The sequence below is a fragment of the Haloarcula sp. JP-L23 genome, assembly GCF_011602445.1.
GTDB lineage: Archaea > Halobacteriota > Halobacteria > Halobacteriales > Haloarculaceae > Haloarcula > Haloarcula pellucida.
Map to the genome: position 1 here is coordinate 115,343 of NZ_CP050017.1, position 56,933 is coordinate 172,275.

Sequence of the window (56,933 nt, forward strand, 5' to 3'; positions counted from 1 at the left end):
GCACGATGACAGCGATATCGTGCATTCCCACGTCGCCGCGACCGGAAGGGAGGTGGAACTACGATTGGATGTCGACGAGATCCAGCGACTGCGGAGCCGTGCCAGAGAGGTCTTCCGGGAACCCCAGCGCCTCAAAGAGCGGGCACCGGAGCGGGAGGCTGCGCACTCTGCGGCGATTCCCGACGACGCTGTCCGCAACCAGTCCTCGGATCCCGACCGATCCGATACTACCAGCGATGACTCGGACGTGACTGGTGGAGCTGAACCGGAGCGGGAAGTCACGCCGGATCGTGACTTCGACCTTGGCGGGGAGCGTTGATGCCACAGGACTCTCAGTCGTCGACGCCACCGGGACAACAGCCAGCGGAATTGCCGCCCAGTCTCAAGTACGATGAACCGGCGATGATCGTCTGGAGTCTGTTCATGCTGTTGTTCCCGCCGATGTGGATGGACGGCGACAAACCGTTTCACAAACGGTTCTGGGCCTGGCGATACGTCTACCTCGGCTTCCTTCTCGTGACCGCGCTGTACTACGCTGAGGCGCTTCTACGGGGTGAATACCTCGTGTTGGTGCTGTTCCCGTTTGCGCACGTCCTCGCCGCGTTCTCTGTCACTGGCCTAGTCATGGGGTTCCAGGTGCCCGGCGCTGCGGTTCCGTTCGTTCCCTATCCCGTCGCGGCGACGACGTATGCTGTGCTTGTGGTGACGATCGGCGCGGTCGAAGTCGGTCGACGAACCTCTCCGAAACTGTTGACCCGCGAACCGTGGGAGTGTGACGACGACGAACTGGTCGTCCCGTACGAGAATATCGAGACTAAACACGACGACGCACCGACACCACCGACACTCAAACAGGACGTCTCGACGGCCGTCATCGGTGAAACGGGGAGTGGGAAGTCCTCGGCGATGCAGTTACTCGCTTATCAGCTCCCCTACAACGCGGACACTGCCGTCATCGCCCATGACGCTGGCAAAGAGTTCCAGCAGTTCTACGCCGACCTCGGGTTCGACGTCAAACGTGTCGGCCTCGACGGCGACGTCACGTGGAACCTGTTCAGGGATGCCGATTCGATGCAGGACTTCCGCGAAATCGCAGCCGCCGTCTTCGGAAACCCGGACGGTCACAACCCGTTCCACACACCGGCCAAGCAGGTCTTCGAGGACATGCTCATGTACGTCCATCTGGAGGCCCAGCGGAACAACCGCCGGGACAACCTCTCGCACATGGATATCGTCTCGCTGCTCGAGGAAGGGCGGGCTGGCATCTACAAGAAACTCGATCGCTACGACCGACTCGAATCCGATCATCTGGACACCGACCAGGGGAAAGGCGCACAGAACATCTACCAGACGCTCATCGAGTACACCCGCCCAGTCTTCGTCGACGACTTCGGAGACCATGGGTCGTTCTCACTGCGAGAGTATATCCAGAACCCTGACGGCCGCGTGCTGATCATCGACTCCAGTCCGTCGCGGATGGCGACGCTTGGCCCGATGTTCCAGCTCCTCATAGACTGGTCGATCCGCTTCGCGATGGAGTCACCCAACCCAACGGTCCACGTCCTCGACGAAATCGACCAGTTACCACCGCTCGGGCAGATCACGAACCTCACCGCCCGTGGGCGCAAGGAGAAAGCACGGGCGCTCGTCGGTGTTCAGACAATCGGCCAACTAGAGGACACCTACAGCGACATCTCCGGTATCCTCGGCAACTGTCCGCAGGGTCTGTACTTCGGGCCAGGCGATGCCCAGTCGACCGAATTCATTCGGAACGAGATCGGCGAGCGACGGATTCTCGATCGCACTGAAACTCACGCTCTGTCGCGGAATACAGGGGCGAAAACGCAACGTTCCCAAGCACGCGAGAGTGTTCGCGAGACGGAAAAAGCACCCGTCACGTCTGGGCAACTCCGGGATTTTGAACCCGGCGAGTGTATCACCGTTACGCGAACGGCTTGGTGGCACGGGCAGACGTACGAACTCCATCAGGTCCGCGACGACTTGCCCGACCGTGGCGTCGACTCGCCCGGAACACCCCGTGAGGAAGATCTTGATGGTGGGCTGACGGAGACGGATAGCTGGATAGAGGTGGTCAAGCAGTATGTCGCTCGACGGGAGACGGCTGACGCCGACGTGAATGACGACCAGTCCGTCGACGATGCCGACTCGGATGTGTGGGCGAATCCGGATGTTGACGAGACGCCGGCGATTACGTACAGTGACCGGCACTGGCAGGATGCACTCTCACGCCTTGATGTCGATAGCGCCCGATCACGCAGGGACAGAACGTCGACGCCTTCTCGGACCTGTGTGCGATGCTCGACCGGCGGGTGCTGGACTTGCCTGAGGGTGAAGAGGTTACCGCCGAAGTTCGTGAACTGCTCATCGAGGTCTACCGTGCGACTGGACTCCTGCCCTCAGAGGTCCTCGATGAGGTTGAGAAGCGAACCAGTCTTCTCCGGATGAGCGATACATTCCGCGAGACCTACATCACGATGGCGTTGGCTAGCGATGCGACAGCTGTCACGCCAGCCGACGAGAGTACCGAGGAACTGCCGCACACGCTATTCGAAGAGCAACTGGACTCGCCGCTCCCTCGGACAGCGATAGCTCGATGTCAGCAGACCAGTGTGGCGAATCCGGGAGTCAGTCGGATGCGGAAACGGCGATATCTGATACGGGGTCACCAGTGTCCCCAGACGATACTGACACCCGAGACACAGCGACTCCTGACTCGATGTCGGCCAGTGACTGCGAAGATCAAAAGGGCCCCACTGATGACAATGACCGATCGTCGAAAACTGCATCTGACCCAGCGTCCGACACCAACTCCGAGTCGGCTGACGACGACGTCGACGCGGCAGACTTCATGTAACCTCTCACGCTGCTGGGTCACGTGGCTCGCTCCTGATTGACCTGCTTCTCCCGGCGCTTTCGTCTTGGCACATCCCCAGCGACAGTGTTGCTCTGTTATCTTAGCTTTCTAATCATTCGAGTTGTCCCGACGCTGGGACAACAGTCAGTTCGTGTCGTCCAATCTCGGTAAGCGTGATGCTGACCGAGCTATCTATAAGGCTTCCAGTAAAGTATTTTCTTCCAATGTGTATTTTCTCGAAAACGCAAGACGGAGCCGACTAGAGTCACATCTATACAAGAAATTATTGCCGTGGCTCCATCAAAATCGCAAGACGGCAGTCGGATGAGTCAGATTTAGCATGACCATTTATCTTGCCCCAGAAATTCGCGGAAGTCTGGCTCAGATATTCAGAGTGACATATCGAAATCGGTTAACGTTCTCTGGTGGCTGTCGGCGCGCAAAATTGGAGCAGCCAGCCGACGTTCTGAGCGGGCTATCAAACCTCTTAGAATCCGCAAATGTTAGCACGCTACCGGATAGGACGCACCCATCATAGCCAGCGCAGCTGGACCACCGCGGGATGCACAGTCCACCGGGTGCAATCACTCTTGGGACGGGTGTTCAAATCGGTTTGAGAGAGTCCTCGTAGCGACTACAGAGATGACGGCACTGCCGACTTTCGTTGACGTCGCCACCACCACTCGCTAGTCGTCGCTCACAGTAAGCGCGGGGACGTCGTCGGGCCGCTCCTCCTCGGTCCAGTCGAGTGACCAGCGATAGTAGTCGCCTCGATACCAGCCTGATTCGGAGTCGTACCGGAGACGCTGAAAGATGACGAGGTACTCGACCGGGTCAGCGTGTCCCGGCAACACGCAGGGCCTGATGTCGACGTCGCATACCCGGCCAGTCGTTTCGAGGAACTGTGTCACGAGTGCGACGGCGTCGGGCCACGTGTCGACTCGAATCTGTCCGTACTCGTCGAACTGGTCAGCTAACCACCGTGGGTGTGGCAGGTCAGTCATGGTTCTCCACTCACTCGTGGAACGCACAAATCACGCTCACGAGCGTAGAGGCTGCCGTCGACGTATCAGAAAGCAGCTGAGTGTAGGAGGAGACCAGCTGACCAGCACGCAAATAGCGTCCACCGTCGACATCCAGTTCGGACTCACCTCTGGACAGCAGTTAACCAACAGTCCGAGTGAATCAGATCCTACTGTTGGTTAACCGAACACCTCGTTTTCGCTCTGCTGCAGACTGTGTCGACAACATCACACCACCACAGTTTGCGAGAATCGTACCCACGGCCGCGAGTACTTGTACCGAGTGCATCGGCCTGTCGACGCGAGTAGCGACAGTGGTTGGTTGACACCATTAGGTAGTGTACACTCAGGACCACCGATGTCAACAAAGAGTGGTCGCATAACTCGACGATGCAGTAAATACAGAGAATCGCGGTATCGCGAAGGTCGCCAAAACACCTACAGATTAATTATATAGAAAGACAACAAATATTGTTCATGAGTGATGAAGATATTGGGGCAGACACTCCACCACTTACGCTAAAAATCGTAGAAGCCGTGGCAGAGCTAAAGCGGGTAGACAGTGCACAACTGCCCCCACTCGGCAGCGTGATTAACCCCGATGCACTCAATGAGCTGTTTACGGACTCCTCAACGGTAAGAAAGCACCAGCAAGCCTTCGTCTGCTTCCAATACTGTGACTATACAGTCTTTGCCTACGACGATCACAGCATCATGGTTGAGCACCACCCTGACCACACGATGGCATAGCGAATATGACCGATCCCAGTCGCCAGACCCATCGTGGAACCCGCCGCCGATTCGGACGAAATACCTAATACTGTCCTGCAGAAAGCGCCGGTAAGAACGACAATGTCGAGTGACACAGTCTGGGTCAAGAAACGGGGTCCAGTCGGGGCAGGGGCCACCGTACACATTCACACAGATCCAGACTGCCAACCGCTCCAACAAGCAACCGCTGTCGAAAAAACGGAGCGACAGAAACTGCCGGATCACTGGCCCGACTGTTCGCTCTGTGCTGGGACTGCCGCGACAGGTGGCGTTTCGGAAGGCGAAAACACGCACACCCGCCGGAAACTCCTCGAAGAGACTGATCCAGACACCCTCCCGTAGTGCTGGCGACGAGCGGCGTTGCGCGGCCATTCTTTAGCGCCGACGTGGCGAACGCTAGTCGGACCAGTTATGATCACTGCAGCTACTATTCGGGACAGACAACATCTGCACAGGCCGGACATTCAGCCCAGATGCCAGTCGTACCGTCGGATTTCTCGTACTCGACTAACACCCAGGCAGCAGAGATGCTCGCTCTGCATTCTGGACACCGACCAAGCGTCGACGCATCACGGGTCATGGAAAGGGGGAAGGAACGTGTGACAGGTGCCTTCCACGAGAGTGTGATTCGGCCACGAAAATAAGCGTTTGGTGGTGTATTGTCGCTATGTCCGGCGGTTTCGAGTAAAATGGATCTCCGGAAGGGTTACATCGGTGCCCCGTGCAGTGCAGGCAACGATGGGTGTCCGCACAGTCCTCAAGCAGCTCCTCGGCGACGAGGTGACCGTCGCTGTCGAATGTCGACAGTGCGGTACAACGGTCGCTCCTGAGACCCACAAGTGTGACGCGTGTGGGGCGACCGCGTTTTGTCGATACGAAATTCCAGAGTAACCAGCCCGAGACAGATCGGAGTGTGCCGTCGGCATCGTCCAACACGAGCCTGAGAGCATCCGTGAGACGGCGCGTCTCGTCGACCGGGATGTCAATCAGATCCACCGGAATTTGAAAGAGCTATAGGAACTCTACCTCGTCGAGCTCGTCGACGACGGCCAATCGAAGCAGCCATCGGTTTGTACGACACGATCAATATCGACCTCCCGCTTGTGGCGCCGGATGTTGCCTCGGACGAAGCAACAGCGTGAGTCAGGAGACCAACGGCCGGTGAAAGACCAGTCAGCTTGTCCAGTTCACTAGACGGTCGATTGAGAGAGGGACATGTCGGTGTTATTTGCTCTCCGTGTCCGAGACGATCTCATACGTTGCGGTGATCTAATGCAGAAGGGGTTGGACCGTGCCCGCGACTGCAGATACTTGTGGTGAGGTATTGCTCAGTCACCGTGAGCAACGACAAAGCTGGTGATGGTGCCGACCTACACGAGCCTAGCTCCACCGTTCGACCGTAGCACTTCGCCAGTGACATTCGGGTTCTGGAGCATGAAACAGACCGCGTCCGCAATATCCGCTGGATCCGCGATTTGACCGATCGGGATATCTTCGGCTGCCTGTTCGCGCATCTCAGCGGTCATTCCGACTGTATCGACGATTTTCGGGCTCACTGCTGATATCCGAACTGGGGCGTATTCGACCGCGAGATACCGGGTTAGACACTCTACAGCTGCGTTCACGACTCCGCTGGCGAAGTAGTCGGGCTGTGGATCCACGGATGATTCTCCGCTGAGGAAGACGATCGCGCCGTCCTCGGGTAGCACGTCGCGGGCAGCCTCAGCCGCATAGTAGTACCCGAAAAACTTCACATCGAAGGCCTTCCTAAGTTGGGCCTCGCTTATATCAAACCCAGTTGGGATATGCGCTGGCGTACACACGAGGTAGTCGGCGTCGAATTCGGTGAACAGGCTCTTGACATCCGCACGAACGGTGATATCAAGAGGATGTTCCGTCGCGTTCGGACCCAGTGTGTTCGCGGCCTCCTGCCGACGGTCGTCGTCGCGGGCAGCGATGACGACGTCCCCGCCCGAGTCGATAATCTGTTCTGCGGTGGCGTAGCCGATACCCGAACTGCCACCAATCACGATAGTCTGTGTGTCAGTGAAAGTCACACGCACTCTAAGAAGAGCTGTCCTATTGAATGCTTGCCAGTGTAACCCTCAAAGACCTGTTTCGTGATACTGAAGCCAGTCTCCAGAAATCTTCAACAGCTTCAGTATGCGATTTGCTGGAAGGGGAGGACTGGGTTGACAATGACGTCCTGTGGCGTGTACAGAGTTCAGGTGTACTGTGGGTCGTGTCCTCCCCGCCGCAATAATTCATGTGGTATGTTAATAAAGAACGCGGATACTAGATCATGTAACCATTCCTCTGCAAAGTGATAGCCGAAATGATGGCTGAAATGGAAACGGTTAGGCCGTGGGCAACGCGGTGAATACGGTGGGTTGCGGCGAGGTACGCGCTTGCGCCGAGCGCAACGTTCTGTCGGTACCGAGTGATTAGCACCACCAGAAGGACACTCTCGAAGATCAGCTCACATATTCAAAGCTGTTGCTGACAGCCATTTATGAACGAATTGAGCCGGGAGCCAACGTCTCGGTCGACACTTAGGAGGAGACTGTGACACTCTTCGTGTGAGAACTGGAAGACGAAAGCCTTCTCGTGGTAATGGATGAGAGTCTGCCTGCTGCCGAGAGGAGCGTCGTTGGTGGTCTCGTTGGTCAACTCAGGAACCTCTCTGAACGTGTCCACTACTGTCTTGTACTCTTCAGCAGTGTACCTATCCTTGAGATCATCTCGGAGATATATCAATTCACAGTCGTCCTCATACACAATCGCAATCGTCCGTAGCGCGTCATCGACAGTGCTTCGAGCATACTCTGCTAACTCCGCACTGGTCTTGTGAGGCATATGCGACCTGTCACGAGGTGATCTATTAGTATTGAGGGGCGCAAAGCTACCGAAGTTGCGAGGAAGGCTGGCAACGTTGACGACAGCAGGCCGACGGTGTCGGTAGGGACCGCGCCCGCGACTGCAGGCACGGTGGACCGCAGCGAGGCGCGCGCTTGCGCCGATGCAGCGCTCCGTCGTCCTCGTGAGCGACAGCGAACGAGGGCCCGGCAAACGAACGGAGTGAGTCTGCCGGCGGCGCCGCGCGCGGTCACACACGATTTGCCCACACTGTCGACACCCAGGCCGGCTGGCCCACGCGAGCACACCACCCGGGATACCGAGTATCTCGGACACCCAGCTTGACTGACCAACGCGACGCGCTGAGCAGTACCCCGTTCCAGTCCGTGCACGCGATTGGCTCGTCGCCGCCCTGGTGTGCCGGTGGGCGGCGACGAGGCCGCGTGCGCGAGGTGGCTGCGCGCCGGCCTGTCCCACCGCGACGAGACGGCGCCGGTCGACTGACCGGCCGGGACTTGACTAGTCGCCGAGCGTCACCGCCACAGCCATGTCCATATCCATCCGGGTAGCCCATGCGTGGGTATCAGACTCAGCATCCCACGGAGCCAGTCTGGGACTGTCACCGGCACAGCCGAAGGAGGCCCGACAGTCGCCGGTCGGGGCTGGCCCGTCGCCACGGTCGAGAATGCACATGGTGGTGTCGCTCGTGACCGAGACAGTTTTCAGCCCGTTGTACTCGTCGGGTTTGCCCCCACAGATACGCACGCGGTCGCCTTCGTGGAGCGTGCGAACCATCCGGCCACCGTGGACGGACTTGACCCAGACGGTGACCTTCGCCGTGTCACCGGCGTCGTCCTCGACGTACGCCACCTGATACTGATTCGGCGCGTCCGGGTCGTCGATGAGATGCGTGACCGTCCCCTCGATGGTGGTCTCGTAGGCGTAGGGGTTCACGTCCGCAACCGGGACCGGCGTGTTCATCGCGGCCCGCGCACTGAGGAGTGCGCCAAACACGCCATCGAACACTGACCCGCCATCGCCGGTGTGGTCGGCCACGAGTCGGCTCGCGGCGGCCCGAGAGATGCCCGTCTGGTCGCTCACGCGGACGGCATCCTGATTCACGTCGGCCAGCGTCGCGGCGTCCATGTCAGCCCGTGGGTCGGCCTCGGCTTCGAAGCCGTCGGCCCGGTCGGTCTCACTCGTGGTGAGCTGGCGGGCGGACGTTTCGCGGTCGACGTCGTCAGCGTGGGCATCGCGTGCCGTCTCGGCGTGCCGGGCTTGCTCGGCTTCACGGCCATGGCGTTCCTCTTGTTGAGCCAGCGTCTCGCCAACGCGACGGTTCGGGCCGACTTCGGTCGAGCGGGTCCAGTCGTAATCCGTCTGGCGTTCGTAGTAGTTCCCGCGCGAGTCGTGGCCACGGTTGGGGCGGTAATCGAGTTCGTCGCCGTTCGCGGTTTCGGCGACGGCTTCGAGCATATGCTCGGCTCCCTCGACGTGGGCACTAAGGCGGACCGTCTGGTCGAAATCGGACGATGCTTTCTTACCGGCGGAGTCGTTAGCGTACATTGTCTTACCGTAGTCCACGGAAAGACACTTGCCGGATGTGCCAGCATCCGGTTTTCCTGCAGCGCAAAACGGCTTCGAGAGCGCCGCGTGTCGTGCCTTTCCGTATATAATGCCATGAGTGCTATACACTTAAAACTAACGACTAAATAGATTTGGTTCAAGTGTATTAGAACGAGAATAGTGGTGTTCTATTGCCCGATTCCAGATCCCAGTTCCCGGCCGATTTAGTATATAAAGGCTAATCGAGGTGCCACCCTCGACGGCGGGGGACCTCGTCTGCGGTGCGGTTGCGGTCACGGTGAGCATCCCGAGGGACCAACCGAGTGCCGGATGGGTGAAAGCCCGGCAGCGCAACGGAGTGAGCAGCCCGGACCACAGCGAGCGGTGCGCGGCCGCTTGCGGCCGCGCCGACGAACGACGCTGTCGTGAGTCAGCGAGCGTCCTCGTTCCGGCGAGGGAGGGCGGTCCCGAGGGTTCTTGCTGTACTGGTGGGTCTGAAAGGGGCACGCCGCTGGCGCGTGTCCTGGTCGTCTCAGCGACCCCTATCCGAACGGAGTGAGGATATGTCGCTGAGCGACCGCCAGCGGCGTGGGGCTTTCAAGTTGTGCTGGGCCGACGTCGACGCCGTGGTTGCGGAGATATAGCTTTCACAATCTGGTGTCATTTCAGGCGTACTGTTGTTAGTGCCGTCTAATCACTCTGCAATACTGTGTCCATTCCTGCCCCGAACGATCACCTACAGAAAGGCTCAATCGTAGTCACCGTACTGCGATCTACTGTAGAGCTTCTCGCACTTGAATCAGCTATTCCACTGCCATCTGTACTCAGATGGACCCTAGTGCCGACCATCCCGGCTATCATTTGAATGTTACAGTCGCCCAGCGGCGGCTGACGACGCTATCTGTGACTCATCAGGGAATTCCTTCCCACGCCAGTCCGTCAGTCCCATGCCAACTGCACACCGGTTTCGCGGCTATCACGCCTGACTGCCAGCCCTTCGCTGTATTCTACCGGAAAGACGATGTCTGTGGTCCACTGTCTGCCCTCCTCCTCGACCAGCTAGACACTGATAGGTCGCTAGGCGACACAGCCGACGACGAGAGTGCCGACTGCCAACTGTAGTGCAGTCGGCCGCTCTCGGCCAGAACGGGTAGCCACGCGAAAGCCTCCAGCCTCAACGAATTGGACGGCGAAGCCGTGAGCGAGTAGGGAAGGGGAGTTTCCCTCTCACCTGGCGTTCGAACTCTCACGACGATTTCGAACACGTGGGGTGAGTCATTAGCAGAATATCGTACGCTCACGTCGACACTAGTGGATATATTTCGAGTTTCTGAATCTTTCCGGCGACACAGTAGTCGCCGAGAGTCTATCGCCTGCGTTTTGGCTCGCGACCGAGTACACTCGCAACGGATTCGATTCGATCCTCGACGTGCTGTTCGCGACTCCGCTGTTCGTCGACTTCGAGAGAGGTGATGACGCGGCTGGCTTCGACAGCGTTGTGTGCTGCGTGGACGGCGTCAAACACCTCGTCGATGTCCTCAGCCTCGATGACCGTATCCGTCGCAGTCAGTTCATACGAGACGTCAAAGTCATCGAGTGCGTCGATTGCCTGTGCGATGTCCTCGGAGAGGCTCCCGTCTTGGACCGGAATCACTTCGAATCTAGCGATGACTGACATGGATTCTCCTCTAAGTTGGTTGGGCGTGAGGCAAGCCACCCCCAGCCACATTGAGCTACGTTAACGATCAACATATAGATTCGTGATGTGTGTCTCTGACAATTATCCACGAATTTATTTCGTCCGATGCGACTCAGATGGTCGATCTGGATATCGACAAAGGTCTTGCAGAGTCTCCTCGAGACCCATTGCTTCCGAATTCGTCGCCCTCTGTACCTACGACATCATTTGGAGTTCGCCACCGAAAATCAAGGCCATGTGACTGTTCGAATGAGTCGATTCTGACGATATCAAGTTCAATCTGCTGTTGGAACAGGTGACACCGCTCAGTCTTCGGTTGTCGGCTCCGTGTAGGTGCAGGGGAGAGAAACAGGTATGCGATGTCATACCGTATATTCGACGTGAGGGGGGGGAAATGAGCGACAAACTGAAACGCATGGTGGGCCGCTGGCCCGGTCCATACGAATACGAGTGTACCGTCTGTGGTCGTCCCAGTCTGAGTGGTCGCCCTGTCAAAACTGTGATGACGCTGTAGAGTGCCCCCCACAGTGAGTACCTCGTCACCCGTAGACCCCAAACCGTAATGGACTCCGACAGCACCAGTTCGTGTACAGAACTCTATCTCGAAGAGAGCACTGTGGATCGGCTTGATAGTAGTTCGCTCTATTCGGCAAAACGTTGCATACAGAGTTGGCGGACTGTTCGTGGAACGAGAGGGTGTTAGCGACATTGCCATCTTGCTCCCCGCGCTGGACAGCGCGTACTGCTCTATCTCTCGTTTTGTTAGCCTGTTCGGTAGCGCAGCCGCGGCGACATATACGTACGACCCTCCCGAGATACAAACGGGGAACGTCACCTCGCCTGCAAACGGATCTACCTTCGTAGCGGTTCGGCCAGATCGAGAGTAGTAACTGATCACTATATAACACATATTAGACATTCATTTGATATTTTCCAATGTGTAGCTCACTCCAGAAAGCTTATTGTCACTTGTCAAGGCTATAGTCGTATCTCGTATTGATGGTTTCTGGACGGTGTGGAGGAATGTCTTGGGCGAGATACCACCAAATGGGGACAAAAATGCCAACATACGTCAGCTTATTTCAGAAGACCGACGAAGGGCGAGTACTCACGCTTGAAGACACGCAGCGTCGACGGACACGCTGGAAGGAGATCGTTAAGCGGAGAGGCGGAGAAATCAAAGGTCTCTACTATGGATTCGGCCAGTATGATATCGTCGCGATAGTTGAGGTCCCTGATACTGAATCGATAGCGAAAGTCCAGCTCGCCTACGAGCAAATGGGGCTAACACACGTAGAGAGCTTTGAGGTGTTCGAAGCAGACGAGTGGGACATTATCCTCGAAGATGCGCTCGTATAGTGGAGCTTCTGAGGAATCTCCACAGCTTGATCACACACCACTCTAAGTGAAAATATACACATCTATTGGATATCTGTTTTAGTATAATTGTATCAGGGATATATAAGTTACAACAGAATACGACCTGCCAGTGATCGTAGAGAGCGATCCACTGCCAAGCAGATCGAAAAAGACCGCTCAGCCACCCCTAACCAATCTCTCGTGCTGTTCTGTGAGTTCATTGGCCATCACTTTCTCGAGTGCAGGCTGTAGTTGTGCCATATTCGGTCCGGGTTCAAGTGTATCGTCCTCCTGGTTGTAAACGATGACGCCGTCCTCGATGAGGCAGGGGAGATAGTCGTGGTACAGCGTCATGTAGATTTCAAGTCGCTCGTCCGGAAGTTCGCCGGCTGCGACGCCGAAGTCCCACTCTGTGACGTAATCGGCGACCCGCGCCAGTGTTACCGGTGTAGTAAACACCCTGAGACTATACAGGGTATACCGGCGGTAGCGCGACGACATGATCTCGTGTTGTTTGTCGGTCGTGAGCGAGTTCGGCCCATCTGTATCCGACACTGATGGCGTCATTACTGATGATTTTGACACCACTCTTCGCTCGTGTCGCCACGGGCCGCTTCCAGCATCGCAGTCACTGTGTCGACTTCACGACAGAGTTCGGTAAGCAAGTCAGCCAGTTCCTCGTCTTCGTCACTCAACTCCGTCTGAACCCGGTTCAGATGATATGCGGCTTCTACGACCCGAACACGTGGTGAGAGGGCATCACGGTCAGTCATCGAAACCACCATCCTGTGATCTAGCGACAGACACCGAGGAAGGCAGTGACTGGACGTAGAATTCGAGCTGTGGCACTGTGGTGTCGGCACCAGTCATGCCATCGCACCTCCGACGAATGGGTCTTCCGTCTCTGCTTCGAGGCGGTCGAGACCGTCTGTGACAGTGTGAACGCACTCTCCGTCAGCATGTGGGAACACAGTCGTAAGCGTGTCGTCTACGTAGACTGCCAGACACAGTATCGGGGGAACGATCTCTTCTCGGCTCTCGTCAGCCAGCATCGGAGTCATGTCGCGTGTCTGGAATCCGGGACAGAGTGAGTAGCCGCGTTCGTTCGCCCAGTCCCTGAACTCTGAGATTGTCTCACGATACACAGCTGTGTGTTCTGGATCCGTCGCTCTGGGCGTCGTCTCGATGGGCTCCCAGACGTGACTAGTCACGGAGCCGATCCGGCCGGCTCGCTGGAGGCGCTGTAGCCGCTCGTAGGCCTCCTCCTGAGCGTCACGAACACAGGTGGGCGAGTTCCCTCGCAGCCAGAGTTCAACGTGAGTTCCTGTCTCGACACGCTTTTCCTGTTCTTCCGGCTCTGTGTCGGCCCGATCAGATTGGTGCTCAGCAGATCTCATCAGTGTCTCCCCGATAGAAGTAGCCTGTCACTGTCCGTCCTGTCAGCTTCTGCAGTCGCCAGCTGTCTGTACCGGTCGTCCTTGCCAGTAGGTGTTGCTGCATAGAGTTGTCCGCGTGTAACGGCCATCCCAGACCAGGCGACAGTCCAGCTAATCTCTTCAAATTAGACATGCACGTTTGATTCTGATGGTTGCAGGGAGAAAGGTTCCCTAGAACTACCTAGAGTGGTCACGAACCGTGATCGCGCAGTACTGTTCCATTACACACGCGTTTCGCCGTCTAAAGCCGGGATCGAGTCGACTATCCCTGCCGGCAGAAACACACATAGTGTTGATAACTACATGACAGGATTGGCAGAAGCCGCGAGAACACACCGGCCAACCAGATGTGACCCGTTCCCAGAACGGGCTGAAGCAGTTAAAGACACTCCTGTTCGAAGAAGACCGTCAAGAGTTGGTGGAGTGCATGTCGAAGGTGGTAGTGAAGCGTCGATGATGCGATGTCCATTGTTTCTGCGAGGTCCTCGGCCGTGCTCTCGCGTGGCCAGGCGTAGTAGCCCGGGTGTAGGCTGTACTGAGGGCTGCTTCCTGTTTTGTGGTTAACTGATTGCTGATTTGGTCTACGATCGTGGGTATCGTCGTCATCGGACGATCGACCGATCGCTTGCTGATGAGTTCGACAGTCGGCGTTACGTCTCCAGCGGCGTCTACGATAGCTCGAATATCACTCTCGGGTGCGACCTCGGCGGTGACGTGGATATCCCCCTCGGCCGCACATGCTGCTCTGATCGACGCGCCATGATCTGCGAGGACATGGAGTACGTTCTGGCTCGGATCGCTGATAGCGACTTCAATGAGTGCTTGCCGGTCGGCAGCAGGATCACGCACGACAGTACACGTGTCGATAAACGGGACAGTCATCAGTCTGTCGCAGAGCTGCGATGGCTCGGCGCCCGCGACAGTGAAATATTGATTGATCACACCGTCGCTGACTGGGACGTGTCGCTCGAACGTGAGTTCGCACTCTAACTGACTCGTTACCTCGCCGAACACGCTGGTGGTGTTCCGCATCTGTAGTTGGAGTTCGATAGTGGTTTCGGCCGTGAGAGAGCGCCGGCTGTGCACCCGTTGGATGGCTAAGGCAATCGTCTGTCCGAGGTCACCGAGGACGTCCCGTTCGGCCTCAGTGATGGTATGATCACGGGGTGCATAGACGACCAGTACCCCATAGGTCGTCTCACCGGTCGTCAGAGGAACTGCCGCGAGCGTGTGGTGATCGTGCGCAAGAGCAATCTCCCGTCGAGCATCCGGAAACGCATCCGCAGTCACGATATCGTTGACGACCTGAACCTCGCCAGACCGGAGCGCTGTCGTGGCTGGTCCACTCTCCGTTGGAATGGTCTCGACATAGGGATCCTCGACACCAGCGACCGTCTGCGGGGTCACAGCCATATCGTCGGTCATCTCCTGACTCATCGTGCCGATCCAGGCGGCTTGATAGAGGTCTGACTCGGTAAGATGGTCACAGACTGCAGTTTCGATCTCGTCGCGAGTCGCTGTGTTCTGGAGTCCCTGGGTAATTCCCCGGATGAGCGTATTGATCCGATGGAGATCTGCCAACTCGTCACGCCGGCGCTTGAGCGTCCGCTCGTGCGTCTTTCGATCAGTAATATCACGAGCGATGAAGACAACTGTCTCGCGACCGTACGCACCGTCCGTTACCGCTGCGGCGCGTCCTTCGAAACAGCGAGTCCCCGCTGGCACGTCAAGGTCGTACTCGACGGACTGGAGCTCCCCCGTCTCGATGGCGTCGTGAATTGTTGCGAGGAGCACGTCCGCAGTATCTGACGGAAGGACCTCGTGGAGTGTCTGTCCGAGTAACTCGTCGGGGTCGGTATAGAGGAGCTCTGACGTCGTCGGATGGGCGAGATAGTCCAGGTATCGTCCCTCCGAATCGAAGAGGAAACCGAGGTCAGGAAAGGCAGTCTCGAGAGCAGTGAGCTGATCGGTGTACTGCTCACGTTCGATTTCGCGACTCACCCAGTTACTGAGGAATTCGATAAACGTCACCGCCCAGTCCGGGAACTCATCAGCTCGTGCCTCCATACTGTAAAAACAAAAGGTCCCAGATGCCTCGCCGTCGACAATTACTGGCGCGCCGAGATAACTGGCGATGCCCCACGTCGGGTCCGCTAACTCCGGAGCCTCCATCTCGACGTCTCGGAGGACCAGTGTCTGCTCTGTTTCGACGACGTGCTCGCAGTTGGGCAGTTCCGCGAGCGGGACGGTGTCACCTGCCTGTAGATCGGAGTCAACTGGTGTCGCGACCGCCTCAAAGCGGTACTCGTCGTTCGAGACGTACGACAACGTCGCATACTCGGTCCCGAATGCTGCTCGAACGGTCTCCAGGAGTGCATCGATCTGCTCGTCGAACGACCGGGCAGAATCGACCATGATCTCGTAAGCGTCGGTGAGCGCCTGTTCGCGTTCTTTGCGGTCGGTGATGTCGCGAACGTACACAGAGAAGCCAGTGGCAGACGGATAGATACGCGCCTCAACCCAACTGTCGAGTGGCGCAGAGTACCGTTCGAACTCGGTGATTTGTTGGGTATCGAGCGCCTTGTGGAACGCGTCATAGGCCTCAGTCTCCCTGGCGTCTGGGTATTCTTCCCAGAGGCACTCGCCGAGAAGCGCCTCGGCGTCAGCCTGCAGGAGTTCCTCAGCGGATTCGTTGACGTACGTGAATCGGAACTCCTCGTCGACGACGTAGAACGCGTCACTGATCCAGTTGTAGACCTCACAGACTTCCCGGTCGTAACCAGCGTGCGTGCGAGACGTGTCCACCGCATTGGCCACACGCTTGGCAAAATTAGACGGTATTCCATCGTCAGTGGGAATGTAATCCGTGACGCCAGCCTTGATGGCCTCGCTGGCAACGGTCTCGTCCCCGTCGCGAGCGACGAGGATAAACGGCAGATTTGAATGCGTCTCGCGAATCTCCCGGAGCAATGCGATCCCGTTGGTATCCTCGAGACGGTATGTACTAATGATGCAGTCGACCTCCGGAGAAATGTGGAGATAGTCGGCTGATGTTGCAGTTGCCGTGACTGAAAACCCTGCTTGTTCGAGAGTGGCTGCGTGTGCGTGGGCCCTTTGCTTATTTGGCCCGATACAAAGCACCTGATCTGCCTTGACGCCCATGTCAATTGTCCCACTCTATTGGATGCACCGTGAAAAGTATCGTGTCTCGTTCGTTTCGACAATGTCTGTCAATCTATGGAGCAGGTATTTAAATCCACCCAGTGTATTGGACATTACTGGTTCCAGCGAAGCCACGCTACAAGCGACTAGACCAATGCGCGAAGCTATTCTCCACCTCAGTGACTCTCAACTTGCAGCGGCCGGCCTCAAGAATCTCATCGAGACGGTGAGGGCGGCGGGCTTCCGAGACGTGACCGAACTCGTCTGTCACGGTCCGGGCGGTATCATCCTGTTACAGGTTGAGGAGCCACTCCCCGAGACTGACTTGGACGACTTCGACGCGATCGTCTGGTGGGAACGACTCGCCACGTCCTCGTCAGGCGTGACCTATCTGTGTAAAGTCAGCGCGCCAGATCTCGCCGAGGATTTCCCCATCCACGAGCATGGTGTCGCACACGACGTCTCCGACGTCTGTGAAGGTGGACTCGAGTTCTCGGTCATCGGCTCACAGGCCGATATCGGGCAGACGGTATCGACTGCCGGCGAAGCAGGTCTGAACGTGCTCCTCGAGCGCTTGACTGACTACCGTGGCCCGACCTCATACCTCGACGCGCTCACCGACCGCCAGCGGGAGATCGTGCAGACGGCCTACTCGATGGGCTACTATGACGTCCCTCGCGAGGCGTCGACCGACGATGTCGCACACGAAGTCGACCTGGATCCATCGACCGTCGCTGAGCACCTCCAACGAGCTGAGCATAACCTGCTCTCACAGCTGTTCCAGAGAACGGGCCACCCTGTCTAGTCGGAGGCCTATTCCGGGCCATACCAGAGAGAACGCCACGATGGTGGCTCACCGCTGATATGGAGTTCCAATATCGGGGATATCACGAGCCAGCTGGTGGGCGACATCCATTGGTATCGCCATGGTGACCGCGTCGGTCTTCGCGGCCCACTCTTCGTACTCCGCGTCGGTCGGGAACGCGTTCGTGTATGGGCAGAACCACTCGTACCCGAGCGACAGGTCGACGTCATCGGCAGCGGGCGCTTCCACGTCAGCAGCGACGCCGAACGACATCACGGCGTCTGGGGGCTCGACGGTCAGCGAGTCCTGACCGGCCTGTATCTCGACGACAGTCCCCGAGGCTGGACTTTCACTGCGAATCGTGACCGGGTCGTCTGCCTCGCGGAGAAATGGGACGACGAGGGCGTCGAGCACGCAGTGGAAATACAGTGGTTCACCGTCGATGATCGCTTCGTGGCGGGACGTCTCGGTGGTACACAGCGTCTCCATGTCGACTGTCAGTCCGACATCCTCAGCGACAGCGGAGGTGATCGTGACCCAATCTCCGAGCGTCGCGGGGGGTCGCGGCAGGGCAAACGCGGTCTGCAGTTGGTCAGCGACTGCGGGGGGAATTTCGCGTTCTCGGTACGTGCTGGAGGGCTGATTGGTCACGGGATGTCTCACCTCGACCGGTTGTACGCCAACGGTGGCTGTCGGCCTTTCTCCCAGCCTCTTGGGTGGCTTTATCTCCTCGACAGATCGTGGTTGGGTGGCTCGACAAGTGTTCCCCAGTCGAGCCATCCCAGTAGCGGTTCAGGCGACACGGCCGATCGCCCGGGCGAGTTCGAGCGCATCCTTCATGGTGGTCGGAATGGTGATGGCGTCGACCTCAGCGGCCCACGTCTCGTACTCTTCCTGGGATAGGAAGACGTTGCCGTACGGGCAGAATAGACTGTACGCGAGGATCGGGCTCGGAACGTCCTGGGGTGGCGCCTCGACGTTGGCGGCGACGCCGAACGACATGACGACGTCTGACGGGGTGGCTTCGATCTCGGTTTCGGTCACCCAGAGTTCGATCGGTTCACCGCTCACCGGACTCTCCGTCTCAATCTCGACGGTATCGACATCATCGGCCAGGAACGGCACGATAATCGGATCCTGGAAGCACTGGTAGTGTTGGGTCTGCCCGTTGAAGGTTGCTCTGTGCGGGGAGTCGTCGATCGTACAGAGCATGTCCATGTCCACGTCGATGTCGTCGCGGTCGGCGAGGAACGCGAGGGCATCGACCCAGTCGCCGAACGTCTTGGGACGCTCGTCGAGTCCGAGTGCGAGTTGTAGCTGGTCACCGAGTGGCGTCGGGACCTCTGGACCACGATACTCTGTACCTTCGATGGAATCGCTCATCAGGGAATTCCTCCATCTGTTCAGATACCGCAGACAGCCGAGGGCGTTGCTCCCAACTGACGGGAGAGACTTATGACGAGTCTGGAAACGGTGTACTGACGGCCACATCTTTCCGCTATAAACCTCCCCAACAGGACGGGAGATAGGACATTGGACGAACAACGACGTCTATGCAGGTGTGATGGACACCGACTCCAAATCGACCACGGAAGGGATCGAACTGCCGACTGACTTCGCCGAACACGTAGCTACCGTAAGCAGACTCGACGAGCCACCGTCGACCCTTGAGGAGTGGTGGACAGAGCTGCTCGACCAGTTCTCGGAACTCGACCGGGGGGTGACGCTCGCGGACCTGTACAGCGAGAGCCCGAACCGACACGAAGTACACGTGAACGACCGCGTTCGGTACACGTACTGTGCGATGGATGCCCTTGCGGCGGCGGTGATGGAAGCACAATCCGTCGTCCGCGTACGCTCGGTTGACCCCGTGTCTGGAACCCCGGTGTGGTTCACAGTTAGTGACGGCTCCGTGGCAGTGTCACCCGAAGGGGCATTGGTCTGTTACGGGTCGACCATAGACGTCCAGGACGTCGAGGCCGCGGGGTCGCTCGCCGAGTGGGCCGTGCAGGACGACAAAGACGAGATTCAGGCGGCGGTCTGCCAGTACACGAACGCCTTCGAGAGCGAGGTCACCTACGAGCAGTGGGCCTCGGAAACCGGGAGCGCAACCGCTCCGCTCCCCCCAGCTAACCTCGTACCCTTGCTACAGAAATTTCTCGGGGAATCCAGCTAGCTGAACGGAGCACGCGTGACCTGATTGTGCATGGTCCACAGCTCTCGAAACCTGTCTTTCGCGAGTTGTCTCCATCGACTCACCTGCTCCATCCGGTCCTCTCCGGTGTCAATCAGCGTAGTACTATAATCCTCCTTTGGAATAAAGTGGAAACGTCAGTGATGGGGTGGGGCTGATAAGGAATCCCACTCGGAGTCGTGATTGAATGACGCGAACAGACCCTCGGGGTTGTCGAAGTGGAGCCACGCGTGTAACGTCCACCAGTTACGGTGTTCGATGACGACGTCGTGACCGTACGCCTCGCGGCGGTACTGCTCAGCGAGATTCTCGACGGCGGCGAACTCACTCGTCCACTCGGTGTAGTGGACGAGGTCGCCGACCTGATAGCGCAGTCGCCACTGGGGAGCCCGGGGGGACGGTGCGTCGCTCGTAGTGGCGTCTGTGGGGTCTGTCTGGGCCATCACCGGCCACCCCCGTCGACCTGAACCCACTGGCCGGACAGCGATCGCCACCACGTCACGCCTCGCGACGGCCGAGACGTGAGCGGCGCCGATGCTGTCAGTACGATCCCATTTCCAAAATTCTTATATGAGTGGTGGCTGAGTAGCCACTCGCAGGCAGTCGTGCTGTCAGAGGCACTCGCGGCGACGGTCAATCCACCATGCTGGCGGCGCTGCGGCGCCGTCAGCTGGTGCGATATTGTACAGCGACCCACACCTTTACATATGCGAATGCTAGACACACAGCTACGGCCTCGACCACTGCCGTGCCTCTGACAGCCATCGGTCGTCGGGGCCTGATTCTGTTGCTGAGCACTGGCCAGCGGCTGCGTGGGCCACATCAGTCCTCACGCGCCCGGAGCGCATAGCCATCGATCCCAGGGCCTTCGAGCGGCCGACACTCGTCCCAGGGCACACAGAACCTTGCAAGCCCTGTGGCGCGCCGGACGGCGATCGTCACGTCCTCGCGGTGGAGCCGATCGTCGACCGAGGCATGCAGCCGCCAGATAGTCTCCTCGGCTAACTCGGAGAGTAACACGCCGGTGACAGTCTCAGCATCGTCGTCAACGCCGGTGACGAGCAGCCGTGGGGCACGCTCGAGTTCGGTGCAGCGACGATCTCGCCGACGGCGGGACACCGCGTGGCCGTCATAGGTGGCTCACCTCCCGAGTGAGAGCGGCCATGGCGTCGTACGCACTATCCCGCGTGCGTGAGCGGGGCGCCGGTGGCGTCCGACGACGTCCTGCGGCATATGCTGCGAGCACACCTGGTCTCTCAACTGCAGGCGTCGGGCCCCACCGGTCGCGTTGCTGTGTGACCAGCAGGGGGCCTCGTAGTGAATCCCCACGAACCAGCGGAGACCGACGGTGGCGGAAGACTGTGGCTCGTCGTTTCAGGCAGCGGTAAGTACATCTATGCTGGCCAGCCTCTACCCCTGTGCTGGCACAGGGCGGATTGCGTTGTGCTGGCTGGTTGTCAGAGGCAGACGATGGGGCGCCCTGTCGCTGGCGGCGATGGGGCGGGCCGTCGTTTCGACACCGTGTTGACACGAGTCCACAGCAATAGCTATCTACACCTACAGCGTAGCGCCTGCTAGGACTCCAGACAGTCACCACAGCGCCTGTGGATTCATGCCTCTGACAGCATCGACTGCCGGAGTCCCCGTTTCCACTCGCTGAGCGACGGCACCACACTGGGCGGACGTTCATCGTCGCTCACCCCGTTCGACGGCACTGCTGTGTCGTCCAGTGCTCCAGGTCTTCGTCGGCGGCTCCGTGGTCGGCCCAACAATGATAGGGATGGCTGCGCAAGCTGGGCGTGGGCTCTGGGACACAACTGTTGTCCATGACCAACGACCGTGTCGCGAACCCCCCAGAGTCCGTTTCTGTGCGACTGACTCAGTCCCGCAGGCCCGTGACTGCCTACTGGCAGTCGGGAGCGGCCACTCGGTGGCTGGCGTCGCCCATCGTGGATCGCCGTCGGCGGGCGCCCCAGGCGTGCTGGCGACAGACGTAATGGGCGTGGCCGTCGAGCATCTAAGTGGCCGCTGGCGCACAACCATTGTCATGGATGGAGTGCTGTGCACCACCGCCAGCGGCCATTGGTGTGTCCGTGGGGCCGTCCGCTCGGCCGCACGTTGATCGGGAGGCTGGTGAGCCGATGGCTCGGCGAGATGGCGGTCGGCATCGGGCCGGGAAGCTGTCGTGTGGTCGACTGGGGCACGCGTGACGACCTCGTGGTCGAGGCGTGTCTCGCGGGACTGCTCGCAGTGGTCGTTAGCCGATACGCGGTCGTGATCGTGACTGGGAAGCGGGGTCTGATCGTGGGACATTGAAAGAACGGGGGCTCGGATCGGCTCCGAGCGGGCCAGTGACGGGCGTCATGGACCTCAGACACGCGAGGACCTGGCCGCGACGGCCGCGCAGTCTGACTGGGGACCAGCCGATACCCGTGGGTGTGGCGTCGGGTGACGGCTCCGACGCAGACGGGACGAGTTCGCTCGCGACCGGTCGGTCCGATCGACCGGACTGGCCGGGCAATCGTCGGGCGGACAGTACGGCCATGGCCGAGCGGGGACGAGGCGGGGACAGAGGCGACACTCGCCACGCGACGGTCTCGCCCCACAATCATCGTGACTCCTCCTGGTCGGTGGTAGGCGGCGTGGGGAGCCCGACGGTGAAATCGGAGGCGAGCCACTGGTTGGGGTTGACCTTGTTGAAGATGACGAACCCGACAGCGACCCCGATGACACCGATACTGACTCCACGGACGCTGAGACCGAGACGCCGACGGACAGCGATACCAGCACGTCGAGTACGACCACGGAGATTCCCTACGCCGTCCGCCGCCAGACCGTCAAAGAGGACCGCACGCACGAACTGGTTATCTTCGCTCGCGACGAGTTTCAAGAGCTCGAAGACGAGGTCCGCCGCGCCGTCGCCGACGAACGACGCTGTCGTGAGTCAGCGAGCGTCCTCGTTCCGGCGAGGGAGGGCGGTCCCGAGGGTTCCTGCTGTACTGGTGGGTCTGAAAGGGGCACACCGCTGGCGCGTGCCCTGGTCGCCTCAGCGACCCCTATCCGAACAGAGTGAGGATATGTCGCTGAGGCGACCGCCAGCGGCGTGGGGCTTTCAAGTTGTGCTGGATCGACGTCGACGTCGTCGTTGCTGTTGTTGTGATTTAGCGGTCATAATCAGGTGTCATTTCAGGCGTACCGTTGTTATCGCCGCCAAGTCGCCCCGTAAGACTGCGTCCACTCCTACCTCAAACAATCTCTCCACATGAATGCCCAATCGTAGTCCCAGTACTGCAACCAATTGTAATCCCACGTGTAGGACCAGTAGACTGTGTCATGTCTCGGCTGCCTGAACCCCTGTGAACACCACTGTAGACCTTCCCGGCCAGCAACCAACTGGGAGAGCCGCTCGGCGGTGGCTGACGCCGCTGCCTGTGCCACACCAGGGAAACCCCTTCTCACCCCACTCTGTCAGTCCCACGCCAACTGCACACTGTTCTTGCGGCGATCACTCCCGGTCGCCAGCCCAACGCGATAGTCCACCGTAAATCCGGTGTGTCAGCACACTGTTCACCCATCTCGTTTCTCGGCTTGAGACCTCCCCTCATAGTTAGCCGACACAATCGACATCAAGAACCAACTTGCAGCTGCGTCACCCTGGATTGAGGGGCGCCGACGAGCATGCTATCGGTACTGTCGTGGTGCTCCGGGGCTTACTCGGCGACAACCAGTACCGTTGCCTCCGACAGCTCCCGAACGCGAGACGGTGCGATCGGAAAGACCGCCTCGGGTGTGCCGGCCGCCGCCCAGACGGTGTCGAACTCCGTCAGGGTCTCATCAAACAGGACCGGAACCGCGGCGTCGTGACAGATTGGTGGGACACCGCCAATTGACCAGCCGATCCGGTCTTTGACCCGCCCAGCGTCGGCCATCGATACCGGCTCCTCCGGGACGTCAAAATGGGCGGCAACCTTCGACTCGCTCACGCGGTTGGCACCACTGGTCACGACCACCACCAGGTCGTCGTCAACGGACATGACGATACTGCTGGCAATCTGGGCGAGCTCGCAGCCGACCGCATCGGCTGCGTCGGCGGCCGTCTTCGTTCCCTCGGGGAACTCGTGGACATCGATCTCGACGCCGTACTGCTCGCGGGCTCGATCGACGAACTGCTCGGCACTCGGGTGCATACCTGCCCTATCATTTCTCCCGACAAAAGCTCCTCCGGAGCCACCGTACAGACACCGGGCGTCGCTTATTCGTCTGGAATTACCCCGCCGTATTCATCACGGCCAACCTGTCGGTCACAGATACCCATGACTGGCGAATGTATGGAAACTCCTGCTACCACAACTAGAGCGGTGTGACCCACTCGGGCGCACAGTCGTGGGTGCCGCCGTAGATCGATCCGTCGGAATACTGGTCGGCGTCGGCCTCGACGGCGACAATCACGTCGCCGGCGCTTCGTGAGATTCCGGTGACGGTGCCAACGAACGCGTCAAGTGGGCCGATACCCTCGGACCAGTCAACGTGTACTCGGCCGCCGTCGTCGAACGCGTACTGCTCGAAGCTGACGTCTTGGTGGTTGCTCATTAGAAGTGCCTCCAGTCTTCGAGGGGGAGCACAAAATTGGGAGGGAGCTGGCTAACCAACAGGGGCGGCGAATCTGACGATATGTTGGTTAGCACAATGCCGCTGGGGACTGCAGACGGTTCGCTGCCACACTCTTTCCGATCCGTCACACCTGTTGTGACGCCGTCGACCGCACCCACAGGGTCGCTCGTGTTACGAACACTCACTCTACCTCTGAACCAAAGGGGGTTCTGTCCAGTCCTGCAGCTAACGAACAGCGGTGTCGACGACAGCAGGGCACGTGCTGTCGCGTCCCCACAGCCAGTTCATAGCCGAAACGTGTCTCAGTACGCCGGCGTCACACTATGGCCCCACCACCCCCAGTCACAACGGGTGTGACGCCACCAGTCGTTACTTTGCCCGCACTGCCAGTCAGCAAGTCCAAGCCAACATAGCGTTGCTCCAGCAAGCCCTGTGCGGTCGCCATGTCCAGCGCTAGGATCTCGGTCTGGCTCTGTCGACGGCCGACCTGTCGCGTCTTCTGGACCAGATCCGTCCCGCCGAGTTCCTGCAGTGTGTCCCACACCCGCGCGAGCGTCTGGCGATGGGGAATCCTCCCAAGTTCAGCAAGCAATGCGTCCTCGACGTCGTCTTTCGTCAGGAACACGCCACTACCGTCACTCCGTTCGGTGGCGAACTCCGGCCAGCGTTTGGCGACCGCGATCGCTCGGTAGGTGTTCTGGCGATTGGACTGCTCGACGAACACCTGCTTGAGTGTCTGCTGGCGACAGTTCGCGAAGAAGTCCAGTGGTGAGGAACTGGGCTCGACACCCTCTGGGAGTGCTTTGGCGTCTTCCTGGTGGTCGGCATCGGCGTCGAGCTGTTGGGCTTTCGCGATCGCACTCTTCGCGACGTCGTGAGTCTTTGCCTGCTCGGCTTCGACGTCGTCGAGACGGCTCGCGTTTTCGGCGGCGTCGCCGACCGCTGTGGTCGCGACATCATGCGTGCGGTCGAAATCTGCTTCGAGATCGGCTATCCGCGTCTGCAAGTGGTCGATGGTCGCGATTAGTTCCTCAAGAACACTCGAAACGAGGGGTGAGACCGACCCCTCTAGCTGGTCGACGAGGGACTGGAGCGTCTCAGTATCCAGCGCAGACTGGCCGCTGTCCATGTCGAACTGGTCGGCCAGCGCCGCGTCGTCAGTCTCGGGGTTCTGTTCGGCACAACTGTCCTGTTGGGTCGCGTCATCCATAGGGACCACAGGGCCCGTCTCCGGAATCGAACCGAGCAGTGCCGACCACGGCACGGGCTATCGATGCCTCTCTCGAGACGGCGTATCCACTGGCTCACCTCAGACTGCCTCGTAGCTAGGTGGACGTCGTGGGAGCCACCCCACAGCGGCTGGTTGTCCCGGTGGGATGCCGCCGGCAACAGTCAATGCTGTCGGATGTACCCATCAGATGTCACCACCTGTGATGGTCGTGGGTCGACGGGCTGTCCGTCGGCAGTGTGAAATGAAGCGGTAGTTACATGTATGCTGGACTGCGTTTTGACTAGCGCCGGAACAGAGGAGTTCGCTTTGTCCCGGAGTGCTGTCAGAGGCACGCGATGTCGACCCCCATCGACGAGCACGATGGGGCGTCGAATCGCTTCGGCCAGTCGTGATAGATGGCCAAGAGAAACAGATATGTTTCTCGGTAACATAGGACCCAAAAGGATTCCAGTCAGTCACCACACTCGCTGTGGACCCATGCCTCTGACAGCATCGACTGGCTGGATTCCAGTTTCTGGACGCTGAGCTGCGCCCTCGTGGAATCGCTGGACGGTCCGTCATCGATGCCCACTCCCGTCGGCAACGGGTCGCGGACAGTCGCACAGACTGGTTAGCGTCTCGGCCTGCTGTTGGAGTTGGTGTTGGCCAGCGTCGGTCAGCGTATACGTGTTCGTGCGGCCGTCGACGTAGTCGCGCTGGAAGCCGGTCAGCTCGTGGTAGGTCGTCATGCTCGGGCTCCCTTGGTGAGACTGATCGATTGAGTGTGTGGGCGAAGGGACTGTACTCTGGTGGTTCGGGATCGGTGAATTCGTGGGCGGACGGCCGTTGGCGAGCGATGCGACTCGTCGAGGTAGGCTGGGATGCTGTCATATGTGCGGTGCGACGCCGCTGTCGTTATGGGCGTCGTCTATTTCATACTGTTACATTGACCGCACTTATTGTTTTCCACGTGTCTAACTATATACTCGTGTCCAATATTATCAGCAAAGTTATAAATTGCCACGAGCGAGTATATCCGCTATCGATGGGAGATCGTGGCCCAGACCAGCGTGTTTCAGATGACGACATACTCAAAGAAATTGCTCTGTGTCCCGATCCAATCGTTACCGCGTCTGAGCTCGCTGAAAAACTGCCCTATAGCCGGCAGCGAGTGAATCAAATTTTGGATGAGTTCGTAGAGAACGGGTGGGTCGATGAGCGTGAAGTAGGCGCTCGTGCGATAGTATATTGGCTAACTCCGGAAGGGCAGCAAGAAATTGCGAAGAGCTAGTTTTCAGCAATCCACCAGCCAACTGCCCTACTTCCCGCTTCCTTCCGTTCAACAACCCCTTTTTCAAGCAGCTTCTGTAGTCTGTAGTGGATTGCCTGACGCTGGACATCTAGCTCGTCAGCGATTTCCGTTGCTGTGAGGAATGGAGCATCAGCTTCTTCGAACTGATTTAGAATCTCTTCTGTCGTAATCTGACCTCTATCAACTGCCATTAGCTGCCAATTTGTTCACACGAGACAAAGGTTTTATGGGTATTAGACACGTGTAAAAAGTTAAGGAACGCACGTGTCGCTGGTCGATTTCTCACGAAATCGTCCCGGTGCTGAGACACCGAGACGCGTGGTTCCGTCCTAGAACCAATGGCAACTACGCAACCGAACCCTCAAGAACGTATTGCACGCCAACTACTCACCCAGTCGCCAGGCCTGTTTCTCGGCCTTGACTGCGACGACGCCGTGCAGTACTGGGACAGTTACGAGCGCACCGTCGCTATTGTTCCACGTGACACTACCTCTGTCAAGGACGCCGAGACGTTCGAGCTAGACGTGACGCCCTGCGGGACGCTCAGTGACTGGTGTCGGCACGTCCGTGGAACGCGTGGCTGGGACGTTGGGCCGCATGTTGGTGGCTCAATGGTCGGCGACCTCGTGCGAGGTGCCGAGGCATGAGCTGTACCGTAAAGCAGCGCGATCAGGTGCGGCGTGCCGCTCAGGCTATTCGGGACGCAGTTCCTACCGTGGCCGTCGATGTCGTCGCGCCAAACGCTAGTCAATACGACGCGTGGACGCTTGACGCCGTGTTGCGTAGTTCGGACGGTATACCGTCCGAGGTATTGCGTGAGTTGGCGATCGCTGGAATGACGCTTCGGCCGACGCCGTCGCAAGCCGGGTACCAGCACGTGACGGCGACAGTGTGACTCTGAATATACTTAACCAACAATCGGAGCACATCCCACCGACTGTTGGTTAGTCTTCATCGCGCCGTTCTCGGAACGTCCTTTCTTCCCCGTTATACTGCTGAAGCAACTATTCAGTAGGTGTTCGAACGTTCTGTGTGCTCAATCACTCCGGAACTCGTTGAGAGCGATAATGACGTACAGCAGGCCAACAACGCGCGTCCCTGTGTACACCCACGGCTTCCACTCTGGCGAGGTTGGTTCTGTGTACGCGAGATCCGATCCATACTCCACGTAGGTTCGTGGGAAGAAGAGTGCAAGCAGGCCGATGAGACCAAGAAATCTCTTGAACGCCGAATACGATTCCTCACTCCGCCATACCAGCCAGAGAATGATCACTCCCTCAAGTCGAGCACTCGGAACTACCCACGACCGCCAGTCACACTCGCCGGAATTTTCGAGAGCAATTCGTTCGGCAGACTCAAGCAACGTCCCTGGAGCAAGCACCTCAACGGCACCGACCACAGTGAGCACCTTGCGAAGCATAGGGATACGTTTGCTGTCCGTGAAGATGAACACCGCGGCACCACAGACCCAGCAGGTGAGTAATTGTCTGCACTGAGCATCGCGCTTACTCTTAGTCAACGGCACCGGCGCCGCCCACTATTTGTTCAGGGTTGTGGAGGACGACGATGCAGAGAAAGTCGAGTTGGCCGAGACGCCCTTCCGAATACTCGGCGAGCGGTGCAAATACACGCACGAGGAGGATGCTAGGACGTCATCCCGTACGTCGGCGGCTCACTGGACGCCAATCTCGGCAATACTCCTGATGCGGGTGCTACATTAACCCCAAGCGAGTGTGCGGGAGAGGTGGCTCGTCCGGAAGCGCCACGAGGTTAGCCTCTCGGAATGTTCGGCGAGCGCCAATCGCCGTCCGCACCAACTCGACCAACCGGCAGCAGCCCCTTACGGGGTGATCTTGAAGTCAGAGCGTCTCCCCCAGAACCTGGGGGGTGAGGGGAATCCTACCAACGACACACTGGGGTAGCACGTCGACGATCACTCGCTGCTCAGACATCCGCAACTGGCGACCCGACGTCGAGTATAGCTACCGCTTCGCGGCTCCGACCCATGAAACCGTGACCTTTGACGACCGCGACCGCGCCGAGCGGTATCAGGACGTCTACGTGACTGTGGGGATCTTCGACGAGGGTACGGGTGCCCGTTGAACATCGCGGCGGCCGGCAAAGCCGTGATAGCGACCTACATCTACGCAACCCGTGGGTCAACACCGACTGGCTGGCCGACAAGCTCGATGTCACGCGTGAGACGGTACGGACCTACTTCTACCGAACCCGAGAGAAAGCGCAGACAGCGGAGACTTGGTGAGTTGGAGAGTGCGGACCTCCCGCTCACCGTCAGGTGAGACAGTTGGCGTGACACTGCTGATATTGTCCTTGAGGGGGCGTGCAAAAGCGGAGCTGGTACCACGGTAAGCCTTCGTACCAAGCAAACGTCTCCCGCAAGTGCCTACCCTCATATGAGGTTATACATACTGAGCCTCACCAGCTGATCGTCCCCAAGACTGACACCGGTCTGTTAATCTTGATTACGGCGATAATCACGACCACTGCACAAATTGATCAGTAGGCTTATTTGTATCTCCCAACCGAACCGTTCCCTGATAGTTAAGTTACAGTACAAATTACACCAGGTAGCGCGATGATTTCTCTCCCTCCCCTCGTCGATAACGCCAAAAGGACAGTCGAGGACGTCTACAAGAAAATCATTCCACAGATCGAAGAGGCTCGAATTGCCACTGGCTACTTTTACCTCTCTGGCTTCGACTTGTACCGCGACGATCTCGAAGAACTTGCTGACCCGGATGAACTCGGCCACGCACCGCTTCGAATCCTGATGGGCCGACAAACGAACCGCAGCACTGCAGATGAAATCGGGGAAGGGCAAAGTCTACGCGGCGAACTCAGAGACGAAGTTGAGGAGAGCATCGAGGATTTGAACAACGCGCAGTTAGGACGACTTGATCGGCTGCGAGACTTCATAGCTGAAGACAAGGTTAGCGTCCGTGTGCGAAATCCAGAAAATGGCTACTTCCATGCCAAAGGAGCATCATTCCGAGCACCGCACGACGATGACGACTGGGTAACCGATGATGACACAGACACTCGACCCTGCGCTACCATTGTCGGGTCCTCAAACTTCACTGCCAGTGGACACCGGAACAACATCGAACTTAACCTTACAAGCCAGGACCGACCCGAAGCAGATGCGTTCGAGGACTGGTACGATAATCAGTGGGCGAACGCCGAGGACTTCAGCGAAGAGATCATCAAGATTATCGAGAACAGCGACCGGTACCAAAGCTGGAAAGAACAAAAAGAAAAAGAATCAGAAGACCAAGAAGCACCAGAAGATCTGGGAACGTACATCGAACCGTTCGAGCTGTACAAACTCCTCGCCTACGACGAACTGAGTGGGAACGTCAATATCCGCGATAGTCCGCTATACTACTTCCAGACACTTGGATACGAGAGTGCGAGGGAGAAACTCTCGCAGTTCAACGGGTGTATCATCTCTGATTCGGTCGGTCTCGGTAAATCATTCATTGGAGGTGAGCTTCTTTACGACTACCGACAGCGCGGTGACCGCTGCCTTCTCATCGTTCCCGCGAACCTCACCGAACAGTGGGAAGACCTTCTACAGGACGACACCGATGAAGATGGGAACCCGTATTTCGGACTCGAAGTCGATGGAACGCACCTTGACGTGATGAGCATCAGCAAGTTCCAGAACCTCTCCTTCGACGAGGTGCAGGACCTCAAAGAAGGGTTCGACGCCGTGTTGATTGACGAAGCCCACCGATTCCGGAACCACGGGAAGTGGCGACCGAACCCGGAAGATGAAGACGACTACAAAGGCACACGACGGCACGCTAATCTGCGGCAGCTCCGTGGGAAGACGATGATTATGCTGACGGCGACCCCCATCAACAACTCCGCGACCGACTTGGAGAACCTCATCAGCTTGTTCACCAGTCCTGAGGAACTTCGAAATAAGGCATCGCTGGACTTCGATGCATTCGAAGAGTACATCGAACTTTCAGAGACGCGGAAGAAGATTGCTGCCGGGAAAGAGGAAGCCAGCGAGGAAGAACAGCGGAATATCACTGAGCAACTCCAGCGGCACTCGGAGGAGATCTCGAAGATTCTGAACGAGGTAATGGTGCTTCGAACACGGAAGCACGTCAAAGACCAAATCCAAGACGAGGAGGATTTCGAGATGAGTTTCAAGCCGCCAACGCTCAGCAAGGAGCAATACTCGCTGCCGCCGGCGTACCAACCTGTGTACCGGATGCTGCCGGACGTGATGGATGCACTCCACCTCCCGCACATCACGGTGAAGAATCCGAAAGCGGGTGGAACGCTCAAAGCGCTGTACAAGCTGAATCTACTCAAGCGCCTGGAATCTTCAACATACGCGTTCGTGCAGTCTATCGAGACCCTCCATCAGAGCGAGCGACAACTTCTCGGGCTTCTGGATGGACTTCCAGAAGACGAGAAAATCGACAAGCTGCGGACGGCGCAGAACGGTGAAGAGTCGGAGACTCTGGATGACTTCGTGGAGGGTAGTGACGCCGCTGAAGACCTCGAACAGACGTTGGAGGAGTTCGGCTTCGACACGACTGCTGTACGCGCTGATGACGACCGTGAAAGCGACAGCACAGACGAATTAATTGACGCGACGATTAGCGAAGTGAAGACGTACATTCGTGAGGACCTGACGTTGCTGGCGTACTTCCTCACACAGTTCATCGGTGACGTCGCTCGTGACGCTGGCGATGTGAACGACCAGGCTGTCTCGACACGGCAATGGCTGCACGATCACAATGCAGGCGTTCTTCCAGATGTTCCGGAGGTGGAGTTGAACCCGGTTCTCTACCCGCGAAGTGACCTGAGCGACGTGGATGAAGCAACGCGAGAGTTCTACGAAGCGGTGTTCTCACTGCGAGAGTTCCGTGACCCGAAGGTTGAACGACTCGCAAACGTCCTCAACGGGTACGATGATGAGAAGGTACTCATCTTCACGCAGTACCGCGCTACTGCAGACTACGTTCACCGAACACTCCTGAACAATCCTGACTCGCCACTAACGAATGCGAACAGTGCTGTCGTGAAAGGAGGGGATGAGAACAAGCAGGACGTTATTCAGCGGTTCGCACCGGAAGCCTCTGGGTATCAGCAAACTCTGGCTGAGTCCGGTGAATCGGAACTGCAGTATGTTGTAGCGACGGATACGCTTTCCGAGGGTGTGAACCTACAGGACGTATCAGTTCAAGTGTCGTTTGACCTGCCGTGGAACCCGATGCGTATTGTCCAGCGCGTAGGGCGTATCGACCGGATCGGGAGTACGGAGGAGAAGTACGTCCACAACTTCTACCCTGACGGTGACATCGAAGCTGCGATTAAACTCCTGAAGCGTCTTCAAGCCAAAATCAGCGATATTGCACTGATTGTCGGGAAGGAGAACAACATTCTCGACCCGAACGAGGATCAGATACTGGAGAAAAGCGGCGTAGACACCGAAAAGACGATTGGTGAGTTACAGGTCGACGAAATTGAAGACTCACTGCAGCGCTCGCGAGAAATAAACGACGTGAACGAGCTTGATGACACGAGCAAGAACCCGCTACTGCGGAACGCGGGAAGTAACGAGCAAGCCGCGTATGAGCGGTTCTTGCTGAAGAAAGAATTGAACGAAGACTTCGGTCTCACCACAGACGACTTCGAGTACGCTGAGGACTACTTCGAGGACCCACCAGAGGACCGCGAATTTCTATACACGAACGTTATTAACCATGACTCAGGTCCACGCCCCGGTGTATTCGGCCTTGCACACCTTTGGTTCGATGATGAAGATCAAGAATCACCACTCGGTCGTGTTCGTCGAGCATTCTACTACAAGCCATTCACAGACGACGTGAAAGAGCGCCCGGTCGGGACGCTCAAAATCAAGCCATCAGTGACGGGTGAACCGATAACTGGGGATGCCGAGAATGTGCTGGCGAACCGAGACGCGATTCAAGACGTTCTTGATAATCGCTTAGAGGCGATCAGAGAAGGGCAGGTCGAAGGCGCGTTCAAGCAGGGTGAGGCGTTCTCGAAAGAACAAGAGACCATCTTAGACTTCATCACTCACTACATACAGCCAAACCACGGTGAGAAGTCTGTGCCGAGGGATGATTACGAGACACTTGAGGAGTGGGCTGGAGAACTCCACGAGCGCCTGCAGGACGTGAAGTTAGCAAACACGGACGAAGACCGGATTCTCCGAGATACTTTTCGGCACAACGATCAATACGACTCGTTCCCTGATTGGCCTCCCAGAGAATTCTTGAAGCAGCTTGAGCTCTTTCTCGAAGAAAATGTAGAGGGCTCAACAGAGTACCAAGCTAAACTTGTAGGCGAGAGCGAAGTACAGGCCAAACTAATGTGTTGGGGGGTCATCGGCACGTAATCGATGTTTCGGTAGCCTGCAGATGGGGCCGCCTACGGGTAAGGCCCTTCCTCATCTAATGCGGTGTACTTCTCAAACACGAGGTCGAAATAGGCATCATCCATTAGCTTTGGATCGTCAACCTGGTAGAAGTCATTGAGAATGAATTCTGTCTCTTTCTCATTCATTCCATAGGCATGGAACGCAGCAGCGTCGATTTCAGCTTGCAACTCTCGGCGTTTTTTGGCGTCAGTTGCTGGGTCAATATCACCTAGTCGTTCACGCATTTCGGCAAATGCGTCTCCATAGCAATTCAGTCTCGCCGCTCGCTGAGTGTAGCTTCAACCGTGAGTGTACCTGCTTATCTCCTCTGGGCGCGTATCTACTGGAATGGGAGCGAAGAAATACGTCGTGGAGCTGTCTGAGGAAGACCGCAACACGCTTGAGTGGTTCATTTCGACCGGTGAACGCAAGGCCGAGGATAATACACGAGCACGGATCCTACTGAAAGCCGATGACGGGCTCACTGATTCGGAAATCAGTGAGCACGTCGGTTGTTCTCCCAAGACGGTCTCTAACACGCGCAAAGCATACTGTGAGCGAGGGCTCGCGGCGATTCATCGCCGCAAGCCCGACCGTGAATACGAGGTCAAAATGGATGGTGCCGCCGAAGCCCACCTCATCCGACTCGCCTGTAGCGAACCCCGGAAGGACACGCTCGCTGGACGCTGCATCTCCTTGCCGACGAACTCGTTACCCTCGACGAGATCGACTTCGAGTCGATCTCTCACGAAACCGTCCGACAGCGGCTAAAAAAACACCCTGAAACCCCATCTCTCTGACTACTGGTCGATCCCAGCCGAGAATGACGCTGACTTCGTCTACCATATGGAGGACGTTCTCGACCTCTACCACGAACCATACGACGAGACGCGTCCAGTCATCTGCTTCGACGAATCCAGCAAAGCACTCCGTGGGCACGAACGCGACCCGCTCCCGGCGCGACCGGGAGCGGTCGCCCGTGTCGATCACCGCTACGAACGCAACGGGAAAGAACGGATTCACCTCGCCACGGAACCGTTGACTGGCTGGGTGAACGTCGAAGTCACCGAGCGACGACGCACCACCGAGTTCATCGACCGGATGGTCGAACTCGCAGACAACCACTACCCGGATGCGGACCGCATCCGGGTGGTGGTCGATCAACTCAACACGCACAACCCCGCTGGCTTCTATCAGTTCTTCCCGCCGAATGAAGCCCAAGCGTACCTTGATCGGTTCGAGTTCCACTACACGCCCAAGAAAGGAAGCTGGTTGAATATGGCCGAGATCGAACTGGGTGTGCTCAAACGACAGTGTCTCGACCGTCGAATCTACCACGCAGCGACTCTCCGGTCGGAGGTCGCTGCGTGGCAAGATCATCGGAACGCGGCTAACCGACTCATCGACTGGCAGTTCACCACCGACGACGCACGAATCAAGCTACGCCGGCTCTACCCGGTCGAAATTGAAATCGAAGAGGACCGGCAAGTTCAGGGTTGAAGCTACACTGAGAGATCCAGTTGAACCAATCGTCACCCTCAGTGAGTCGAGGGAGTTGCGACTCATTGAGCTTGTATTGGACGATATTGGTGTCAATCTTCGTCCTCATGAGGTAGTCAATTGGAATGCTGTTCAGTAGTCCCAAGACGACGAATAATTCTCTATCGGTAAACACATCTTCATAAGCACTGTGCATCGGGTAGTTACTAAGGTCATCCTCAGTAGGATTCACCACATGGGGGCGCACTGTGGCGACACTGTGTACAGTGACTGTGTCCTTTGGAAGGACGCCCGTGATTAATGTCCGTTCATCAGTCGCACGTGCAATCTTCCGAATGGCAATTCGGTACTTTGTGCAATCAAGCAGCACGTCTTCTTTCGACAGTTGAGGACGACCATGTTGCTCAAGCAGATCATTAACAAACGACTTCTGTGAGCCGGATCCCTCGAATTTGTTGTAAATCGCCTTTTTCAAACTCGCATCTGGATCTCGTGACCGGAAGTTCTTCATCCGGACTCTGTGTTTCGCACTCCGGTCTGGGTCGTCTTCATCCACCCCCCAGAGCGATATGGGGTCAATGTTGAACACGGAGGTGTCATCATATGAAAACTGGTGCATATTCTTCCCCTCATATATGGGATAATCACCGTCCTCTGGTTGTTCCACCAGGAGATTAGAGTCGTTTGCACGGTCGAGCTCCTTCATGTATAGAGAGACAAACCAATCGTCACCAACCTTCTCTCCAATTGGAGGGTGTTCTACGAACTTTGACAGAGAGTCGATTAGTTCCTGTGACCGGAAGAAGGGGAAGATGCGTGATTCGGGTGAGTATTCAGCAAGAACTTCTGATGGGATATCAATAGAATACTCGTCGAAGTTGACAAGTATCGAGGCATCTCCACTTGCGAAGCTGCCGTTTACTATGTCGGTTGAACCAGAGTTTCGGAAAGTGCAGATAGCAAAATGGTAGCGGTCATCTACATTGTTGAAAATCCCTTTATTCTCAAATTGGGCGAAGTGTTCCAATTCGGTTTCATTTATAATGTACTCTCGAAGGTCCTTGGCCGTCGCTCCAAGGAAGAAGTTACCAGGCATGATTTGGGTGACATATGATTGATCCCCAGCTAACTGGGTAACTCGTTCAAAAAACAGCAGTGAGAGGTCTGTTTCAGTGGCTACTGTCTGACCGCCTACAGTGGGTTTCTGTAGTTCATACTGGTCTGATGAGTTATAATAATCGGACCGGATCTGCATATTTTTCTTGAACTCTTCATACTCGGCTGCGATATCGGGATTTGACAGAAGCTCCTCCTCTTTCCGGTCTTTTTCACTTGGTGACCGGGTTCTAAACCGCTCGTCATACCTTGGGAAGAAATGACTCCGATCCGGTGTGAGTACGTCCCAGGGTGGATTCCCGATGATGACGTCGAACCCACCATCCCGGTAGATTGTAGGAAACTCAATCACCCAATGGAACGGGTGGTATTCTTCTAGTGTCTGTTCATCGACTTCCTCGATGCCAGCATCATGGAACTGGTCGAGGATTTTCTGATTCAGCTTCTCACTGTGAGATTCAATCCGCGATTCTGCTAGCTTTCTCGCGTTTGTAGCGACTTTGGAGCTAGTCGCATCCTGGTGACGTTCAATGGCTTCGATCACCCCTTCGTACATCTCTTTGATGCCAGTCCCGGTGCCACCTCCGTAGTTCGACAGAGATGCATCCCCACTGTCAGTGGCTACTTCTTCAACCTCTGTGAACCCGATGAGCGTGTTCCCTTGGCGGATGTTGAAGTCGATGTTGGGAAGCGGTTCTACTTCATTGGGCTCGTCCTCAATATCCGCTACCATCGACAACCAGAGTCGAAGTTTACAGATCTCAACTGCACCCTCATCGATATCGACACCGTAGAGATTGTTCAGGATGGCCGTCCTTTTTGCGTACAGGGACGGGCCACCTTGACCTGCATTGATCGCTTCCATCTCATCCCGGGTTCGGGATTCTAGTTCCCACCCTTTACCTTCACTTTCGAGTTGTTGGAAGAACTCAATACACTGCATGTAGATGTCCACCAGAACGTCCTGAGCGGCAAGGAGAAATGCACCACTCCCGACTGCTGGGTCGATAATATGGGCCTCCTTTAGGATGTCGTGGTACAACGCCTCGACGTGTTTTGTGTTCACGTTCTCAGCGACCACCTGTTGAGTCATCGCCCCACCGTCTGCTAGCACTTCTTCTCCGGCGCTCGTTTCGATACCCGGGAAACCGAACACGCCGTCAATCTTCTCATAGTCCGCATCAACTGCGTCATTGAGCTGGTCGAGAAGGTACGGATGGATCGTCCGTCGGGACATGAACCCAGTAATCTCTTCGGGCGTGTAGTACGCGCCCATCTCTTTCTGGTTGACCGTCTGTTCAAAGATGTGTCCGAGAATCGCGGGTGAGAGATTTTTTGGGTCAACAATGTCGAGCCTTTCGTCTACGTTCCAGTTCCAGCCCGACAGGAAGTCCAGTATGTCGTCAAAGAGTTCATTCGTTTCTTCAGCGGACTCTCCGAGCTTCGCGTTCGGGAAGTCTTCCTCGACTGGGTTCTTGGCGAACAGCCCACCGTTTAGATATGGAAGACTGCCGAAGTCAGGGTTCTGCTTGTCCTCTGCGAGGTAATCAAAGAACAGTGGTCGGTAGAATTTCTCATACCGATCATCGCCATCGTCAACGACCTCGTCGGGCTGTTCGTGCAGGTAGTTGGGGTTCCGGTCCAGCAGACGCTTTTCCTGAATGAAGTACAGGAAGATCATTCGGTCAAGGATGACCTGCACATAGCGTTGCTTCGCGTCACCCCGGTCGTCGGGGATACCAGAAACCTCCTGTACGAGACCAGTACGGAGGTCTTCGAACTCTTGGTAGAATTCCTTGACAACCTGCTGTGTGTCGTACAGTGTATCGTATATTGCTGCTGAAGAGCCGTATTCAATCGAGTTGAGCTTCTTCAGAACAGTATTCTTATCCCCGCTCTCGCGCTGAAACTGGTCTTTAGTGAATGATATCTTCTGGTGCTTGATGCGACCGTGCTGTTGTCCTTCCCAGCTGCGCATCCGCGTGAGGAACGTGAACTCTTCAAACTCGTTCGTAGCCACGAGGTTCGTGTGTCTTGAGCGGTTGTCCGGCTTGAAGTCTGTCGCAGATTCACCAGGACCTGCGTTGACGAGAACAACGAATTCGTCGTCAGCAAGTTGGAGAACCAGTTCGTCATCCTCACCGAGATTTGGGCGTGGTTTCAGCCCCCGCTTCTCGAAAGAGTCAGCGATGTCCTGTAGAGAGTCCCAGCCCGCGATGTCGTTCGCGGTGATCTGCTGGAGGGTCATACATTCTGAAACCCGCCTGACTCTTATCAAGGTAAGGGAATTGCATCACTCTGACTACCATATTCCCATCAACTCACATATAGTAGTAATAGTGGGTTTGGAGGTTGACTTCCGAAGCAGCAGGCTCTGCTAAGATCTCACTGACAGCATCTGCAATTCCGATTGTAACCGGGAGTCGTTTACAGAAATCCGAACTGTTCCAATCTAATTTTGTGAATTTGAGTATCTCTTCACAGATCCGGTGGTAATCGCCTGAGAAGTATTCTGGATGGGGTCGAAGGACCAGCGGCTTTGGTGTTCCAGGGTTGTTGTAGACCGATTGCTCAGGCACGAACCCTGTGGTGTACAGGTAGTATTCTCGTTCTTCTGGAGGGATAGCAAGTGTCCCGCGAAGTGGCGGGTTGTCTCCTTGGCCAAACAATCGGAGAGGATGCCTCTTGCGGACGGTGATGAATTCTTTTGTCTTCACATCCGATGCCCCGTCTGAGAATCCTCTTGTTTCATCCTCCAAGAAATTGGAAGACTTGTGGAGGACTAACCGTCTCGGCATTTCATCGCGCTGGTTCCCGTACTCTTCGAGAATGTTTTCAACGAGTCGTTTCGCGTCGGTATACGAAATATGGGTTTGGCGTTCTTCGGTAGCGATATCCTCTACAGCTCCACCCTCAATGACGAAGTTTCGTCCATCGTCAATGAATACCTGAGCAATCGCAGCCCGAGTTTCTGGGTCATCAGACCGTTCTTGATAAAACGAGATACCTGCATAACACGTTCTACTCCGGAGGTCTGCTAACTTCCAAGGTCTACCTTCCCGTGCTTTGTATAGCATTCCGACAGCGATATTCCACGCCATTTCTGAGCGCTCTTGGACGTCATTCCCACCCCGAAGTGCTTTCGGTGTCATCAGCTGCGTGGGTTTCTCCTGCATCCCCACGATCTTGATTCGACTTCGGAAATTCCCGTCTTTGGTCCTGATTTCGTTTGTATCTGTGTCCGGATCGGAACAGTACTCAACGACGCGCTCCGGAATCACGACAAAAACAATATCTGGTGGTGGTGTCTGCTTACACACCCGCTGTATCTGGTATTTTATGTGATTGAACGCAGTTTCAGTCCGATGGCTACGGTCGCGTATTTCACCGATATCCCCAATGTCACTAGACTGGATTCGACCTTTCCATTTCTCAAGCGTCTGGTAGTCAAATCTCAACTCAGAGTTGCTTCCAAGACCGGGGAAGTCGGGTTTCCACCGTTGCCGATTCTTTTTACTTGGAACACCAGTCCGCATATCCCGAAGCAGACTTTCCATCATACTGATTGACCGACTGTCTCCCACGATACCTACATTGACCACCTCATGTTCAACCCCAGTGGCCCGTGGACAGGGACCGTATTTCAGAAGACCAGCACGTGGATCTTTTGCCCTCCCATCATTAGCAAAGACCAGTTCTGGTTCACGGACTCGTTCCAGACGGAATCCAGAGTCACTCAATTCGATCACCCTCCATCAACGCCTCTTGCTCAGCACTATTCCGTGGAGGGCGTACATCAAGTGTTCTCTCTAATGGGCTACTAAATTTCATATACTGATCTGGATCTAATCGACCCAACTCGCTTGGGTGGGGTTCATCTGCACCTCTAACCCCGGTTCTGAGATGGTGTAACCATTGTTTCAGCTGAGCACGGTGGTTTGGGTGCTGATCATACCCGTTCTTCCGTAGCCAATGGTGTAGGGTACTGGCAAAATCACCAGTGATCATATCCTCTCCCCGTCCATTCTGTGAAAAGACCCAGCCAGTTTTGATGAACGGATAGTAGCTGTCGCCATACTGTTTGACAGATATCGATCCGTATCGATGACCAACAACACCTTTGGCCCCAATCGTTACTGTGTATCCATCCTTGGACATCCTCTCTTCCCCCTGTTTGACACCGCCGTCCAAGGTCTGTTGAACCGGCCGGTCCGTGGTGAAGATTAACTTGTGCTTCCGATTGTGTCGAATCACATTGCAGTTGTCGTGTAGCTCTTCACCACGCCAAGTTAATTGATTGTTCAGGAGTACTTTCCCAATCCGATCGTCGGTGCTATTCTCGCTTATCCAATCCTCAAAATTATGAGTAGTGACGTCATCGGTGTTCACGAACTTGGCTAAGGAGTTACCCATTTGTTCTGGTGGAATAAGGCTGAACGCTGTTGTCCCTTCGAACCAGATGGGTTGGTACCGCGGGTTCTCTTTGTACACCTGTTTATAATCGGAGACCAGTGCTGGTGCAGTCCAGATATGTTTGGGGAACCGCTTTATCTTCAGAAAGTTTGGAATCAGGTCGCCTGATTCTTGTACTGGTTTATTCTCACGAGTGAAGAAGTCCCACTTCTTTTGACGTTGTTCCCGCGACTCATTCTCGGTAATCAGTTCCCCGAGTCGAGCAAAGTTCGCCTTCTTAATGTGGACGTTTTCTAGGAACCGCCAGAAGTCGTCGAAGTCCAGTTCTTCGAACTGCTCCTTCTCGTCCTCATTCAATTTGTGCTTCTCACAAATATCCTCGTATAACCGCTTAACTTCCTGTTCTTTGCGTGTGCGGTCTCGGAAGATGTTTTTCCAGCGTCGCTGATCGGCGTAGTCCACCGCGAAAATATGGAATTCAAATTCTTCGCTAGTGACATTGAAATCGATGAATTGCCGTGTGAGCTCTGTTAGGAGAGCTTTATCGGCTAATGACGCCTTCGTGTTTTTTGTTTCAACACGGAATATTTTCTCTTCGTTGTGGGCTGGTCTCGTAAGGCGGATGTCTGACGTGCCAGAGTATGGGTCACCAGTACTGAGGAATTCTTTTGACTCCAAGTACTCTTCCACGCGACGCCGGTAGGCCTCTCCCTTGTGTTGGCTGGCTTCCTGTCCACCTTCGAGATTCTCCCACGACACGGAACAACAAATGGCAGTAGATAGTATAAACCCTCGTGGAAAATAGCCGTTCTCCGTGGCTGAGATTTATACAACACTGGTAACAACCTCATAGTAACTCCAACCGATGACTGCACAACTTAGTCTTGAAGAAATCACAGCTCTCCTCTTAGACGAGCATCGGAAGGAATACTCGAATTCCATCCCTCCGAAAGCGCTTCATAAAATTCTGTATTTCGCTGAGAAGGAGTTCCAGAAAGAGCACATCAATGCAGAGATCCCTATTTTCTGGTATATGTATGGTGCTGTTGTCAAGACATCTGGGTCTGGTGTGAGAGTAACCGATACTGACCATGGACAACGAATTGCCTGCGACACAGAACCCTCTGACATCACCGCGAGTAACACAACTGTGCAAAAGGGACGACGCGCGTTGTCACGGAGCCTGAGCCAGTATTACGACCTTGGACTGGATTCGCTGACCGACAAGATGTATCGGGAAGCACCATATGATATCCAACAAACGTACCGTCAACTGGACAAGCAACTGGAAGTCGCTACGGACGAGGAGCAGACCACACTCTTTGGCAAAAAGAATAGAAGACCGACTCGGGAGAGCCTTTGCGCGTTCGTCGAACACTTCCCGTTAACAGAGTATCCTGATTACGAGGATGATTTGTACATCTGGTATCGGTTGATGAGTGCGGAAATCGACTCTGACGACTACGATCCTAACCGGGCACAAAAATTAGCGAAAATGTTCTGGCGATTGTTCTGTTTAGAACTCGCCTGCAGGAACAATAACGGACTGACCCGGCAGGAGATCGCCACGGAGGTGAACGAGAACAGCATCAGGGATGCGAAGCAGCATTTACGATCCAAGTTCTTGGAACTTGAGCGTGAGAAAGCACGTGCAAATGCGAGCGATTCTGAAGAAGCTCTGAAGGCAGCGGAAGCATTCGTTGTTCCGCACCTTGACGTCAAGATTCCCGTTTAATATGGCTCGCTACTTCCTGGACACAGGGGCGGTCGTCGGTGTTACTTTCCTGCATGACCTCTGGTTTACTGACTCCAGACGAATCTTCGACTCAGAGAACAGTTTCTATCTTACTCCTCCTGTGGTGTACGAATATTGCAACAGTACGGATGACAACCTGCTTAGAAACACGGACATCGATTGGGACACCGAAGAGGGGCTTTTTGGAAAGAAACTATCGAATGTTCGTGCTGCTCAGATCAACTTAGATCTAAAGCTCCAATCAAGTGACGATGATGATCTCAGCATGGAATCTCTGACCGATGACTTTCTGGAGGAAAGCAGAGTGAAAGAGAAGGTCGATGAAAAAAGCATCAAGGAGTACATCCGGCCGAACATTCGGAGGTTCATTGAATACACCGTGGATGGGAGAGAGCTAACTTCGGAGGTTGCCCGTGAAGTTATGGACGTTCTCTGTGATACGATTCAGACCAATGCTCGTGAGACGAGAGATATGATTCAAAACCGCGTTACAGAGTCTTCTGTTCCCTCTGATGAACGCGACTCCTACAAGGAGCGCTTCGGTTTTGTTGATGGCTTCGTTGATACCGTTATCCTGAGCGACGTTACTTGGCTGGATAAGAAAGGTGTCTTGAGCAAAATCGTCACCAGCGATGGGTCTCATATGTACGGTAACCGAGAGCGGATCGACGCAGTAGCAGGGTTGACGGTTTTGTTCATAAAAGACGAGTTAGCAAACTCTTCTTTGCCCAGTTAGAATAGAGTCGATCTGATTCTGTACCGTCCTGAAGTAACAACCCTACTGAGAAGCTTTCACACCGAACTCCCCCTCGATAACAGTTAGAACAGAGCCGGCAGTGAACGCTGAGAACGTATCTGCATTGATATTCGTTCGGACCTGATGGGGCTGGTACAGTTCTGTGACCTGTTCCGGGACCGCACGGTTCGTGGCGACTTTCTTAGACTGGCCTCAGCGTGCGAATCACCCAGCTCCGCAACCGACTTGCCTTTTCATCGGACCCACAACTCCCAGTCAAACCGTCGGTTAGCAAGGCGATTGCATGGACATCGAGATCGCTGTCGAAGTACTAGTTCATGTCGTTCCGTGCGTTCTTGAGCTTCGGGGGTTTCACTTCCCCAATGAACCGAAGGTCGTTCTGCATTGCGACATCGATCGGGAGGGACGTAATAGCGAAGTCAGGAACACCGCCGCTCCTCGGCCAACGCGGTGCGTACTGTTTCGGTTTTGGGCGGAGAAACTCCTGCAAAACCTCGCGTAATTCGTTGCTCTCCGTGTCGAGGTTCTCGTCCGTGTCTATCGTTCCGACGACTTCACTCCGCTGGTGGTTGAGTATCTCGACCTCTGCGAACTCGTGCTCGTCTTCGGGGTCGTCCTCGTCACCAGCGTTTTCTATCCCCTCGGCCACGACTCGCTGAAATCGTTCTCCATCCACTTCGCTATTTCGGCGGCATCGGGACAGGGCCATCAGGGGTCATCCATGGGTTGTAGTATTTTGTCCCGATCTGGATGCTGCAAAGGTAGTACTTTCTGCGCTCCGCCCAAAAGTTAGCAGAGTGATATTCCTGCCACGCGCCGCAAGAAGTATACCGAGATCTGCATCTACACCCGTGTCTCGACAGCAGACCAAGACCCACAGCGACAGCTCGACGAACCTCACGAGTTTCCGAAGACACATACGACAAGCCGGAGATTCATGCGCGGTATGCAGGTAAGGAGTGAGGAGTGAGGCATAGCGTTTTCTGAGCGCTCTATGCCCGAAACGCTAACCACAGTGGTAGTATCGACCAACTCGCCTTAGATTTGTGGAGCGAGATGCGACACCACGCTGCTACTGAAGCTGAATATTCAGTTATAATTAGTACTGTCGCCAGTTCGATGTTCCGAGCTACTCAGTTGACCATGTCTCAGTAGTGCCGGCGGGTCGACGTCGGCCGCCCATTCGCTCGGATCGCTTCGCTTTGCATCACTGATGCTACCCACGTCTGACTCGACGTCGCAAGCCGGGTCCAGCACGTGACAACGACGATGTAGAGTAATAAGCGCTAACCAACAGACGGGTGGATTATGCCGAGTGTTGGTTAGACACTGTCCAACAAACTGCCGCTTCCACAATCTCGAGTTCCTCGTCGGTCAGCCTATACAGCTCGTAGACGATCTCGTCAATCAGGTCGTCCGTCTGCTCGATCTTCGTCTCCAGTTCCTCAGCCCACTCTTTGATCGATATTGCTTCTAATCCCTCCAGACATCATCGACGGCTACTGGCACGAACACGCCCATCGGGTCGGGATCTGTGTGTTGTGACAGACACGAAGGGCTTCCACTAAGAACCCGTGCGTGGCCCGAAGCGGAAAATCGAATTCGAGTCACACTCTAATGGTGATCTTGAGCGCTTCGAGACCGGATAGAACACGTAGGTACGTACTGAGGGAGACCGTAATCCAGCGTCACGGTTGTTTATAACTTAGCCACCCCTCCCTCTCAAGCAGACGTTCACGCGAGAGGTAGACTGACGCCCGTTAGCGACACTCCCCCGGCCGAACAACCCTTGGAGAGCCATCGCTATTGCTCGCGAACGTCTACCCAGTATGCGCCCCAACCCGCCAAGATCGCCGGTGCACACCAGAACGCACCCATCGGCCACCGAGGTGCCCCGGCCGCCGACGGACACACAGGCCGTCGCAGTGCCCGCCTGTGTGCCTGTCGGTGCGGGAAATCGGTGCCACAGGAGCCCCAGCTATGTCCAGCAAAAGCACACACCGCCTGCATCGCGTCGCACAGCCACCGTCGGCGAGCCCATGGAGGGACGATGAACAGCACGATCGTCTCGCGAAGCACACTGGTACGCCGTCGTCGTTCTGTTCCACCTGTACACGCTACTACATATCATCTTGCGTCTGTCAACCGCTTAGCGGAAAGTTTCAGAGTCAGCTTTCAGAAGTGAGCATCTGGTGAAGGTTTATGAAGGTCTGTGAAACATATTTATACCGATTCCACATGTCTGATCTAGAACCAATAAAGGCCTCAACTCTTTCACAGTTCGAGTGGTGCCCCATCGATGCCTTCATCGAACACCTGAAAGAAATCGGTGATAATCGAGTAGAATCAACTGCTAAATCAACAGAGGCCCTCAAAGCTGGTGAAGCGTTACACGAAAACTCGTTTGGTCTCGCTGTTAGCGTAAAGAGCGAAGACTCCGGTGATTCGATTCTGGAGAAAATGAAAGCTGAACGTGTAACGGCGATAAATTACAGCGATTTCCAAATTCAGGGTGCTCCAGATGAAGTTCAGGTTAAGGGGAACTCTGTCCGCGTAGCAGATATGAAGACAACGGAGTGGAATGGAAAATCCTCCTATCGCGAACACATACTCCCACCATCGGCCTTTCAGGTCAGAATATATAGCTGGATGCTTTCACACGTTCCCGGAATTACTGTGGAAAATCCAGAAGTCGTGGTCAAACAACGGGAAAGTGGTTCGGCAAGAGAGTGGTTCACGGAGGAAATCAAGTATGATCGAGAAGAAACTGAAGAAAAAATAAACCGAGTGCTGTCTTTGTTTGAAAACCCGAAGCAACTCCCCCCTCTCCGACCGGATGAGGACTGGAAGTGCAAAAACGATGATCACTGGGAGCAGTTCGTAAACGAGGTCGTATTTTGAATTATGCAGAGAGGTGACCCCTGATGGGGATGTTCCAATATGAGAATACCTACTCTTGTCCGGTCTGTGGAGCCTCTACCACTAAGACATTGAATAGCAACAGCAGATCCACATACCGAGTGGGGCAATGTCACGTATGTGGTTACGAGCGTGATTCTAAGCCGTCCCGAACACGCAATGCACTAAGCGTCTCTTATATTTCAATACCACCAGGGGCGACTCCACGGCGGGGCGTGAAATTGCTTGCGGAGAATGCTGAAATACGAATTGCTCAAGCAGTAGATGTTCTCAACCCCGAGACCGATACAGCACTCGAGGACATCGAAAATTGATTCCCTCTTGTTCGTGCTAAATATCCAGTCGGGTGTACATTTATTTGCTAAGGGTTTCGTTGACTTGACTCAATAAGAGTAACTCGAAGACAGTCGATTCGGTTAGCGCAAGATATGATGTTCACCAGAGATGCGCACGAACTTTGCTCCGGTGGCGATCTCGGAACAGCACTTGACGGAATTCCTTGTCAAATCCAGGCGTTTCCGAGGTGGTTGCGAGGAGCTGTGGTAGCTCATCATCCTGTGCGTACCAGACATATCTGTCAGTTCCAGGGTTGTGTGGCATCCCGACTGTACCACCCTCCGAGGGCCGTACCGTACGGAGTTTCACTGAATTATTGTCTTCATGATAATTGAGGCGGAGGAAATTATCGTCATCGACATGGTCTCGGATTGGATCGATTTCACCAAGGACTGTGTCTGAATCGAGTTCAGGCTGTTTGTATGGTGCCTCTCCATTGACGAAGATTCGCTCAACAAAATCCTGTCCATGTCTGGACTCAATATCTTCGAAGAGTTCAGTGAACTCATCCCATTGAAGAACCCGCGTATCCTGTTTTCCCTGTCCTTCTGCTGCCTGAACCCGCCAGATTACCAGTAACTCACCGTCCGACTCGACAACCTGGATTTCTTTAATACCATCATCGTTGCCCCACACGTACTTCGCCGTCTGGTGTGGATTGTGTAGATCTATCGATTCGAGATAGACAAGGAATTCGTCGACGAGCCCTGCAGGGTACGCTGCCATTTCTGGCTGCATACGTTCAAGGGCCCGGTACAAGTCCGACCAGGAGACATTGGTAGTCGAATTAGCCGACAATGCTTCTGCGTAGCGACTCATCTGTTCATTGCGTATCGAGTCTCTGGTCTTACCCTCGATCGCAATCCCAGTCTGGTCAGCTTTAGTGAAAAGATCCACTGGCCCCCCACCAGAACTCTCTTCGATACCAAAATCAACTGGCGGTTCTTTCGACAGGCCAATGAGATGAACTGTTTCAGGGCTTGGCTCATTCGTTTCTCGCTCGCTCACCCAGCCATCGATCGCTGGGATTTTTTCTCCGGTTAACTCATTGATGATCTCTCGCTGGACTTCCGGTGAGAGACGGTTGAAAACAGTCTTGAGGTGGTTCATAACTGTCCGCTCATCATGAGTGACTGGTGCGAACGGATTATCTGCAAATCCCATACTCATCACTTGATTGCCAGTATTATAGGTATTGTCATCAGCGGGAGATATCTGTCGTTCTGAAACTTCAGAGAGAGTCAATTCTCAAGCATGTATTTGGATGGACTGACGACGCACAACCTCAGAGGATAGAAATGATGCATGCCTTCTTTTCGTGGATGGTGTGCCCAGCCCATCCTCTCAGTAGGCGTACGAACTGTCCGCTACTGATTCTATCAGGTTAGGATAATTCTTGGAGCGTCGTGCTGATTGACCACGTGCTTCGGTCGATTAGTGAGTAGCAGTCTAGGATATGGTTCCAATCGTCGCCGTTGACGTGGTCGCACCGGGCGCGAGTCAGTACGACGCGTGGACGGTTGACGCTGCGGCCGACGCCGTCGCAAGCGAAGTTTTAGCACGTGGCGGCGACGGTGTAGTCAACTGCTGACATCGTCCCAGATCAAGCGGCCAATCGACGACGCGTTCACTCATTCCTTCAGCGTAGTTTGTTCCATCAGCCTGACCAGCGTGGTCGCTAACTCTGCTTCATCACCTACGATATTCCCACCCACGAGTTCGGTCGAGACCTCTTCATCGGGGACCATTCCGCCGACCAGAAGATATTCCGACTTGGCATTTTCAATCGAGAGGTAGCCCTTGAAATCAATATCGCCGATTTCGTCTGAATCGCCGGCTTCCCATTCACTCTCCAGCGTGTACTGGTAGTTGAGGTATCGGGTTTTCGAGTACGAACGGGTGTTCATACAACTCGGCGAGATATCCTTCCGTAATCCGTCTTCAACTGAGGGGTCCGGCTCTATCCTATGACGGCTTCCCACCAGATCTATGAATAGCTCCCGTGCGAAGGTTCGAACTTCTGAATGGTGTGGATCCCGTCCACAGGTGTTTTCCTTGATCCATTCTCCAACACGGTCGACTCTAAGCGGGACCACTCCCCCTCCAGTCACGTCAACTGACGTCTGGGCTTCTACAGAGCGAAGATTCTCTGGAAATGTTGCCCTTACGGCAAAGAACGAGAACAGCGCTGGCGGAGACTCGGCATACGATGCCAGCTCTTGTTTCAAATCGGCCCGCTGGGTAAGGATACCTGTCCAGTCATACCGGCCGTCTGCTGGACTGGCAATTTGTTGGTAATCAGCCCACTCATCGTCCAACGTCGGCAGCGAGAGGGAACTCTGATTATTGGATTCATCTTGATTACGTCGCTGTGCAAGTGAAGGGGTAGCAGCTACGAGGCCATGCAAGAATTCTCGTCGATGCATTCGCTCACAGGCCTACCGCCGGGAGCTATATCAACCGGGGGAATCGTTCACGAGGATAACACGATGTCCGGGCGCCGACACGGGGTGATGTCCGATGGCGGACACGGCTAAGCCACCCGAAGACCGCTGCTCTCGTATAGTCGCTAAAATCGGAATCGGCGAGCACGACGTCCTCACGACGAGTGAGATTGCAGTCGATTTCGAAGACGAATTTGAGGATGAACACAAGGGCATTCGCAGAAATCTCCACTGGATGCGCGAACAGGGCCTCATCAGTGGCCGGCGAACGACGAAAAACGAGAACGGTTCCACGTGGCTGTGGTGGGTCGCTGTCGACGACGGAGCTGCCGAGGAACTCTCCGCCGGAGCGGGTGTCGCAACAGCCTCACAGGCGGGCACCCTACTCAGAGATCTATTTCACGGCCGACGTGAGTTCCAGCTCGTCGCTGTAGGTGTGTTCATCATCCCACTACTGTTCGGCGTCGCTCTCTGGGGAATGGTACTCTCAAAACTCGGCGTCATCGAGACAACACCTATCGAGGTGTTAGCTCTGGTTGGTGGCGGGTTCTTGCTTTCTCTCCTGCTGGTCGTTGCCGGACTCTTCATTTTCCCCGTCGAAACACTGGGGAACTGGCCTGACGCCGTCGACGCAGACCGCGATGACGAACAACCTGAATGAACGGGTTGGTGGTCGCGACGGCCGGGTTCTCGACGGCGGCGACGAACGCCAGGATCTCGCGGTGAGTGGGTTCGGTGCCGACGCCGACACAGGTACCGGGCCGCTGGCCCAGGCTAACCAACGCACCCGGGCCTTTGACCTGACTGTTGGTTAGCACGCCGTGTGCCGTCGAGACTATCGATGATGCCTGGACACTCGACGCCGTGTTGCGTGCCCGGGAGGGCATCCCGCCCGAGGTGCTTCGGAAGCTCGCGCTGGCTAGGTTGACGTTGCGGCCGACGCCGGAGCGGGTGGTGAATCAGTCTACTCAGTCTCCTCGCGGTATCGAATAGAAAGTCCGAGCCGGAGAAATTCAACAAAGAAGCAAAACACCCCGAATGCGACAAAGAGGTGCCCCATCCAGGACTCGATGGTAATTTCACCACGTATAAGCGCACCACAAAACACGAAGAGCACCGCACTGGTGACTGCTTCAATTCTCCGTCCTGGATTGTGTAGGGTCTTGTTGATAGCGTATCGGAGTGCGTCTGAAGTAGTATCTGCCTGCGCCCATTTTTTGAGAAGTTCTACTTCCTCGTCATCAACTCTTACACTCTTTGTGTCGGTCATACTGAAACAGTCACACCATGGAATAAAAAGGGGATGTCACCGTTCATAAACTCAAAATGAAGATGGAGTCTGTAAACACGGAAGATGTCGATGTTCCAGCATTGGAAACTCCTGTTAATCAGTAGCCCCCATCGACTCATCTAGTGGTTTCATGATGCTGTCAGCCACCGCTAGCAGTACATGGCCGACCAGCAGGAGGCACAGCTTGAGTCTTCCACAGTATCCGAGGACCAGCCTGACGACGAATCGTCGGCCACACAGAGCTGGATTCACGACCGTCTCCAAGCATCTACACCCCATGAACAGCTCGCCGGGGAATTCGTCAAAGGTTCCCTCGAGCTGGGGACTGGGTGTGCAATCGGCGCCATCATAGTCGTACCAGCCTTCCTCATCGCGAGCGGTGGTACTGTCCCGGCCGTCGAACTCCTTGGTGGCGGCATCATTCCACTCGGTGTTGCAGCGTATCACAAGCGACTTGCCTGCCGACTCGGAGATGGAAGTGATGCTGACTAACTCGCTAATCGTTGACGTCCACGTGCCGTTTTCGTGACCACTAACTCTTGCAGGACCGACGTCGACTCCCGGAGCCGTTCAAGTGACGCCAGATCGCCCTCAAGCACATCAGTTCCAACGCGTTGTTCAGCCCAACGCAGACCCGCCGCAATCACGGCAAGTGACACTACTAATGCTCCAGCGATACTGAATGGCGACCGGAGGCTCGCCATCTCGGCGTCGTAAATCGGATACCCGGTAGCCATCAGCACCGCGGCCGCTTCGAATCCAGCAATCTGGAAGCTCAAGGCGAGAGCGACAGTGAGGAACACGACAACGTTGTAGTAGAGAACGAGTACGATTGTCAGCACAAAACTCACCAGCGTGCTGTCAGTTGCTTCAGCAGCTGACTGTGTCTCGTCGTTCAAATCGAGGAGTGCAAAATATAAACATAAGCTGAGCAGCGCCAGCATTGCATAAAGTGCGACATGTCGCTGTCCACTCGCCACGAGGCCACCAACAGTGAAAATGGAGACCACTCCCATTACTGGCAGATATTCGGCTGTCCGGCGAAGGATCTGCCCCGCTTCACCACCGAGTATCGACCAGACGCTCACATTCAATCCTAATTGCGGATCCACTAGTTCTTTCCCCTCCACAGTAAGACCTTACACACTCGGCACCACACCCAGAATACGATGAGTGACTCGCTAGAGTTTGTCCAGACCATTTTTTCTCTTGTCGTCACTGGTGGGGTCCTCTTAATCGTTCTCAGGGCGTTTCAGGGGGAGATGTCGGTGGGCTAGCTACATTCTTTGCTGATCTCATCCCGGTTGTAGTCATTGCCCTTCTCGTGTTCTATCTCCTTGCGGTAGTAACTCAGTGAAGCAGCGAGACCACTTTATTCCCCGATCTCTTCCCCACAATCTCGATTTCTTCTTCGGGTCAGCCTAGACAGCTCGTGGACGGTCTCGTCAATCAGGTCGTCCGTCCGCTCGATTGTCGTCTCCAACTCTACAGCCCACACAACCGTCTCCATATAATTCGCCAACCCGTCGCGGACGCCGTCAAACCACACCGAATCAAGCCGTCCGAACATGCAACTCCTGCCCCTGCCCAGTCCACTCTCGAAGTTGCTGTTCCATGTACCCGACCGCTGACTGCCGCGTGAACACCCCACGGTCGACCATGTCGCCGACGACATCCCTGAGTGCCTGAAACTCCCCCTGCACATAGCCATCACCGACTGGCTCACCGTTGTACCACCGGACGGTCCTAACTGCGCCGTTGCCGGTCCTCGCACCGTCGGTAATCGACTCACAATCGTACTGCAACCCGAACCAATGCGTGCGATACGCCGTGACTCGCAGGTCGGCATCGACGACGTACAGTGCTTCGTGCGAACAGTAGTTCAAGTGCGTCTCTAGCACGTCATCGAACGTCGCCCCGACAACCTCTGGCTCGATCCAGACCCGAGTGTCACCCTCTTCCTCGAACGCGTCGGCATTGACACTGGTCGCCGTCTGGAGTTGTTTGTACGTCGCTTGCTGTTGGTCCGAGGGTGTGTCGCCACCGAAGGGCGTCTGTGACGTGATCGCCTGTTTGAGTCGGAGATTGAGCCCACCCCAGTGCGTGTAGTGGATATTGTACGTGCTGTCCGGTCGTTCGTAGGCAACGAGTGCGCGATGTCCCATGCAGTATCAGCGGGGGACTGTGTCACCCCGCATCCACTTGGGGGCACACAAAACGACAGCCGAGGCGAGTGAGCGACTCGACACCGTCGCCGGGACGCTGATGAGTGACTGTGGTTGGGTCGTGGAAGCGTCTCGTCAGGACTCGTCGGTAGCGGTGGCCGACTCGGTAATTGGCCAAACCGATCTGAATGGCACTTGTCGCGGCTTGGCCGATTACAGTTCGATGCTTGGGCCAGAATCTTCAATACAGCCCACAGATAACGTCCGCTGCGGACACCGCTGAAGCCATCACTCCCAGCGTGTCCGTCATCCCCCACTTCCCACCCCATTATCAATTCCGCCGGGTGTGGTACCCCCGGCGGCTTTTGGTGTGTGGAACAACGGTACTACATAGATGCGCGAACGTTGAGTCAGCGGATCAAGCTTCAGAGATGTCGACCCGACGACTACGCGTAGTAGCTGAGTCGTTCAGTAACGGAGCCGAAGGCCACGTTCTGAGTGACCGACTCGATCTCGACAGCGACGCGTTCACCGATTTCCGTGTCGGGAACGATGACGACGTACCCACGCTCGATTTTCGCAATCCCATCACCCTGATCGCCAAGCGTCTCGATTTCGACACGGCGTGTCTCCCCTTCCTCGACGGGTGGCTGTGGGACTGCAGAATCAGACGACTGCGATGCGCTACTGGACTGCTGTGTCGCCGGGTCTGTGGGGATGAGTGCGATTCGATACGTCTCACCAGCATCCAGAGCTCCGGCGTCAATCTCACTCTCGGGAATCTCGACGACAAACGACTCCTCGGTCTCCTCAATGTCGGCAGTAAACAGACTGCGAAGGTGGGATGGAATATGCATCTATGCCAAATATCCTCGTGGTCGTGTGTCAGTGTCGGTCTATTTGAGTCTATTGCCACGGATATCGGCCATAGCGCTCGCGATAAGCCGTGAGCTGAGCGTCGAATTCCTGCACCTGAAGTGCAGCTATCTCACGGTGGGTCGCGTCAGTCGACGAACCCGCAGACCGCTCAGCAAGTGCTGGTCGGTCACGCAAGTCTGGCCGAGCGTCGGCCGCCGCAGGTTCGTGACGAGGGTGGCCACAGTCCTGACACACCCATATCGCGCGCCCAGTATACGGGTGTGTCGCGACCCCATCCCCACCAACGTAGGTATGCGCGGTACTCGTCTGACACGCTCGACAGGCGAGCTCGTGTTCGATGGTCGCGCCCTCGAAGTGCTCAATGAGTGCGTCGACGTCCGGCGATGCGTCGTAGCGCTGGACAAGTCCTGGTACAACCCAGTACGACATCCCAGTGGAGTCAGCTAAGAGAGAGTCGAACTCACTCTCGTCCAGGATCGGCGTCCCGTCCTCGCGATAGATGACTGGAGTGGCGTCGTCGGCCGCCCAGCTGGTCTGTGTGCGGGCGGCCGCAAGTACCTCGCGCCCGGTCTCCTCAGTGAGAGGGACTGCCGCCGGCAACGATGGCCACCCCTCAGTAAGGTGTGAGGCTGGCTCGGTTTCGAAGTCCGCGACGGATTTGACTTCACCGTGGGACGTGTCTGGCCCGGCAACGAGATCGTCAGCAATAGAGAATGCCGCTGCCCCGAGTGCCTTCGCGTGGTACGTCGAGTTGGCGTCGACGACGGCGACGACGACACGGCCGAACGTCCACTCATCGTCCGACTGTCCCTCCGCTGGAGAGTCGGTGACACCTGCAGTCGCACAGAAGGGACACTGCTGCTCCTCGGCAGGAATCGTCCGAGAGCAGGACTCACAGCGATTTGAATCCTCTGTCGACCGCGTTGGATAGTCACCGCGTCGACCGTCGCCATTGTCCCGACTGGTCTTGGGATCAGAACTTGCCGCACCTCGGAGATCTGCGGGGTCGAATTCAGGGTTCCTATCGGTCACACACCTGCGTCTGTTCGTCCTCATTGATAAACCACCGGCCTCTGGGGGGTCAGAAAACAAATCGATAGCGGGGTGTGGAACACCAGTCAGTCGTCAGCTGTGTGCGTCGCGATGTCGGTAAGAACGCCGGCCCGCTCGGCTATCTCAGTGTGCGTGGCCATCCAGTCTTGCGCTTCCGTCTGCGCGTCGGTGATTTCTTCAGCGTCCCAGTGACCGTCCGTAACCCACTGCTCACCGTCGGTGATGACTACAGCACAGGCTTCGACGACGACCTCAAGGGCACGTTGTCGGGCGACCCAGTCGAGGCGTCCCCACGCTTCATCGAGTTTCGCTGCGAACGCATCGTCAACACGAACAGCGAGCGCTTCGTCAGCAGCCGCGACCGCATCACAGAGTCGTGCCAGGTCCGCGTCTTCGTCGACGGTCTCCCACACCGTATTATGGATCGCAGCGGCGTCGAACTCGCAAGCGAACGATTCAGCAAACTCGGACTGGCGCTGTTGTGACGTGCGAGAGCGGTGTCGTGACATCAGCACTCCTCCAGCGAATTTTCAGCAAGCGAGTCGACGTCGAACGTCTGCAGATGCGAGCGCAGACGAGCGTAAGGGCCATCGCCAGTGCAGGTGACGCAGTACCGATTCGGGCGAGCCACCTGCGGATCGCCGCCGGCGTCGAGCCACGCTTCGAGCGTGAACTCTTGAGCGTCCATGCTCCCGTCGCTAGTCCGGAACACCGTTGCAACGACTGGCGTCCCGTGGTTCTTGGCGTGGTAAGCGACGTCGACACAATCATGGTCGGCGGCAAACCGTGTCCAGCCCTCGAACTCCGCTGGTGGGTCCTGTTCGAACGCCTCGATGGCACGCCGCTCTTTCGCAGCTTCGGCGGCGTCGTGCCAGGCCTGCTCGATATCGGTCAGCTGGGCGTGTTCGATCTCTCGCAACACGTCCTCGTCGATATAGTCGCTGGCCCACACCAGTACGGTTCTGGCCTTCTGCAACTGCTCGTCGGGGTCACCCTGCAGCCGGCCGAAGTTCCGTTCTCGAGGGGACATGGTGTAGACCATCCGCCACCAGTAGCCGGGATCATCCGCTCGGTCTTCGCCCCGGTCAGGTGCCCAGTTGGCCATCGACTGCCGTATTTCCTCGTGGTGCCCGAAGCCGGTACGGCGGCCACCGGCGGAGAGTACCCGTTCGGCGAGATCAATAGTACGTTCGGCCTCGTCTGCTGGCACGTCGTCCGGTCGATCGATGTCGACGTAGAACGGGAGCCCGTGTTCGGCTGCGATGGTTCGTTCGATGTCTGGTTCGAACGGAATTTCCTCGACGAAGGTCGGTTCGACTGTCTCGTCTGTCTCGGCGTGCATTGCTGGAATGCCTCCACCGCAAGAGGCAGCACAAAATCGGCCAGTGATAGACAGGGATGGCCATATTGGGGCCTAGCTGGGAGGGAGGTTGCAGGGTCTGTTGGTTACACGACACACCGTTAGCAGTACAGCAGTTCAGAGGGGAGGAAAGAGTGGTCACTCATTGCAGTGAGTGTGTGTATCGCCCCACTTGCAGAGTTCACCCGTCGAACGGGACCGTACTGTCCGACGCGGGTGGGTCGGCGTCATCACCGAACCCGCTCCCGTACGCCTCGACGACTTCCGCGACGGTGACTTCGTACGCGTCGTACCACTCCGCCCACCGTTGCTTCGCCCGTCTGTGGTCCGAGTCTGTCCCGAACGACTCGAGCGCGTCCAGCGAGTCCCAGTAGTAGACGACGAAAACCTCCTCGCCCTCGGGGCCTGCCACGTCCGTTTCCCTAGATATCCCTCCGTGGCCTCTGCAGCCGCCTGAACCGCGTCGTTCAACTCGTGAAACTCCGCGTCGTACTCCCCCGGGTCGAGACGGAACGTGACGAGATACATCACTACCAGTTCACTCGCCCACTCAGATAAGACACTACCCCACCGAAAACACGGCCGCTCGCGACGGCCTGCTTGTACCCCTAGCGTTCCTCTCGAGGTTGTCCTTCTGGCTACTCTTGCCTCGGCCTCCACACCTATCCATCGCTCCAGTGAACACACATATGGAGTGCCTCGTAGCGGAGGTCTGTACCGCGTGGGCCTTGAGGTGAGTCAGTTATGACACGAAACGATGACCGGGACATAGAGAACCGCTTCGCGACCATCGCCGCCGGCGCTGCCGAAACCGAGACGCACCCTCACAGAGAGGGAACGAACGACGTTGTCTCGCCAATCCACCTCTCGACTACCTTCGAGTGGGCCAGCGGGGGCGACGGCAACGAACACGACTACTCGCGCGAGAGTAACCCGACACGGGCGGCCCTCGAAGACCGGTTAGCCCGCCTCGAAGGCGGCGAGCATGCGTTGGCGTTTGCTTCGGGGATGGCCGCGATCTCGACCACGATGCTGTCACTCGTTCCGCCGGGTGGCCACCTCGTCTCGTCGGACTCCATCTATAGCGGCACCGAAAAACTGCTCACGGAACTCGCCGCTGGCCATTTCGGCATCGACATTGACTTCGTCGACGCCCGCGATCCCGAACACGTCGCCGCGGCAGTCGATTCGGACACCGACTTGATCTGGGCGGAGACGCCGACGAACCCGCTGATGCGGCTGTGCGACATCCGGGCAATAGCCGAGATCGCCGCCGACTACGACGTCCCATTCGGGTGGATAGTACCTTCGCGAGCCCGTACTTCCAGGCGCCACTCAATCTGGGTGCCGACATTGTCGTCCACAGCACAACCAAGTATCTCAACGGGCACTCCGACTCGATCGGCGGAGCCATCATTACTGACGATGACGAGATCTCCAACCAGCTGGCGTTTGCCCAGCGGGTCGGGCTTGGAAATATGCTGTCGCCATTCGACTGTTACTTGGTCGGGCGGGGTGTGAAGACGTTGCCGGCGCGGATGGAACACCACGAGGCGAACGCGATGGCGGTCGCGCGATTCCTCGAGGACCACGACCGGGTGGCGCAGGTCTACTACCCGGGGCTTGAGAGCCACCC

The 56,933-nt window shown here is 56.4% G+C and carries 54 protein-coding genes and 5 pseudogenes (2 of these 59 running past the window's edge); 21 read left to right on the plus strand and 38 right to left on the minus strand.

Features of this window, described 5'->3' with window-relative positions; all coding sequences use genetic code 11:
- Positions 1-319: the 3' portion of a relaxase/mobilization nuclease domain-containing protein gene (locus G9465_RS23560; protein WP_166975440.1), read on the plus strand. The gene continues 299 nt to the left of window position 1, outside the view; only the last 319 of its 618 coding nucleotides appear in the window; its start codon lies off the left edge, out of view; the stop codon is at positions 317-319.
- Positions 319-2,466, plus strand: coding sequence for a type IV secretory system conjugative DNA transfer family protein (locus tag G9465_RS23565; RefSeq protein WP_166975443.1), 2,148 nt, complete (start codon positions 319-321; stop codon positions 2,464-2,466). Before G9465_RS23560 ends, G9465_RS23565 begins: the two co-directional genes overlap by 1 nt.
- Positions 2,467-3,561: 1,095 nt before the next feature.
- On the opposite strand, the gene G9465_RS23570 is transcribed toward G9465_RS23565, so the two are convergent.
- Complete coding sequence (locus G9465_RS23570; RefSeq protein ID WP_166975446.1) at positions 3,562-3,879, minus strand: hypothetical protein; 318 nt, start codon at positions 3,877-3,879, stop codon at positions 3,562-3,564.
- Positions 3,880-4,374: 495 nt separating this feature from the next.
- Here G9465_RS23570 and G9465_RS23575 point away from each other — a divergent pair, with 495 nt between their 5' ends.
- Positions 4,375-4,647, plus strand: a complete 273-nt coding sequence (locus G9465_RS23575; protein WP_166975449.1) for a HalOD1 output domain-containing protein — start codon at positions 4,375-4,377, stop codon at positions 4,645-4,647.
- 1,391 nt (positions 4,648-6,038) lie between these two features.
- Here G9465_RS23575 and G9465_RS23580 read toward each other — a convergent pair.
- From G9465_RS23580 to G9465_RS23595, 4 genes are all read right to left on the minus strand, one after another.
- Positions 6,039-6,725 carry an SDR family oxidoreductase gene (locus G9465_RS23580; RefSeq protein ID WP_166975452.1) on the minus strand — a complete coding sequence of 229 codons (687 nt, stop codon included), beginning with the start codon at positions 6,723-6,725 and terminating at the stop codon, positions 6,039-6,041.
- A gap of 430 nt (positions 6,726-7,155) precedes the next feature.
- Positions 7,156-7,446 carry a hypothetical protein gene (locus G9465_RS23585; protein WP_166975455.1) on the minus strand — a complete coding sequence of 97 codons (291 nt, stop codon included), beginning with the start codon at positions 7,444-7,446 and terminating at the stop codon, positions 7,156-7,158.
- Positions 7,447-8,043: 597 nt separating this feature from the next.
- Positions 8,044-9,090, minus strand: coding sequence for a hypothetical protein (locus tag G9465_RS23590; RefSeq protein WP_166975457.1), 1,047 nt, complete (start codon positions 9,088-9,090; stop codon positions 8,044-8,046).
- Positions 9,091-10,456: 1,366 nt separating this feature from the next.
- Positions 10,457-10,768: an MTH1187 family thiamine-binding protein gene (locus G9465_RS23595; RefSeq protein ID WP_166975459.1), complete on the minus strand. Its 312-nt coding sequence runs from the start codon at positions 10,766-10,768 to the stop codon at positions 10,457-10,459.
- A 1,068-nt stretch (positions 10,769-11,836) separates the two neighbouring features.
- On the opposite strand from G9465_RS23595, the gene G9465_RS23600 reads away from it, so the two are divergent.
- Entirely contained in the window at positions 11,837-12,148 is a 312-nt protein-coding gene (locus G9465_RS23600; RefSeq protein ID WP_166975462.1) for a GYD domain-containing protein, read from the plus strand.
- Positions 12,149-12,325: 177 nt separating this feature from the next.
- On the opposite strand, the gene G9465_RS23605 is transcribed toward G9465_RS23600, so the two are convergent.
- The 5 genes and pseudogenes from G9465_RS23605 to G9465_RS23620 form a co-directional block, all read right to left on the minus strand.
- The gene (locus G9465_RS23605; RefSeq protein ID WP_166975464.1) at positions 12,326-12,715 is read right to left on the minus strand and encodes a hypothetical protein; all 390 of its coding nucleotides are present in this window, start codon (positions 12,713-12,715) and stop codon (positions 12,326-12,328) included.
- Positions 12,715-12,921, minus strand: a complete 207-nt coding sequence (locus G9465_RS23610; protein WP_166975467.1) for a hypothetical protein — start codon at positions 12,919-12,921, stop codon at positions 12,715-12,717. Before G9465_RS23610 ends, G9465_RS23605 begins: the two co-directional genes overlap by 1 nt.
- A gap of 93 nt (positions 12,922-13,014) precedes the next feature.
- On the minus strand, positions 13,015-13,545 hold the full coding sequence (locus G9465_RS23615) for an HTH domain-containing protein (protein WP_166975469.1): 531 nt from the start codon (positions 13,543-13,545) through the stop codon (positions 13,015-13,017).
- Between the two features lie 418 nt (positions 13,546-13,963).
- Positions 13,964-14,206: a helix-turn-helix domain-containing protein gene (locus G9465_RS26515; protein ID WP_227015883.1), complete on the minus strand. Its 243-nt coding sequence runs from the start codon at positions 14,204-14,206 to the stop codon at positions 13,964-13,966.
- 35 nt (positions 14,207-14,241) lie between these two features.
- Positions 14,242-16,746 (minus strand): annotated as a pseudogene (locus G9465_RS23620) (GAF domain-containing protein); the annotation flags it as partial.
- Positions 16,747-16,900: 154 nt separating this feature from the next.
- Between G9465_RS23620 and G9465_RS23625 the strand changes: the two are divergent.
- Positions 16,901-17,551 (plus strand): helix-turn-helix domain-containing protein, encoded by a 651-nt coding sequence (locus G9465_RS23625; protein ID WP_166975474.1) that lies wholly within the window; start codon positions 16,901-16,903, stop codon positions 17,549-17,551.
- 48 nt (positions 17,552-17,599) lie between these two features.
- Here G9465_RS23625 and merB (G9465_RS23630) read toward each other — a convergent pair whose 3' ends face one another.
- Entirely contained in the window at positions 17,600-18,040 is a 441-nt protein-coding gene (gene merB, locus G9465_RS23630; RefSeq protein ID WP_166975476.1) for an organomercurial lyase, read from the minus strand.
- Positions 18,041-18,343: 303 nt separating this feature from the next.
- Positions 18,344-18,934: an organomercurial lyase gene (gene merB, locus G9465_RS23635; RefSeq protein WP_166975479.1), complete on the minus strand. Its 591-nt coding sequence runs from the start codon at positions 18,932-18,934 to the stop codon at positions 18,344-18,346.
- Positions 18,935-19,115: 181 nt separating this feature from the next.
- On the opposite strand from merB (G9465_RS23635), the gene merB (G9465_RS23640) reads away from it, so the two are divergent.
- Entirely contained in the window at positions 19,116-19,727 is a 612-nt protein-coding gene (gene merB, locus G9465_RS23640) for an organomercurial lyase (protein ID WP_166975481.1), read from the plus strand.
- A gap of 155 nt (positions 19,728-19,882) precedes the next feature.
- Here merB (G9465_RS23640) and G9465_RS26365 read toward each other — a convergent pair whose 3' ends face one another.
- Entirely contained in the window at positions 19,883-20,188 is a 306-nt protein-coding gene (locus G9465_RS26365; protein WP_349674922.1) for a hypothetical protein, read from the minus strand.
- Positions 20,189-20,567: 379 nt separating this feature from the next.
- Positions 20,568-20,864, minus strand: coding sequence for a hypothetical protein (locus tag G9465_RS23650; RefSeq protein ID WP_166975484.1), 297 nt, complete (start codon positions 20,862-20,864; stop codon positions 20,568-20,570).
- Positions 20,865-21,878: 1,014 nt separating this feature from the next.
- Here G9465_RS23650 and G9465_RS23655 point away from each other — a divergent pair.
- On the plus strand, positions 21,879-22,061 hold the full coding sequence (locus tag G9465_RS23655) for a hypothetical protein (RefSeq protein ID WP_166975485.1): 183 nt from the start codon (positions 21,879-21,881) through the stop codon (positions 22,059-22,061).
- A 292-nt stretch (positions 22,062-22,353) separates the two neighbouring features.
- Here the strand turns inward: G9465_RS23655 and G9465_RS23660 are convergent, their stop codons facing one another.
- The 5 genes from G9465_RS23660 to G9465_RS23680 form a co-directional block, all read right to left on the minus strand.
- Complete coding sequence (locus G9465_RS23660; RefSeq protein WP_166975487.1) at positions 22,354-22,635, minus strand: hypothetical protein; 282 nt, start codon at positions 22,633-22,635, stop codon at positions 22,354-22,356.
- A gap of 820 nt (positions 22,636-23,455) precedes the next feature.
- Positions 23,456-23,932, minus strand: coding sequence for a YbaK/EbsC family protein (locus G9465_RS23665; protein WP_166975489.1), 477 nt, complete (start codon positions 23,930-23,932; stop codon positions 23,456-23,458).
- A 163-nt stretch (positions 23,933-24,095) separates the two neighbouring features.
- On the minus strand, positions 24,096-24,335 hold the full coding sequence (locus G9465_RS23670) for a hypothetical protein (protein ID WP_166975491.1): 240 nt from the start codon (positions 24,333-24,335) through the stop codon (positions 24,096-24,098).
- Positions 24,336-24,672: 337 nt separating this feature from the next.
- On the minus strand, positions 24,673-25,566 hold the full coding sequence (locus G9465_RS23675) for a hypothetical protein (RefSeq protein ID WP_166975493.1): 894 nt from the start codon (positions 25,564-25,566) through the stop codon (positions 24,673-24,675).
- Between the two features lie 578 nt (positions 25,567-26,144).
- Positions 26,145-26,315: a hypothetical protein gene (locus tag G9465_RS23680; protein WP_166975495.1), complete on the minus strand. Its 171-nt coding sequence runs from the start codon at positions 26,313-26,315 to the stop codon at positions 26,145-26,147.
- A 296-nt stretch (positions 26,316-26,611) separates the two neighbouring features.
- Here G9465_RS23680 and G9465_RS23685 point away from each other — a divergent pair, with 296 nt between their 5' ends.
- Entirely contained in the window at positions 26,612-26,857 is a 246-nt protein-coding gene (locus G9465_RS23685) for a MarR family winged helix-turn-helix transcriptional regulator (RefSeq protein WP_166975780.1), read from the plus strand.
- Here the strand turns inward: G9465_RS23685 and G9465_RS23690 are convergent.
- A complete protein-coding gene (locus G9465_RS23690) occupies positions 26,854-27,069 on the minus strand; it encodes a winged helix-turn-helix domain-containing protein (protein WP_166975497.1) in 216 nt (71 codons plus the stop codon). The two genes, G9465_RS23685 and G9465_RS23690, sit on opposite strands and share 4 nt — an antisense overlap.
- Before the next feature lie 147 nt (positions 27,070-27,216).
- Here G9465_RS23690 and G9465_RS23695 point away from each other — a divergent pair, with 147 nt between their 5' ends.
- Together G9465_RS23695 and G9465_RS25965 are read left to right on the plus strand one after the other, a co-directional pair.
- Complete coding sequence (locus G9465_RS23695; RefSeq protein ID WP_166975499.1) at positions 27,217-27,525, plus strand: hypothetical protein; 309 nt, start codon at positions 27,217-27,219, stop codon at positions 27,523-27,525.
- Positions 27,522-27,773, plus strand: coding sequence for a hypothetical protein (locus tag G9465_RS25965; RefSeq protein WP_227015867.1), 252 nt, complete (start codon positions 27,522-27,524; stop codon positions 27,771-27,773). The genes G9465_RS23695 and G9465_RS25965 overlap by 4 nt, the downstream gene beginning before the upstream one ends.
- Positions 27,774-27,914: 141 nt before the next feature.
- Here G9465_RS25965 and G9465_RS23700 read toward each other — a convergent pair whose 3' ends face one another.
- A complete protein-coding gene (locus G9465_RS23700; protein WP_166975501.1) occupies positions 27,915-28,298 on the minus strand; it encodes a hypothetical protein in 384 nt (127 codons plus the stop codon).
- A gap of 1,176 nt (positions 28,299-29,474) precedes the next feature.
- Between G9465_RS23700 and G9465_RS23705 the strand changes: the two genes are divergently transcribed.
- Entirely contained in the window at positions 29,475-33,287 is a 3,813-nt protein-coding gene (locus tag G9465_RS23705) for a helicase-related protein (protein ID WP_166975504.1), read from the plus strand.
- Between the two features lie 32 nt (positions 33,288-33,319).
- Here the strand turns inward: G9465_RS23705 and G9465_RS23710 are convergent, their stop codons facing one another.
- Positions 33,320-33,553 (minus strand): hypothetical protein, encoded by a 234-nt coding sequence (locus G9465_RS23710; protein WP_166975507.1) that lies wholly within the window; start codon positions 33,551-33,553, stop codon positions 33,320-33,322.
- A 103-nt stretch (positions 33,554-33,656) separates the two neighbouring features.
- Here G9465_RS23710 and G9465_RS23715 point away from each other — a divergent pair.
- A pseudogene (locus tag G9465_RS23715) lies at positions 33,657-34,808 on the plus strand (IS630 family transposase).
- Here G9465_RS23715 and G9465_RS23720 read toward each other — a convergent pair.
- From G9465_RS23720 to G9465_RS23730, 3 genes are all read right to left on the minus strand, one after another.
- Positions 34,744-38,172: an Eco57I restriction-modification methylase domain-containing protein gene (locus G9465_RS23720; RefSeq protein ID WP_166975510.1), complete on the minus strand. Its 3,429-nt coding sequence runs from the start codon at positions 38,170-38,172 to the stop codon at positions 34,744-34,746. The pseudogene G9465_RS23715 and the gene G9465_RS23720 overlap by 65 nt on opposite strands.
- 73 nt (positions 38,173-38,245) lie before the next feature.
- Positions 38,246-39,664 (minus strand): hypothetical protein, encoded by a 1,419-nt coding sequence (locus G9465_RS23725; RefSeq protein ID WP_166975513.1) that lies wholly within the window; start codon positions 39,662-39,664, stop codon positions 38,246-38,248.
- Positions 39,657-41,096: a hypothetical protein gene (locus G9465_RS23730; RefSeq protein WP_166975516.1), complete on the minus strand. Its 1,440-nt coding sequence runs from the start codon at positions 41,094-41,096 to the stop codon at positions 39,657-39,659. Before G9465_RS23730 ends, G9465_RS23725 begins: the two co-directional genes overlap by 8 nt.
- A gap of 106 nt (positions 41,097-41,202) precedes the next feature.
- Here G9465_RS23730 and G9465_RS23735 point away from each other — a divergent pair, with 106 nt between their 5' ends.
- Positions 41,203-42,072, plus strand: a complete 870-nt coding sequence (locus tag G9465_RS23735; protein WP_166975519.1) for a hypothetical protein — start codon at positions 41,203-41,205, stop codon at positions 42,070-42,072.
- A 1-nt stretch (position 42,073) separates the two neighbouring features.
- On the plus strand, positions 42,074-42,829 hold the full coding sequence (locus G9465_RS23740; protein WP_166975522.1) for a hypothetical protein: 756 nt from the start codon (positions 42,074-42,076) through the stop codon (positions 42,827-42,829).
- Between the two features lie 331 nt (positions 42,830-43,160).
- Here G9465_RS23740 and G9465_RS25445 read toward each other — a convergent pair whose 3' ends face one another.
- Together G9465_RS25445 and G9465_RS26520 are read right to left on the minus strand one after the other, a co-directional pair.
- A complete protein-coding gene (locus G9465_RS25445) occupies positions 43,161-43,499 on the minus strand; it encodes a hypothetical protein (protein ID WP_193571774.1) in 339 nt (112 codons plus the stop codon).
- A gap of 657 nt (positions 43,500-44,156) precedes the next feature.
- Positions 44,157-44,350, minus strand: a pseudogene (locus G9465_RS26520) (hypothetical protein); the annotation flags it as partial.
- Between the two features lie 738 nt (positions 44,351-45,088).
- Here G9465_RS26520 and G9465_RS23750 point away from each other — a divergent pair.
- Positions 45,089-45,751: a PD-(D/E)XK nuclease family protein gene (locus G9465_RS23750; protein ID WP_166975525.1), complete on the plus strand. Its 663-nt coding sequence runs from the start codon at positions 45,089-45,091 to the stop codon at positions 45,749-45,751.
- 453 nt (positions 45,752-46,204) lie between these two features.
- Here G9465_RS23750 and G9465_RS23755 read toward each other — a convergent pair whose 3' ends face one another.
- Positions 46,205-47,269 carry a hypothetical protein gene (locus tag G9465_RS23755; protein WP_166975527.1) on the minus strand — a complete coding sequence of 355 codons (1,065 nt, stop codon included), beginning with the start codon at positions 47,267-47,269 and terminating at the stop codon, positions 46,205-46,207.
- A 292-nt stretch (positions 47,270-47,561) separates the two neighbouring features.
- Here G9465_RS23755 and G9465_RS26205 point away from each other — a divergent pair, with 292 nt between their 5' ends.
- The gene (locus G9465_RS26205) at positions 47,562-47,696 is read left to right on the plus strand and encodes a hypothetical protein (RefSeq protein WP_255492009.1); all 135 of its coding nucleotides are present in this window, start codon (positions 47,562-47,564) and stop codon (positions 47,694-47,696) included.
- A 40-nt stretch (positions 47,697-47,736) separates the two neighbouring features.
- On the opposite strand, the gene G9465_RS23760 is transcribed toward G9465_RS26205, so the two are convergent.
- Positions 47,737-48,423, minus strand: a complete 687-nt coding sequence (locus tag G9465_RS23760) for a hypothetical protein (protein WP_166975530.1) — start codon at positions 48,421-48,423, stop codon at positions 47,737-47,739.
- 202 nt (positions 48,424-48,625) lie between these two features.
- Here G9465_RS23760 and G9465_RS23765 point away from each other — a divergent pair, with 202 nt between their 5' ends.
- From G9465_RS23765 to G9465_RS26525, 3 genes are read left to right on the plus strand one after another with little or no spacing between them, the layout of a single operon-like run.
- Positions 48,626-49,210, plus strand: coding sequence for a hypothetical protein (locus tag G9465_RS23765; RefSeq protein WP_166975533.1), 585 nt, complete (start codon positions 48,626-48,628; stop codon positions 49,208-49,210).
- Positions 49,191-49,364, plus strand: coding sequence for a hypothetical protein (locus G9465_RS23770; protein WP_166975536.1), 174 nt, complete (start codon positions 49,191-49,193; stop codon positions 49,362-49,364). Before G9465_RS23765 ends, G9465_RS23770 begins: the two co-directional genes overlap by 20 nt.
- Positions 49,354-49,542, plus strand: coding sequence for a hypothetical protein (locus G9465_RS26525; protein ID WP_394353994.1), 189 nt, complete (start codon positions 49,354-49,356; stop codon positions 49,540-49,542). The genes G9465_RS23770 and G9465_RS26525 overlap by 11 nt, the downstream gene beginning before the upstream one ends.
- On the opposite strand, the gene G9465_RS23775 is transcribed toward G9465_RS26525, so the two are convergent.
- The gene (locus tag G9465_RS23775) at positions 49,514-49,819 is read right to left on the minus strand and encodes a hypothetical protein (protein WP_166975539.1); all 306 of its coding nucleotides are present in this window, start codon (positions 49,817-49,819) and stop codon (positions 49,514-49,516) included. The two genes, G9465_RS26525 and G9465_RS23775, sit on opposite strands and share 29 nt — an antisense overlap.
- A gap of 180 nt (positions 49,820-49,999) precedes the next feature.
- Between G9465_RS23775 and G9465_RS23780 the strand changes: the two genes are divergently transcribed.
- The gene (locus G9465_RS23780) at positions 50,000-50,332 is read left to right on the plus strand and encodes a hypothetical protein (protein ID WP_166975542.1); all 333 of its coding nucleotides are present in this window, start codon (positions 50,000-50,002) and stop codon (positions 50,330-50,332) included.
- Here G9465_RS23780 and G9465_RS23785 read toward each other — a convergent pair.
- The 8 genes and pseudogenes from G9465_RS23785 to G9465_RS23820 form a co-directional block, all read right to left on the minus strand.
- A complete protein-coding gene (locus G9465_RS23785) occupies positions 50,329-50,970 on the minus strand; it encodes a hypothetical protein (protein WP_166975545.1) in 642 nt (213 codons plus the stop codon). The two genes, G9465_RS23780 and G9465_RS23785, sit on opposite strands and share 4 nt — an antisense overlap.
- A gap of 242 nt (positions 50,971-51,212) precedes the next feature.
- Positions 51,213-51,410, minus strand: a complete 198-nt coding sequence (locus G9465_RS23790) for a hypothetical protein (RefSeq protein WP_166975548.1) — start codon at positions 51,408-51,410, stop codon at positions 51,213-51,215.
- Entirely contained in the window at positions 51,394-52,005 is a 612-nt protein-coding gene (locus tag G9465_RS23795; protein WP_166975551.1) for a DUF6735 family protein, read from the minus strand. The genes G9465_RS23790 and G9465_RS23795 overlap by 17 nt, the downstream gene beginning before the upstream one ends.
- A gap of 446 nt (positions 52,006-52,451) precedes the next feature.
- The gene (locus G9465_RS23800) at positions 52,452-52,862 is read right to left on the minus strand and encodes a TRAM domain-containing protein (RefSeq protein ID WP_166975554.1); all 411 of its coding nucleotides are present in this window, start codon (positions 52,860-52,862) and stop codon (positions 52,452-52,454) included.
- Positions 52,863-52,911: 49 nt separating this feature from the next.
- Positions 52,912-53,916 carry a hypothetical protein gene (locus G9465_RS23805; RefSeq protein WP_166975557.1) on the minus strand — a complete coding sequence of 335 codons (1,005 nt, stop codon included), beginning with the start codon at positions 53,914-53,916 and terminating at the stop codon, positions 52,912-52,914.
- An 86-nt stretch (positions 53,917-54,002) separates the two neighbouring features.
- Entirely contained in the window at positions 54,003-54,446 is a 444-nt protein-coding gene (locus G9465_RS23810) for a hypothetical protein (RefSeq protein WP_166975560.1), read from the minus strand.
- A complete protein-coding gene (locus G9465_RS23815) occupies positions 54,446-55,279 on the minus strand; it encodes a hypothetical protein (RefSeq protein WP_166975563.1) in 834 nt (277 codons plus the stop codon). The genes G9465_RS23810 and G9465_RS23815 overlap by 1 nt, the downstream gene beginning before the upstream one ends.
- Positions 55,280-55,478: 199 nt before the next feature.
- A pseudogene (locus G9465_RS23820) lies at positions 55,479-55,825 on the minus strand (antibiotic biosynthesis monooxygenase family protein).
- Positions 55,826-56,041: 216 nt separating this feature from the next.
- On the opposite strand from G9465_RS23820, the pseudogene G9465_RS23825 reads away from it, so the two are divergent.
- Positions 56,042-56,933 (plus strand): annotated as a pseudogene (locus G9465_RS23825) (trans-sulfuration enzyme family protein); it runs 291 nt beyond the window's last position.

What these genes read in the sequence shown, in the direction of transcription:
- G9465_RS23695 (WP_166975499.1), top strand. Translation starts at nt 27,217, where the DNA reads ATGGCAACTACGCAACCGAACCCTCAAGAACGTATTGCACGCCAACTA.
- G9465_RS23810 (WP_166975560.1), bottom strand. Translation starts at nt 54,446, where the DNA reads ATGTCACGACACCGCTCTCGCACGTCACAACAGCGCCAGTCCGAGTTT.
- G9465_RS23570 (WP_166975446.1), bottom strand. Translation starts at nt 3,879, where the DNA reads ATGACTGACCTGCCACACCCACGGTGGTTAGCTGACCAGTTCGACGAG.
- G9465_RS23705 (WP_166975504.1), top strand. Translation starts at nt 29,475, where the DNA reads ATGATTTCTCTCCCTCCCCTCGTCGATAACGCCAAAAGGACAGTCGAG.
- G9465_RS23625 (WP_166975474.1), top strand. Translation starts at nt 16,901, where the DNA reads ATGCGCGAAGCTATTCTCCACCTCAGTGACTCTCAACTTGCAGCGGCC.
- G9465_RS23600 (WP_166975462.1), top strand. Translation starts at nt 11,837, where the DNA reads ATGGGGACAAAAATGCCAACATACGTCAGCTTATTTCAGAAGACCGAC.
- G9465_RS23595 (WP_166975459.1), bottom strand. Translation starts at nt 10,768, where the DNA reads ATGTCAGTCATCGCTAGATTCGAAGTGATTCCGGTCCAAGACGGGAGC.
- G9465_RS23800 (WP_166975554.1), bottom strand. Translation starts at nt 52,862, where the DNA reads ATGCATATTCCATCCCACCTTCGCAGTCTGTTTACTGCCGACATTGAG.
- G9465_RS23680 (WP_166975495.1), bottom strand. Translation starts at nt 26,315, where the DNA reads ATGACGACCTACCACGAGCTGACCGGCTTCCAGCGCGACTACGTCGAC.
- G9465_RS23815 (WP_166975563.1), bottom strand. Translation starts at nt 55,279, where the DNA reads ATGCACGCCGAGACAGACGAGACAGTCGAACCGACCTTCGTCGAGGAA.
- G9465_RS23590 (WP_166975457.1), bottom strand. Translation starts at nt 9,090, where the DNA reads ATGTACGCTAACGACTCCGCCGGTAAGAAAGCATCGTCCGATTTCGAC.
- G9465_RS23700 (WP_166975501.1), bottom strand. Translation starts at nt 28,298, where the DNA reads ATGCTTCGCAAGGTGCTCACTGTGGTCGGTGCCGTTGAGGTGCTTGCT.
- G9465_RS25965 (WP_227015867.1), top strand. Translation starts at nt 27,522, where the DNA reads ATGAGCTGTACCGTAAAGCAGCGCGATCAGGTGCGGCGTGCCGCTCAG.
- G9465_RS23770 (WP_166975536.1), top strand. Translation starts at nt 49,191, where the DNA reads ATGACGAACAACCTGAATGAACGGGTTGGTGGTCGCGACGGCCGGGTT.
- G9465_RS23575 (WP_166975449.1), top strand. Translation starts at nt 4,375, where the DNA reads ATGAGTGATGAAGATATTGGGGCAGACACTCCACCACTTACGCTAAAA.
- merB (WP_166975481.1), top strand. Translation starts at nt 19,116, where the DNA reads ATGGACACCGACTCCAAATCGACCACGGAAGGGATCGAACTGCCGACT.
- G9465_RS23740 (WP_166975522.1), top strand. Translation starts at nt 42,074, where the DNA reads ATGGCTCGCTACTTCCTGGACACAGGGGCGGTCGTCGGTGTTACTTTC.
- G9465_RS26205 (WP_255492009.1), top strand. Translation starts at nt 47,562, where the DNA reads ATGGTTCCAATCGTCGCCGTTGACGTGGTCGCACCGGGCGCGAGTCAG.
- G9465_RS23790 (WP_166975548.1), bottom strand. Translation starts at nt 51,410, where the DNA reads ATGTTCGGACGGCTTGATTCGGTGTGGTTTGACGGCGTCCGCGACGGG.
- G9465_RS23665 (WP_166975489.1), bottom strand. Translation starts at nt 23,932, where the DNA reads ATGCACCCGAGTGCCGAGCAGTTCGTCGATCGAGCCCGCGAGCAGTAC.
- G9465_RS23605 (WP_166975464.1), bottom strand. Translation starts at nt 12,715, where the DNA reads ATGACGCCATCAGTGTCGGATACAGATGGGCCGAACTCGCTCACGACC.
- merB (WP_166975479.1), bottom strand. Translation starts at nt 18,934, where the DNA reads ATGAGCGATTCCATCGAAGGTACAGAGTATCGTGGTCCAGAGGTCCCG.
- G9465_RS23710 (WP_166975507.1), bottom strand. Translation starts at nt 33,553, where the DNA reads ATGCGTGAACGACTAGGTGATATTGACCCAGCAACTGACGCCAAAAAA.
- G9465_RS23780 (WP_166975542.1), top strand. Translation starts at nt 50,000, where the DNA reads ATGGCCGACCAGCAGGAGGCACAGCTTGAGTCTTCCACAGTATCCGAG.
- G9465_RS26365 (WP_349674922.1), bottom strand. Translation starts at nt 20,188, where the DNA reads ATGGCCCAGACAGACCCCACAGACGCCACTACGAGCGACGCACCGTCC.
- G9465_RS23685 (WP_166975780.1), top strand. Translation starts at nt 26,612, where the DNA reads ATGGGAGATCGTGGCCCAGACCAGCGTGTTTCAGATGACGACATACTC.
- G9465_RS23720 (WP_166975510.1), bottom strand. Translation starts at nt 38,172, where the DNA reads ATGACCCTCCAGCAGATCACCGCGAACGACATCGCGGGCTGGGACTCT.
- G9465_RS23735 (WP_166975519.1), top strand. Translation starts at nt 41,203, where the DNA reads ATGACTGCACAACTTAGTCTTGAAGAAATCACAGCTCTCCTCTTAGAC.
- G9465_RS23795 (WP_166975551.1), bottom strand. Translation starts at nt 52,005, where the DNA reads ATGGGACATCGCGCACTCGTTGCCTACGAACGACCGGACAGCACGTAC.
- G9465_RS23675 (WP_166975493.1), bottom strand. Translation starts at nt 25,566, where the DNA reads ATGGATGACGCGACCCAACAGGACAGTTGTGCCGAACAGAACCCCGAG.
- G9465_RS23690 (WP_166975497.1), bottom strand. Translation starts at nt 27,069, where the DNA reads ATGGCAGTTGATAGAGGTCAGATTACGACAGAAGAGATTCTAAATCAG.
- G9465_RS23670 (WP_166975491.1), bottom strand. Translation starts at nt 24,335, where the DNA reads ATGAGCAACCACCAAGACGTCAGCTTCGAGCAGTACGCGTTCGACGAC.
- G9465_RS23610 (WP_166975467.1), bottom strand. Translation starts at nt 12,921, where the DNA reads ATGACTGACCGTGATGCCCTCTCACCACGTGTTCGGGTCGTAGAAGCC.
- G9465_RS23765 (WP_166975533.1), top strand. Translation starts at nt 48,626, where the DNA reads ATGGCGGACACGGCTAAGCCACCCGAAGACCGCTGCTCTCGTATAGTC.
- G9465_RS23755 (WP_166975527.1), bottom strand. Translation starts at nt 47,269, where the DNA reads ATGGGATTTGCAGATAATCCGTTCGCACCAGTCACTCATGATGAGCGG.
- merB (WP_166975476.1), bottom strand. Translation starts at nt 18,040, where the DNA reads ATGGAGACGCTGTGTACCACCGAGACGTCCCGCCACGAAGCGATCATC.
- G9465_RS23615 (WP_166975469.1), bottom strand. Translation starts at nt 13,545, where the DNA reads ATGAGATCTGCTGAGCACCAATCTGATCGGGCCGACACAGAGCCGGAA.
- G9465_RS23565 (WP_166975443.1), top strand. Translation starts at nt 319, where the DNA reads ATGCCACAGGACTCTCAGTCGTCGACGCCACCGGGACAACAGCCAGCG.
- G9465_RS23750 (WP_166975525.1), top strand. Translation starts at nt 45,089, where the DNA reads ATGTCTGATCTAGAACCAATAAAGGCCTCAACTCTTTCACAGTTCGAG.
- G9465_RS23775 (WP_166975539.1), bottom strand. Translation starts at nt 49,819, where the DNA reads ATGACCGACACAAAGAGTGTAAGAGTTGATGACGAGGAAGTAGAACTT.